Source organism: Methanobacteriaceae archaeon (assembly GCA_029219465.1).
Lineage (GTDB): Archaea > Methanobacteriota > Methanobacteria > Methanobacteriales > Methanobacteriaceae > Methanocatella.
Map to the genome: position 1 here is coordinate 343,827 of JAQXTL010000004.1, position 57,671 is coordinate 401,497.

Sequence of the window (57,671 nt, forward strand, 5' to 3'; positions counted from 1 at the left end):
CAACTCAAAAGGTATAGCATTATTTAATGTTAAATCTTTAAGCGTTGGTACTCACAAAACAGTTGTAAGTTCTGGAAATAGATATTGTGTTGCAACAGCTGTAACTTCAAGCATAAAAATAACTAAATAAGAGAATTAAATTCTCTTAATCTTTTTCTTTTTTATATTTCGCATAAAAACCATCAGTATCTGCATATATTGCATAAAAACCGAATTCTTCAGCTTTTTCTATTGATGATTTAATATATTGTCTTCCCCATGATGTAATAGCTTTAGCGCATTCAAATGAATACCATCTAAACCTTGGAAAACCGTAAATACCATACATAGTATTTGCCAATCTTTTAATAGCCTGTTGTTGTACATCAAGAGCTTTTCTTTCTGCATCATCATCAGATGCTTTCATTTCACGTTTTATTCTGAAACGTTCCTGCAAAATCTTATCTATAACTGAAGGAATGAATCCCTGTGGATCTTTTTTAAATTTGATTCCATGTTCAGGTGCAATATTATATTCATCTTCATTTTCAACATCCCCTAAATACATTACATCAGGAGAAATGTTTTTTGATATAATAATACTTGGGTATAGGCTTCTAAAGTCGAATTGAACCAGATTTTCATGTAATCCTTTTTCAGGTTCTCTTACATATCCACCTTCATTATCCTCAGCAGCTGCACGATTTGCAAAGTTAGCTCCCTGTTTGTTTGGAACTACTTCATTGTCAAAATAAGCCTGTTTTACTAAAAACCATTCAGCCTGCTGACCTGTTGCCATACGAGAAACATCAAAAAGAGGCTGACCTATAATACGAGTAAGTTCTAAGTTAAGTGGTAATGTTTGTTGTGCAATTTTTAATGTTGATACAACATCATCAAGTGAATAATCAAATAGATTGTCTAATTCTTCACCACCATTGTCCCAGAATTCCCAAATTCTATCTCCCGGAACATCTATCTTTTCTTCACCAAATAACTCATAGTAAACTCTCTCAAGAGTATATCTCTCAAGAGACATGTATCTTCTCATAACTAAGTATAAATCAACATGAATTAATCCTTTAAAGGATGCTGCATTTGCATATCCTCTTCTAATAAATTTAATATCAGATCCATCCATACCAATATCCAAATCTACACCTAATATTTTAGCTCTTTCTTTAAGATATGGGAAGTCAAAGTTATCTGAATTATATCCTACAAGAATATCTACATTGTTTTCTTTGATTATTTTAACAAACTCTTCAATCATTTCTTTTTCAGATCCAAGCTGATTTACAAAATCATCACGACTATCAGAGTTTGTTTTGGTTGAAATAACCTGATTTATTCCAAAATTACTTGAAACACCAATCATGATTATTTCATCAACATCGCTGTCGGGCATTCCATGAGGGTTTCTAACTTCCAAGTCAAAGCTCAATATACGAAAATCATTTGGATATTCGGAAGTTCTTTTTAAGTCCTGTGTGAGTTTAATAATTTCAATATCCTGTTTGGTTGAATCCAAGTCCAAAAATGAGTCGATTTTATCCCCAACTGCAACTACTTCAGTCATAGGGATAACATCTCTATCCATAAGATATCTTCTATAAAATGGAATATCGAATTCCCTGATTTGAATTACACTTTCCAAATCCCTTAGGGCATCTCTGTTTTTTGCAAGTTCCTGAGGATGTTTGAATGTGACTTTTAAAAATTCGTTTTCAATCTGGAAATCCTTTTTTGTAACCTTTTCAATTCTTACAACATCAAGAGCATCCTGAATTTCACTAATGCATACATCCAAATCATCAGACATGACATATAAATATGGTTCAAAGGTATCATCAATTAATATGACATTCTTATCCCCATCCTTTGAAAATAATCTGATAACAGGTTTATCTTCATAGGTAACATAATCAATGTCTAAAATAACTACATTTCTCTGCATCTATTCAACTCCAAGATACTTCTTTCTGTAACAGTCTAAAACAGTATAGGTTATTCCAAGAATTAAAGGTCCTACAATAAAACCTACAATACCATAAACTAAAGGTCCTGCTAAAAATCCTACAAGCAAGATTAACGGATGAATATCTGCATAGTGGCTTGAAAGTGCAGGTCTTATGTACATATCGATACTGCTTAGGAAAAATCCGAAGAATAAAACAATTATTGCTCTTACGTAGTTTCCACTGATAATATCAATAAAGAATAATGTCCAGTATATTGGCCATGGTCCGAAAATTGGAATTAATTGTAAAATACCTGTTAAAACACCTAAGAATATTCCAAACTGATATCCTAAAAGGGAATATCCAATACAACCGAAAATTCCAATTATCACTGCAGTTAAAAAGTGACCATAGAATATACTTTTCAATACATCTTTTACAGATCCAACAACATCATCGAAAAATCCCAAATCGTCTTTAGGAACAAAACTTCTAATAAATGCAAGGAAGTTGTCTCCATCTCTTACAAAGTAAAATACTGAACAAACCAAGATAAATAAATCTAATGTCAAATTAGCAAATTTACCAAAAAAGCTCATTGCATAAGAAGCAATGAAACTTACAATTGTCTCAAAGGATGAAGAAATTTGTTGATAAATAGCTTCAGGATTTGTGTTAACTGGCAAATAGTTAATAAGAGATATTATTGAAGTTTTAGCACCTGCTGCTGAACTTGATGAAAGTATTGCTGATGCAACAGAGGATAGTTCATATGTTAAATAACCTACAAGCAATATTAAAGGTATTAAAATAATAACCATTGCCAAGATTATTGAAAGTGAGGAGTATTTTAATTTTGATTGAAGTTTAAAAGCTACTGGGCGAACGATAAAAGCCAAAATAGCTCCAAGAACAATCATTTTTAAAGCCGGGAAAATGAATATTAATGAAACTATCCCTAATAAACAGATTAGCATTACTGGAAAGGTGAAATTTTCTTTAATATAATCTCCCATCTTATCAACCTCAATTAGTATTTAACTCCAGATGCATCTCTTCTGTATTTTCCAAATTCGCTTATTTGATTTATTTTGTCATTTTCAAAAACAGGTCCTTCTACACATATTCTCCAACCTTCATCATCAACACAACACTGTCCACACACACCAAGTGCGCATTTCATGTATCTTTCAAGAGAATATTGTGCAGGTATTGATGCATCTTCAAGGATATCGAAAATTCCTTTCATCATTATCTCAGGACCACAGACAAATGCATAATCATAAGTTGAATCTTCAAGTAAATTAGCAGTACAATCTGTTGCAAATCCTTTAAATCCTAAACTTCCATCATCAGTACAAGGATAAACTGTAGCACCTAATTTTTCAAGAGCATCAACGTATAATAATTCATCTTTGGTAATAGCTGCACCTACAACATCAACTTTATTTCCTTTTTTGATTAAATCACTTGCAATTGCATTAATAGGAGCCATTCCAACTCCACCACCAATTAACAATAGATGTTTGTCCTCAAAAGAGTTGTTAAATCCATTACCATAACTACCCCTAATACCGATTTCATCACCGACTTTTAAGTCATGTAACTGAGAGGTAAATTCCCCAATGTTTTTTACAGTAATAGCTAATTCATTATCATTAATTTGAGCAATGGACATTGGTTTTTCATTTTTGAAATTCCAAACCATTACAAATTCACCAGGATTTGGTCTTCCAAGTGTTTGCATATCCCAATTGAATTTAAATGTTTTAATAGTAGAGGTTTCATCAATAATTTCTGTTATTTCAACAATTTTAGGTTCATTAATCATAATTACAACTCCCTATGTGCAAGTCCAACCATCTCATCAATAGATGAAAATCCTTTTTGAGCCATGAACTTTTCTAAACCGTCGTTAATATTTCCAAATACCTCAACACCTTCGTCCATTATTGCAGTACCGATTTGAACTGCTCTTGCACCTGCGTAAATAAATTCCACAACATCTTCCCAGGAGTAAATTCCTCCAACACCAATTAAAGGAATATCAACTGCTTCATAAACAGAATAGACATTACTAATAGCTATTGGTTTGATTGGACGACCACTCATACCACCAAACTTATTGGATAAAACAGGACGAGCAACGTCAATGTTGATTTTCATACCCGGACCTAATGTATTGATTAATGACAAACAGTCAGCACCTGCTTCTTCACAGGTTTTTGCAATTTCAGTAATGTCAGTAACATTAGGAGTTAATTTAGCAATGATTGGAACATCACTAGCATCTTTTGCAGCTGAAACAATAGTATGACTTAAATTACAGTCCTGACCAATAGATGCACCGTAACCTTCCATAGCATGAGGACATGAAATATTCAATTCAATCATGTCAACATATTCCTGAACTTCTTCAACTAATGAGGAAAATTCATCTGGATTAGCCCCATAAATTGATGCAATAGAAATATTGCCTTCACGATCAATTTTTTTAAGTTCTTCTTTGAAATTAGCCACGCCAGGATTTGAAAGCCCAATTGCGTTAATAATTCCTCCATCAACTGCAACAGTTGTAGGATTAACATATCCAGGATGAGGATTTAAAGAAAAAGATTTTGAAACAACACCACCAGCACCGGATTTTAAAATCCAATTCATTGATGATGCATTACTTCCCATAATGCCTGCAGCCAACATCAAAGGATTTCTAAACTCTACACCACAAATATTTGTTTTTAACATATGAATCACTTTGTAATTAATTGTTTAATTAGTTTTTGTTAATTTATCAATGATTTCACTATATTTTTCATTTTGTAATTTTAAACTAATTATGTTGGTTTTATTTGATTTAATTATTTCTTCTTTGGATTTGAGTAGATTTGAAATTTGTTCATCCTGCTTTTCAATAATAGCATCTTTTTGTTTTAATAAATCTTCATAGGTTTTAGAGATTTTTCTAAGTTGAATTTCAAGGTTTTCAGTATTGTTGTTTACCTGAGTTTTATAATCATCAATTAATGAGCGAAGATACTTAACCTGATCTTGTTTATCATCAATAATAGCATCTTTTTCTTTGATTTTATCTAATAAATCATCCAATTCTTTCATGGTAGCTTTATCATAATCAATTTTTGTATCAAGCTTATCTTCCAAGTTTTTCTTTTCATACTTCAATTTGGTAGCATATAATTTTAATTTATTAATCTCTTCATTTTTTTCTTCAACTACCATATTAAGCTCATCAATTTCAGCATTTTTAAGTTCCAATTCATATTTTAAATCATTATAATGTTCATCAGACATATTTTCAAATCCAAAAAATAATATTATACTAATTTTATTTATTTAAATAAATTAAATCTTCGGATATTCATGAAAATACTTATTAAAAATAAAAAAAATATTTAGATTTATGGAATGTTATATAACTTACTCAGTTAAAGGATTTTTAGCTTTTAATAATGAAAATGAATTAATATGCGAAAAATTGTTTCCTGAAGATGAAATAATTAATAGATTAGCTGAAATTAACGATAAAAATATAGTTAAGGAAGAAATTGAAATAATTGAAGAGGTTTCAAAAGACTATGATGAAATTATAATTGAATCCAATAAACGACGCTCTGATTATAACAATGATAAAGTAACTATCAAAACACCAAATCAGGGTGGAGATTATCTAAGAGACAATTATGATAAATTTGGACTTGACAGTGAAGAGATAACCTCCATTTACAGAAGTTTAGCTATCCATAAGATTAAAAAAGAATCTGCTTCTGAAGACAAACATTTAATTCAAGCTATTAATTCCATTGACGAAATTGACGAAAGCATCTCTAAATTAATTGAGAGAATTAGAGAGTGGTATGCCCTTTATTTCCCAGAAATGGATGTTATTCGCAATAATGAAACTTACATTAAATTAATCTCCCAAAACAAAACCAAAGAGAAAATTATTGAAGCAAAACCTGATGCATTTCCAGACGACATTATTGACCTTGAAGAAGACATAAATCCATTAGATTTGGAAATTATGAACAATTATGCAAAATCCATTTATGAACTTCAGCAATCAAGAAAAAATCTTGAAGAATATATTGAAAAGAAAATGGAAGATATTGCTCCTAATCTAAAGCTTTTAGTTGGATCATCACTTGGTGCAAAATTAATTTCACATGCTGGAGGTCTTAAAAGACTTGCTGTATACTCATCAAGTACAGTTCAGATAATGGGTGCAGAAAAAGCATTATTCAGACATTTAAAAAGCGGAGACAGGCCACCTAAATACGGATTAATTTATCAACACCCTCAAGTTAGAGGAGCAAAATGGTGGAATCGTGGAAAAGTCGCAAGAATGCTTGCTGGAATGATATCTCACGCAGTTAGAAGAGATGTTTTTACTAAAACCTTTGATGAAAATGCTGCTGACGAATTCTTATCAAAAGTTGAAGAAATAGAAAAAAATAATCCATTTCCAACAAAAACAACCAAAAGAAGAAAAGAAGAAAAGTCAAAATCCAAAAAGAGTAAGAAAAAAGGGAAGAAAAAGAAAAAAAGGAGATAGAGCATGAATGTTTATTTTAAAGATGGAAATGTTGCAACAAAGAATTTAACTCCTGGAATTAGTGTTTATGGAGAAGAACTTGTTCAGGAAGATGAAGAATACAGAATCTGGAATCCTAGACGTTCAAAATTATCTGCAGCCCTTTTAAATGGATTAGAAAATCTAAAGCTTGAGGACACCTCAAAAGTACTATATCTTGGTGCATCAACTGGAACTACCGTTTCACACATTTCAGATATTTTAATTAATGGAAGAGTCTATGCAGTTGAATTTTCACCAACAACAGCAAAGAAATTGGTTCAACTTTCACGTCAAAGGGTTAATATTGCTCCGATTTTAGGAGATGCAACCAAACCAAAAGGATATCTTAACATTGTTGAAAATACTGACTTAGTATACTGTGATGTTGCTCAGCCTACACAAACAGAATTATTTATGAAAAATATGAACATATTTGCCAAGGATGATGCACAGGGACTTTTAATGATTAAGGCTAGAAGTATTGATGTAGTACAAAAGCCTAAAAAGATTTTCAAGGAACAAGAGAAAAAATTGAAAGAGAAAGGTTTTAAAATTATTGAAAAAGTGAAATTGGAACCTTACGAAAAAGACCATATTGCATTATTAGTGAAGAAAAATTTTTAAAAAAAATCGGCCAATTTTCATTAGTAAATAGCCAAAAAACAAGCTATAAGAAATAAAAAAAATTACTACTAAAAAGTGAAAAAAGTATTACTTAGATACCTTTTTATACTAGTAAAATAAAAATTATATATGCTAATGCAAATAAAATAAATGTTCGATAAAGCGCCCTTTAGGTTAATTCACTCTATTAATCACTCCATTTAAGAAAAACCTAAAGGCGTGAACTTATTTTATGAAAATACTCATTTTTAAGAAACTTTTTTTCAAAGACAATTTTACGTGGATTAAACAAAAAAAGTATTACTAATTTTAGGTTAAATCTTCTAAAAAAATACCTATCAAATCAAAAATTTAATTTTAAGAAAACACACCAATAAAACTAATTTTTAACTAAAAATAATTTTCAAATAAATAAATAACAATATCTAAAAATCGTATTTTTAAAATTAAACCATTACATGGAAATTTACATTTTCTATAAAATAACTAAAAATAGAACAGAGATTAGACTTAAATAAATTAAAATTATGATTAATTAAATTAATAGTAACTATTAAATTATAAAAAATAATTAAACCTAAAATGAAAATAATAAAATAAATAGTAAAAAAAGTAAATAAATAATAAGCTAATGTAGATGCTATAACATTTTTTTAGAAATTACATCACAAATGACTTTTGCAATCTCTTTTTTTGAGGCCAAAGGAACACTCAAAACATCATCATCAACAATTAGCACTTCATTGTTATCAGATCCAAATTGACATTCGTTTTTGGAAATATCATTTGCAATAACAATATCCGTACCAGCATTTTCAATTTGTCTTCTAGCACAATCAATAATTTCATCTTTTGATATATTGAATTCTGCTTTAAAACCAACTAAGAAAATGTTAGGATTTATCTTTTTAACCTGGCGGATAATTTTAGTTGCAGGTTTTAGATTTAGAGAAAATGAATTCTCAGAATCAATTTTTTTATCATCCTTCTTTTTAAATTCAAAATCAGAAACTGCAGCAGTTGAAATGAAAATGTCAAAGTCAGGAATTAAATTTAAAATGACCTCATTCATTTCATTACCAGTTTCAACAGAAATAACATTAAAAACGGATGGAATTTTAACACTAACCTTAGCAACAACCAATGTTAAGTCAGCACCACGAATATATGCTTCCCTTGCAAGTGCCAAACCCATTTTACCAGAGGATTTATTTGTAATCCCCCTTACGGAGTCAATAGGTTCGTATGTTCCACCAAGACTAATTAAAACTTTTTTTCCTTTAATAAGATCAATCCTTCTTGTTTAAAGTAATAGTTCTTAAAGATTCCAATACAATATCATCAATAGCAGGGAACTTAGCTTTGCCTTCATCCATACGAGGATTAATAAAAGTAGCAGAGTTTTCCTTTTTGATTTTATCAATGTTTTCTTCAATAGCTTTAAACATTGAGTCATGCATTGAAGGAACGAATATTATTGGAGTATCGTGACCATAAGCAGTAATCAAGAGTGTAGAAATAGCATCGTCAGCTATTTTATGTGCAAATTTAGAAATGGTATTAGCTGTTGCAGGTGCAACCAAGATTAAATCTTCCTGAGAATATTTAACATGTTCAATTTTACCTGTTAATTTAGTAACTACTTCATTTCCTGTTGCAAATTCCATTGAATTAGGATGCAAAAGTTCACATGCAGCATCACTCATAAAACATTTTACTTCAACATCATTGCGTCTGAATTCACGGGCTAATTTAATAGCTTCACTAGCAGCAGCTACACTGCCAGTAACACATAAAACAATCATAAAAATCACTTAAAAATAATTAAAAAAAATAATATTATGTAATTTGAATATCTGACAAGATATAATTAAATACATAAACGTTATCATCATATTCACTTACAGGTGCACTGTATAACATAACATAAGCTTGTCCACCTTTTTCAAACCAAACAGCCTTATGTTCTTTTACAGTACCATTTTTCTCTGAAGAATATGTGTACTCATATGCATGAACATTATTCACCATTACTTCACCGGAGGCAGTTAAGTTAAATGATGGGTCTTTTTTGAGTGTACCGTAAGTATTATTCAAATAAGTTTCAAAATCCCCTTCATAAGATTTTTTCTCAAAGTTGATATTTACCTGACCTACACCTGATGCATCGATAGAGTCCAATTTAGCAATTGACATTATAGAGCAGTTGGATTCAGCCTGAGCACAACCCCAATTGGAAGGATAATTAATGACAAGACCTCCTTTTGATAATGTCATCATGGTAATATCAGAATCATCGTCTTGAGCATTAACACATGAAACCGCACAAATAATCAATAGTACAAATGAAATAACTACAATACTTCTTTTTAAAACATTTTTCATGAAAATCACCTACTCATTTCCTCCAAAATCATCTCCACTTTGTCCTGAATCACCAACAGAATCATCACCTGAGCCAGAACCTGATCCACTACCTGAATCAGATCCTCCACCACTATAATCACCACTGCTACTTGAATAGTCAGTAGTAGTTTCTACAGGTTCATAACTAGAATTTGAATAACTAGTTGTAGTTTCATTACTGTATGAAGTGGTTGTAGTATTAGAAACGTTTTCAACTACTTCAGGGAATGCAGAATCTTGAACAATAGCTACAGCAGTAGTATCAGAGAAATTATTGAAATCAAAGTTGAAGACACCATAACCTACACCAAGTGTGAAACCGACAACCAATACCAGTAATAATACCAATTTGAAAGTTCCACTACTCATTGATTTTTTTCCTTTCTTATTATATCTGGCATCTCCTTTTTTAGGATTTACAATATATTTTTGAACTAAATCTTCTTCTTTCTCCTTTTTGGTCTTAGTAGGTTTTTTACTTTTCTTCTTTTGAGTAGTTTTAGGATTGGATTTACCTTGCATAGACCTAATTCTTCTAGTAGCCTCTCTTGCATCAATTGCATTTAATTTATCTTCATATTTAGAACGAAAATAACTATATTTCTCTGGAGAAATTCTTCCAGAGCGATAATCAGCTTCTAAAGAATCCATAATTTTTAGAAGTTTATCTCTATCGTTTGGCATTCCTACCCTCCCTGAATTTATTATAATATAATTTTATATAAAAACAATAATTTATAGTTTACTTAAATTCAGGATATGAACCTAAAACTTTTAAAAAATAAGTATTATCTTCAATACCACTGATAATATTCTTAACTGTTTCATCATCCCTGTGTCCATTAAAATCAACAAAGAATAAATATTTACCTAAACCTTTTTTAGAAGGTCTTGATTCAATTTTAGTTAAGTTAATATTATTTTTTTGAAAAATTCCCAAGATTTCGTATAAACCTCCAGGCTTATCTTCATAAATAGAAAATATAATTGAAGTCTTGTCATTGCCTGTTTGTTTGTGATCATCTTTTGAGACTACAACAAATCTTGTTTCATTATTATCAGTATCTTGAATATTTGGTTTGATTATCTCCAAACCATATAATTCTGCAGCTTTTGAGTTTCCAATAGCTGCTTTACTTTTATCCCCAATAATACTTTTAGCGGCATTAGCAGTACTTACAGCATAATGCGGTTGTATGTTATTTTCAAGAATGAACTCCCTACATTGAGCAATAGCCTGAGAATGAGAATAAACATCCTTAATATCATCCATAGTAGTTCCAGGATTTACAATTAAATTTTGATTAATGGGAATAACAATCTCTTTAAATATTTTTAAGTCGAATTTATGAGCTAATGAATCTAATGTAATACCTACAGGCCCCTCAATTGAGTTTTCAATTGGAACAACACCATAAGATGCTTCTCCATTATCAACACTTTCCAAAACAGCAGGAATATTACAATAAGGAACTAAATTATCCCCCATTTTATTAGCTGCTTCGTGAGTAAATGTACCTTTAGGTCCTAAAAATGAAATAACTGGTATTTTAATACCTCCAAAAAAATAAAAAAATAAAAAAAATATTAAGATTCTAATTTTGCAATTAGTCTTAATATATCTGTTTGTGTTATAATACCAACGACATCGCCGTTTTCAACAACAGGCAAGCCATTGTATCCTGTTTCAACCATGATTTTTGATACATCACTGATTGACATCTCTTTAGATACAGAAGATGGGTTTGAAGACATGACATCTTCAACAAGAATTTCTTTAATTTGAGATTTCTGATGCTTTTCTGGAACATTCTTTCTAAAGTTAATGAATGCTCTCATCAAGTCTTTAGATGTAATAATTCCAATAAGCTCATCATCATCAATGACAGGAACTCTTCCAACTTTATAATCCAACATTTGTCTTCTTGCGTGGATTAATCTGTCACTGGAAGATACTGCCACAACTTCCTTAGACATGACCTCTTTTACACTAATTTTATCAAATATGATTCCATTAGCAAGAGGTGTGAAGTCTGCTTTGGAAACAATACCAATCATTCCATTATCATCAACAATAGGAACAGATCCAATACCTTTTTCCAACATTAAATCAGCAACTTCACCTAATCTCATGGTTCCTGGAACTGTAATAACATCTTTAACCATTACAGAGGAAACATGGAATCTTGATGCAGGCATGCTTTCAGCTTTTGAAGAACCAAGTTTATTTGCAACATCTCTTTCAGAAATAATGCCCACTAGTTCTTTGTTGTTTGTTACTGGCAAACGTGAAATGTTGTGTTTGCGCAATAATTTTAATGCATCAGAAAGATTTTGATCTTTGTCTATAGTAATTAAATCTTCAGACATCAAATTCTTAATTTGCATTATTATCATCTCCTTTATTATAAAACAATTATTATTTATGCTCTTCTAACTGAGTTTAAAACGTCTCTTTCAGTGATAATACCAACAATTTCGTTATCTTTAACGATTGGTACACCACCAATATTATTATCCGCAAACAATTGGCACAAATCTCCAATAGATAATGTTTGTGGTACAGTAATTATTTTTTCAACCATAATTTCAGATACGGTTGTTTTTAAAACATCAGACGCTAAATTTGAATTTAAATTATCAAATAACTCTTTTGCATTTAAGAATCTAATAACATCAGTTGATGTTAGGAAACCTAATAATTTTTTATTTGCTTTAGAAATGTCAGCTTCTCCACCAACAATAGGAATTCTTCTTAAACCATTTCTAACCATGATTTTACATGCGCTTTCTAATGGTGTTCCTGGAGTAGTGGTGAATACTTTAGGACTCATGTATTCATGAACAGTTTCCTGAGACTTTTTACCAGCCAAGGATAATGCAATATCCCTTTCAGTAACAATTCCTACAAGTTTTGAATCATTATCAACAATAGGAATAGCTCCCACTTGGTTGTCTAACATAGCGTTGATTGCATCTCCAATGGAAGATTTACTAGTTAAAGTTACTAAATCACGTGACATGATTTCTTTAACCGGTTCGTTAATTGCTGCTAAAAAGTTATCTTGGTATTTTTTCTCAATAATGTTAAATTTTTTTCCTCCACCAAAGAAATCTAAAATATCCATTACTGTGACAATACCTAATAACTTACCAGAACCAGGATCAGTGATTGGTAGTCTCCTGAATTCGTGTTCCATCATTACTTTTGCAGTATCTTTGATAGATTTTGTTGGAGGAATAGAAATAACCTCTTTAGTCGCAAGAGCCATTATGTCTCCTTCTCTATCGTGAACTTTAGTCACATGTTCAACTGCGCCAGTATTTGATTTTCTATTAATAGATGTTTTGTCATTCATATTCACACCTCTATTAGCAATCAAGCATCAAAAAAAAATAAAATCAAAATTAGAAACAAAAGTTCACTCTATATCCAATATTTTATGGATTTGAGGAATGGTGGAAACATCAAAATACTGTCCAACAACTTCAGAATACTCAAATAATCTAAAATTAATTCCCTTCCAATCTTCTAACGGACTAGAAGGCTGGATAATTATTTTAAGGTTTCTTTTGTTTGAAATATTTTTAGATAATTTTTTAATTACCTCTTTAAATGATTCTATTTTTGTTGAAGGCAATATGACTACTTTACAATATACAGTTATACCTTTTGCCATTAATATATTTAGTGATTTGATTTCGTTTAAGAAGATATTCTCATCAAATTCACCGTCAAAGTGTTCCGGCAACTTAATGTCCAATGAAACAACGTCCAATTTATCAATAGAATCAATTTTATCCGGCAGAGTACCGTTTGTTTCAAGCATAATATTTAAATCAAGATTTTTACTTACCTGTGAGATGAAATCCGGATACAAACTAGGTTCACCACCGGTAAATGAAACTGTATGACAATCCGGAGTTAAAATCTTATTAATTTCACTGCAGACTTCGTCAACAGTCATTAATTTTCCAGATTTTTCAGATTTGCTGTCATTTGTATCGCAATAGCTGCAGTTTAAATTACATCCTGCAAATCTAACAAAAATCTGTCTCTCACCAATTAAAAGACCTTCACCTTGAAAACTTGAAAATATTTCTATAACAGGAGCTTTCATTATAAATCTTTCCTATATTCTGCACCTTGACCAATACCTTCATTTACACAAACTGAAATGTATTTTAAGTTATCATAAGACTCAGAGAGTTTTTGTGCTAAGTTTTCAGCAAAATACTTGGATAACTCTTCTGCTGAAGTGTATGGAAGAGGTAATAATACACAGTCTTCGCTAGGAATTGAGTATCCTTTACCGTCAATTTTAAAGTGAATAGTTTTATTTTGTTTTAATTCATCAACAGATCCTGATTGTTTATCAAAATCCTTAAAATCAATTAATTCATTATAAACAGGTATTAACAATCTGTGGTCAAGTTCTTTACAGACTGCTTTGGTATATCCTTTTACATCTTTAAAATCTACTACAAAGTCAAATTTTCCAGCCCTTTCCCCTTCAATTTCAATATCTACAAAGTAGGAATGTCCATGGATAAATCCGCAAGATTCATGTCCTGGAATTACATGAGCAGAAGAGAATCTTAAATTTGATTGAATTCCATTTAGTAAAATTTTCATAATAACACCTTTGTTTTACTTATATCGTTTTCAATTGTTTCTAATTCTTCAATAAATCTGGAAGCAGTTTTATTGATTAAATCCAATAAGTTGTCATCACTGAATATTTGAACACCATTTTCATCTTTGATATCAAATAAACCAATTGTTTCAACATCATCAGGAGTTCCTTTATCTTCCAAATTAAGTGCGAAATGAATTTTTGCAGAACTAAGGGAAACACTAGCTATTGAAATAGATAATTTCCCGCCATCAACAAAAATATCGTCTCCTTCACGTTTAGTTTCAATCCCATATTCTGTTAGAATTTCTCTAAAAATCATTACGAGAAGTCTTTGTCTTAAATAAGCAATTCTCATATTAGGAGGTTGTTGATCAAAGAACTCACAAATAAAATTAACCATATAGTTAGATTTAATCTCCAAACCAACATCAGCAAAATCTTTTAGATTGTCTGGAGTTATGTTAACCGGACCAATCCAGGTTACAATAGAAGATCCATAAATTCCAAATTCCTGAAAAGCCCAGGATGGATTAATTTGACTTCCATCATATTCAAATATTTCATCAACATGTTTATGAATAATACTCATAAATTAATTTAAGTTTATATTTTTATATAAATTATTAAGATTAAATGAAAAATTAATTTAAAGACATGTTATAAAATAACTTAATTAGGAGACTAAAAAATGGAACAAGTAAGAACAAGAGATTTTATCTACACAAGCGATGATTTGTATTTCGCTTCAACAAACTATATACACCCAAAAGACAGAGTAATTTCCTTTTTAAGATATATTCCTGATCCTAAAGGAGACAGGCAAAAAGATGGTAAAAGATACAGAAAAGTAGGATCTGCTGAAGCATACGAATACCTACGTAAAAACCATCCAGATTATTTATACCAATGTGACGTTACAAAAGTTGAAATGATGGGAGTTCCATTAGACAAAGTTGAAAAAATAATAAAACCAGATAAAAGACTCCTAGAGCTTAAAGATGATTTTGACAACGGCAGAAAAGTTAAAAATCCAGAACTTATTGCAAAATTAATGGATGTTGCTGACTTCTTCCATTACTTTGCTGATGTTCCATACGACCATATGGGAATTTCAGGTTCCATTTCACCAGGACTTCAAAAAAGTGATGTTTCAGATTTAGATTATGTAGTTTACGGTCTTGACAATCACAGAAGAGCAATAGCTGCTTTTAAAAAGCACAGAGGAAAAGAAGTCTATATTGAAGAATTAGACAAACACATCACTGTTAAAGGAATTACCAATGATTACTGGGATTTCGTATACAACAAAAGAATGAGTGATGAAAGTTTAACCAAAGAAGAATTCAGATGGTATGAAAACAGAAAAGCAAATAGAGGTACAATCAATGGAACATTATTTGACATTCTAGCAACCAGAGACTACGATGAAATCGAAGGAGAATGGGGAGATACCATTTATGAACCTCTCGGAACTGCTCAAATTGAATGTGATATTGTAAGTGCTCTTGGTGCATTTGACAATCCTTCAAGCTACACTATTGAAAACTTAGAGATTGTTGATGGTGTTGACGTACCAATAAGTGAAGTTGTTTCATTTACCCATACCTACGCTGGAGAAGTAATTGACGGCGAACATGCAATTGCTAAAGGTAAAGTTGAAAAAGTAATTACCAATGGAAAAGACCACCACTACAGACTTGTTGTTGGAACTACCCGTGAAGCTATTGATGAATATTTAAAACTCAAAGAGCTTCCACAACAATAATTATTATTAAAAAGTTAATGCAGAGATTCAATTTCTCAGTTAACTTTAACCTATTTTTTAAAATTAATTCAGTAACTTCAAAAATTATTGAATTAAAAGTTTAATAAATTATAATTATTTAGACATTATTACAAACCATCGATAGAAATAATACATAATATCAAAATAAATGCACTAATTCTTATTGAATATTATTCAATTTTAGAAAAAAATTAAACAATTATAATACTTTTTTTTAAATTAATCCAAACAAAATCGTGAAAATCAAATCAAATACTTTATAAACTTCAAATACTAATGTAGTAGTATTACATACTTAATTAATAATGTGATATAATGAGTGAAAAAAAAACTGTAGAATGGAATAGTACATTTGCATTCATGATGGCTATGATCGGTTCAGCTGTCGGACTCGGAAACATTTGGCGTTTCCCAAACGTCCTCTACGCAAACGGTGGAGGATCTTTCATGATCCCATATATCGTTTCTTTATTCTTACTAGGAATTTCATTTGTTTTAGTAGAATACGCAGTTGGATATAGATTCAAAAAATCAGTTGGAAAGATACTATTCGAAATAAGTAAAAAATTAGAACCAATTGCTTGGTTTATCGTATTAGTAGTATTTTTAATTACCACATACTACGTATGTGTTGTCGGATGGGATTTAATTTATGTTGTTTTAAGTTTCACTAAAGCATGGGGAGCAGATCCTAACTTGTTCTTCTCATCTAATGTGTTACAAGCAACAGATGCATTATCTGGATTCTTCCAAATTGTCCCAATGGTACTTGCATCCGTATTTGCTGTATGGTTAATCATATGGTTAATTGTTAAAAGAGATTTAAATGACGGAATTGGAAACGTAAGTAAAATTTTAATGCCTTTACTTTGTTTAATTGTTGTATTCATTGTTATATTTTCATTAACCTTACCTGGTGCATCAGTTGGATACACACAGATATTTACACCTGATTGGGGCGCATTAACCAACTTAGATGTATGGTTAGCAGCATTTGGACAAATTGTATTCTCTCTTAGTTTAGGTATGGCAATTGCAATGACCTATGCAAGTTACTTACCAGACAAATCCAAATTAGTTGACAGTGCAGTAACTGTTGCATTCTCAAACTCTATTTTCGAAGTATTTAACTCAATTGGAATCTTCTCCATTTTAGGATTCATGTTCGTATCCACTGGTATTCCATTTGATGAATTAGTAACTTCCGGAACTGGACTTGCATTCGTTGTGTTCCCACAAGTATTAAACACCTTAGGACCAATGGGATACGTTATCGGACCATTATTCTTCTTGTGTATCTTATTTGCAGGAATTACCTCTGCAATTGCACTTCTCGAAGTAGCAACTTATGCAATTTCCGAAAAATTCGATATAGGACGTAAAAAAACAGTTACAATGATTTGTGTGCTCGGATTTATCATTTCAATAATCTTCACAACAAGCCTTGGAAGTACAATTTTAGGTGCATTTGATGCATTCTTAAACAACTTCGCATTATTACTTGGAATCCTTATTGAATGTATAATCTTTGGTTGGATTTACGACTTCGATAAATTAATTAGTACTTTAAACAAAGACTCACGTATTAAAGTAGGTAAACTCTGGAAAATTGTTATTAAATTCATCCTACCACTTTGTATCGCAGTTCTTTGGATCCAAGGGGTCTACACAACTATTACAACCGCAGACCAATTAAGTTTATTCATTATGGGAATACTTACAGTAATATTAATTGTATTACCAATTGTATTTACCAAACTTCCTGCTAAAAACGAAGATTACTACAAAATAACTTCAGAATAAATAGCTAATTATTAGCTATTTACTTTTTTTATTTTTTTAACTATTCACACCACATCACTAAATTTTAGAATTAAATAAAAAAATTTAGTCATACCTAAATATTATATATGATGATATCCAAATATAATTCATAAACTCATTATTATCACATGATAAAATTTAAAGGACATAGAATATGAAAAAGAAGATAATTCTAATTAGTTTAATAGCATTACTATTATCTGTATCTGCAGCATCAGCAGCAGACAATAGTAAAATAAAAATGCCAAAAGACAGTATTTCAACAAAAAAAGTGAAACATATTGAATTAAAAGATAAAAAAGTAAAAAAAAAGTAAAACAAAAAATACTGATAAAAAAGCAGTGAAAAAACAAAAGAAACAAAAAAACAAAACAATGAAAATAAAATAACAACCATTAACGACTATAAAACCTATGAAGAGTTTAAACAAACCGTTGAATCAAGTAAAGACGGAGATACCGTCAAACTTACTGAAAATATAAAAAGCCAAGACACCATTAATGTCAAAGCAAATAACCTCATTATCGACGGACAAGGATTCACAATTGATGGCGATAACCATAGAATATTCCACATAACTGGAAATAATACAATTATCCAGAATTTAAAATTCATTAATGGAAAATCAGACAATGGTGGAGCAATCTATGTTGAAGCAAACCAGTGCAGTATGAAAAAATGTGAATTCAACAATAACAATGCAGACAACAACGGTGGAGCAGTTTATTGTGAAGGAAAATTAAACTGTACAGATTGTATTTTTAAAAATAACCACATATCAAAAAAATCTGTAACATATGGAGGAGCAATATGCTCTAAAAATAGTGTTACAATTGATAAATGTACTTTTGAAAACAATGAAGGATACAATGGTGGATCAATATATATTGGTGAAGGAAACTCTACAATCAAAAACTCACAATTTAAAAACAATAATGTAAATCATTATGGAGCAGGAATCTGTACAGAAGACAATTTATTTGTCCAAAATTGTACATTCATTAAAAATGAAGCAATAGCTGCTGGAGGAACTGCTGGAGGAGCTATTTATTCTAAAAAAAGAGTCACCGTGAATTCTTCTACATTTGAAGATAATGAAGCATCAGGCGCATTTATGTTTGATTGCATAGGTGGCGCAATATATTGTGGAAACATTGATTGTAACAGCACTACTTTTAAAGAAAACTATGCTTGGGACCAGGGTGGAGCAATATACATCAATTCTTTTGGAAACTCTACAATCAAAAACTCAATATTTATAAAAAACAAAAACGAATATTATGGAGGAGCAATCTACCTAGCTAGTGTCACATCCCATATTAGTTTAATTCATAATATATTTACAGAAAACTATGTACGTGGCAAATTAGGATCAATTGCTTACACTAAAGGATATTTTGATGAAATAAGTAAAAACTACTTCTATTCTGAAAAACCAAACTGGAGTAGTCACTTATTATGTCGTGAAGGCACTACAACAGTAATAGACTGTGAAGATTCAAATTATGCTAGAACAATGGAAGAATACAATAACATGGGACCTGCCTAAAATAAGCATAATTTTAATCTGCGAATAATAAAGAATTAAATCTTTATTATTCCACCTATTTTTAATAAAAATTACTTTAAACCGAATTAATTATATAAAACAGTACAATTAACACCACATAATAGAATTAAATACATATCAAACCTCAATTATTTATATTACCAATATCTAAGTAATTATACTGAATTTAAGAGGTTAAAATATGATAAATTTATCTTCAATTAAAATGCACATGTACTGTCCAATGAGCCTATATTTAAAAACACACACCAATATTGAGGATGCTGACAAATGCAACCAGTATCTGGAAATTAAAAATCTAAAAATTGATATTCAGGATTTAATGCAAAAAAATATTCGGAAAATTAAAAAATCAATGAATTTAGAAGAAATAGAAAAAACATTATCTCAAAACATTTATGAATACATCCAAAATACAACCGAATCACTAAAATCATCCAATATAACCATTACACAAGACCAGATTGATGAAATTAATGATGAAACTTATTTTAACATAAAAACATTAAGTATCAAATCTAAAAAAGCAATGACAATACTTGATAAAGATGGATTTGGTATTAGCGAGATGTTTTTTCCAAACTGCATGTATTCCTATTTAATCAAAGACCATCAACTTGAATTAATAGGAATTTGCGATAAAATAGAAATTATTGATGGCAAATATTACCCAATAAGCATTAAAAGTACAAATCCTCCAATAAAAGGTGTTTGGGACCAGGACGCAATAGAACTAGTAGGAGCAGCAATACTTCTTGAAGAGGAATTTGATACTGAAGTATTCGTAGGATTTGTGGATTATAAAAAAATTGGTGATAGACGTCCAGTAGTAATGGATGTAAATCTTAGAAAAGCACTGTTTAGTGTGATTCGAGAAGTAAAAGAAATAATTGAAAATAAAAAACAGCCAAAAGTTAAAAAGAATCCTAAAAAATGTAGAAATTGTGAATATGAACACATATGTTTAGAAAAATAAAGATAAGGATAAAATCCTTAAAAGTGAATATTGTCGCCTAAACGTTTAATATCAAAAGCAGCAGTATCTGCAATAGACATTACTGCCAAAACGCCAGCTTGAATCGGATCAGTGATAATTAAATCAGCATATTCAGTTACACTACCCGGCATATTTAGTGAAATTACAATCAAATTACTTTTTTCTTTAACATTTTTAACTGCCTGAGTAATTTCACCACCCATAAGTGAACCTGCCAAAACTAGAGCACTGACACGTGGAAGTCTTGAAATAGCTTCAATAGCTTCAGCTAATGGTTTTTCGCCAACAAGTGGAATAGTATCGATACTGATGCGTTCACCACGTATGTTATGTCTATCAGCTTCAGTTATTGCACCCATAGCTACCTGAGATACCTGTGCTCCACCACCAACAATGATTATACGTTTACCATAAATATCCAATTGTGAACCATGTAATTCAACGGATTTAATTTCTTCAATATCATTTAAAGCTGAAATTAACTCATCAATATCATCTACATGGTCAAGTTCAAGGTTAATAGAACCTACATTGTTTTTTTCAATGAAAAGGTGGACATAACTAATGTTAGCACCATATTCAGTGATAACATCAGTGATATCATCTAAAACTCCTTTTTTCTCATCAGATTTAATAGTTAATGTGTAATCATTCATTTTTTGGCCTTATTTTATCTAATTTAGCATGTGCTCTTTTCCACATACTCAAATAATTATCATTTTTAGTAACTGGAATAACTTCAAGTCCTAAATCCCTATGTTCTTGGATCCATTCTTCATCAAAAACTGGAATTTCCAATTTAATTGGTTCGGATGTAGGATTAACAATTATAAGATTCCTATAAGGAAAATCCCATTCAATAATGTATCCTCCAAGACTGATTATGTGATATGGTCTCATAACAAATTTCATTTAATTCCCCCTATAATAATCCAAGTACAATAGCGAATACTCCAAGCAAGGTTGTTCCTAAAATTGTTGGAAGTAACTGTTTATTTGTAAATACCGGTGCGAATGCTGAGAAAATTCCCATCATCAAGACAAAAATTAAAGCAACAGCAATATTAACAAGAATTCCTAAAGAGAAAATGCTTGGTGGAACTCCAATAAACAATACGGAAAATACACATCCAAGAACGAACATGAAGAATCCTCTTGTTAAAACAACAATTGCTCTGTATTTTGCAGCATATTCCATGTATGGACCTTCAATAACATCAGATTTAGCTTTAATTATTGAAAATGGATATTCGTTTAAAATTATCATATATCCCATGAAAAATACAATAGCCGCAATTGCACCAGATACTGTAAATAAGAATGGTCCGTGGACTTGTTGGAATGCAACAATATCTTTTAAGAAGATACTGCCTGCAGCAGCAACAGGAGCAAATAATGCTAAATACAATGGGAAAGACCCGTAGGTAATCATTCTTAAAGATCTTCTTGCACTGATATCTTCAATAAATGATACTGGAGCATCATTGTGAACTGCACCTTTAATACGGTCTGGGAAAGGCATTCTTACAGACATAATGGATTTGGATAATGCTCCCATTAATACATAACATATTTCTTCAACTTTTAAAAATCCAACAATTGTAACTAAACTTGCAAGAGTTGGAATTTGGTAAGCTTGAGGAGTTAATGCAATGAAAACACATAAAACCACCATGAAACATACAATCGGCAACATTTTGTATAATTTTGGAACCGGAGATGAAACTTCAACATTTTCCTTAAACATGAATTTAAGTGGAGCCATAATTCCAGGAGAAATTACCAAAGGCCCAATCCTTTGTTGGATTCTTGCATGCACATATTTTCTTTCAATTCCAGGAAGTAATGTTGAGATTACAAAACAAACAAGAACTGTAAGAATTACTGCAATTATTGGATTTGTAAGTAAATTTGAAAACATAATCTATCTCCTAATTATCTCAATTGCTCTGTCAGAACAGGTAAAACATGGGTCACATTGTACAATACATAATTGACCATCAGTTATATGATTTCCAATAGCTGCATATTGCATAGCTCCAATGTTAGACATTGAAGGAGTTCTAATAACACAGTGTCTTACCCTTCCGCTTTCTAATCCATAAGAGTGATATAAAGTTCCCCTTGGAACTTCAATGTAACTTTCATTAATTTCAGTGTCAAACATTTCCCAATCATGATTTACTACTTTACCTTCAGGAATATTTGCAATAGCTTGTCTGATAATTTTAATTGACTCAAATGATTCTAAAACCCTCACCATTAAATTGGATTTTACATCCCCGTCAGGTTGAGTCACAATATTATAATCAAAGTCATCATATTCAAACATGGTTGTTCTTAAGTCTCTTGCAACACCAGTTGCTCTTAAGGAAGGACCAGTTACAGCTAATTTAATAGCTTGTTTTTGTGGTATGATACCTACACCAGTGATTCTGGATATTACAATTGGATCTGAAGTGAATCTGTCTGCAAATTTGGTTAATTCTTCTTCGACTTTATCCATATCATCTTTAATTCTTTGTAATTTGTTAACATCCAAGTCACATCTTGGTCTTACTCCACCTAAAACAGAACATCCATACTGAACTCTGTTTCCTCCAACCATAGCAAGTAATTCCATGATTATTTCTCTTAAGTAGAATATTCTCATGGAAAATGTTTCGTGAGCCAATACTTCACAACCATGAGCTAAATACAAGAAGTGTGAGTGTAATCTTTCAAGTTCTCCCATAATCACACGAATGTAGACACCTCTTTGTGGAATTTCGATACCTAAACCAGTTTCTGCAGTTCTGCATGAGTTCCATATATGTGAGTTGGAACAAATTCCACAAATTTTTTCAGTAAGTGAGTTAGCCTTTTGTACAGGAAGACCTTCCATAATTCTTTCAATACCCCTATGATTAACACCAATAGTAATTTCAGCTTCCTGAATTATTTCATCTTCAACAAAAAACCTTACTCTATATGGTTCCAATGCAGCAGGGTGAACTGTACCCATTGGAATTTCTGTTTCAATAATATTATTTGTTGGTACTTTTTCATCCATATAAAACCCTCTCTAATCCGCATCCAATAATGTAGGTAAAAGTGATACAACACCAGCTAAAACATCTTGAGGTCTTACAGCACAACCTGGGATTTTAGCATTAACAGGTATAATGTTTTCAACTGGACCTTCAATTTCTTCTGAAGGAATATCACCATGACAATTCTTATAAACTCCACCCATTAAAGCACAGCTTCCAGCAGCTACAACTAATTTTGGATTAGGAATAGCATCATAGATTGCTTCTAATGGTTTTCTATTTAAGTGTGTAACCGGACCTGTAACAACCAAAACATCAGCTTCACGAGGGTTCCAGGTTAAAAACACATTATATTGTTCAGCATCAAATCTTGGGGACAATATTGAATTAACAATCTCAATATCACATCCATTACATCCACCAGTATAAACTAACATAACGTGGATTGCTCTTGCTCTTGAAAATGATTTGATTCCCATTTAATCACCATCCCCTTTATTTTTTAATACTGTTTTATCAGATAAGTACTGAGAAATAACTTTAAGCTTATCTTCAGATATTTTAAATGGTTGCTCGATAAATTCAGAAACATTCACTTCCTGATCTCCAACACATGAAGGGTGAACTGCTCCTTTTTGTCCGTAAAGTGAAAATATTGGACAAAAATCATGACAATAATAACAAACAACACATTTTTCAAGATTAATTTCAGGTACTTCTGATATAGTCCAATCTTCAGTCAATTTGACAGGGCTTGCTAATGTTTTCATATCAATTGCACCGGTAGGACATACATTTGAACAACCAGAACATCCAATACATGCCACCTCGTCAATTCTATCATCCACTTTTACATTAAGAGTAGAGATTTGATTTCTCAAATCCATATCAGTTACCCTATCAGCTGCAAAAAAGATTCTTTTAAAGTTAGTAAATGCTCCTTCCAAAGCTATTCTAATTAAATTTCTCATTTAAATACCCTCTATTGAATCTTTAAAATTTCTTTCGAATAAAAATGCTCTTGCTGGACATGCATTCTTACATGCTCCACAATAAATACAATTTTCTTCATTAACAACAAAATTACCGTCAATTTTATCAATTGCATCATATGAACAAGTTTTATAACATAATCCACAGTGCATACATAATTCCTGTTCAATGAAATTGAATCCATCTTTGATTTCATTTTTATACATTGTAGATTTAGGAATTGCATCAACCGGACAATGTACTGCACAGTTTTCACATAATATACATTTATCCAAATCAACGGAAATGCTTCCTCTGTTAAGTGTAATAGCTTGTTTTTGACATACTTCAGCACAGATTCCACATGAAATACAATCATCTGAGACTTTTCCATCCCATAAGTAAGTCATGAATTTACGTGCATCAACTTCATTACACACTTGAACACATTTTCCACAAAATACACAAAATCCGGATAATGTTGCTAATTCTACGTCTTTAAATTCATCGTAGACAAACATATCTCCGTCTTCAGCTAAAGTATGAACCGGACAGCGACTAATAGCTACATCATGATTTTGATTTTCAACATCACAGGTTGGATCATATCTTAATTTACCATCAACTTTCTTATGAGAGTCATTTTCACATAAATCAGCACATAATCCACAGTTTAAACATGAAATTAATGAACCTGTTGACTTTTGATTTAATTTATTAACTGTAATTTCAAAGTCACTTACTGAAATTGCCTCGTGAGGACAAGCTTTCAAACAGTTAAGACAAAGAGTACAGGAATTTTTATTGATAATTTGATGTTTATTCATTGAACCGTTAGGACAGACATCTTCACAAACTCTACATTCACAGCAGATTCCTTCATCTCTGTCGATTTTAACATGAATCGCACCTGTTGGACAATATTCACTACATCTTCCACATAAAATACAATTGTCCATATCAGTTCCAAAGTAATTTCTTGAAATCATTTTTGTTTCACTTTCTTTTTTGTGAGGAACTTTATTTATTGGTGGATTGAGAATTTGAATTGATCTAATTAAGTTCAATTGTTTGTCTTTTTCAAGTTCATATCCGTCAACACGGTTTGGACATGCTTCCTGACAAACACCACAACGTGCACAAATACCATACACAATACCGTCTTCAATAGTAATATTATCAATAGGACAGTTGTATAGACACATTCCACAACCATTACATTTAGCTCTATCTACAACATATCCTCCATAGCTATTTTGGAAAATTGCTCCATTAGGACAGTTTTTATGACATATTCCACAGGTAAGACAGCTAAATGATTTTCCATTGATAAATTTAATAGCTTTTGTAGGGCATTGATTAATACAATCTCTTTTTCCTTCACATGTATTAGTTGACAAAAACATAACAATAACCCCTTATTTACTCCTTGCAAATAAAAATTTGCCTACAAAAATTCCTATTAAAGCAGATACAAATGCAGTTGAAATTGGTAAATCTGTATAGAACGGATAATTACCAAATTGCCAAGCAGCAATAAGTCCTGCAATAAAGATTACTACAAATGATGCTAAAGTAAATTCCATATCAGAGCGGTTAACTTTGATTTGAGTTCCTATAATTGCACCTAATATAAATCCGAATATAATTGGGCCTAAACTTAACATCATTCATTCTCCTGTGTAAATTTTTTAAATCCTGCAAATGCAATAACAATTGAGGATAATCCAACAAATACCTTTAATCCTACGAAAATATTGAGATATGGAATAATTCCTGCGTTTGTAACATCAGGATAATGGAAAATATTTTGAATCATAGCTGGAACAACATTTGATAAGTCTGCACCAACATTGTATAAGAATGATCCACCAAGCAATAAACCAACTAATCCTAATGCAATAAATCCAAGTGCACCGATTGATTCTAAAACTTCAATAAATGCATGTGAAAATTCCAATGGAGAATTACCTACACCGTAAACAAGAATAGATAAGATAACTCCACCTGCAATCATAGCACCACCTTGGAAACCTCCACCAGGAGTGATGTGACCACCAAGAATAGTCATTATACCAATACAAATCAATATAATTGAGATTGGTAGGGAAATTAATTTTAAAATCATACTAGTTTGACTCATTGTTTATCCCCCAATAATCCTTTACCAAAGATAAGTAAAACAATTAAACCTGCGCTTAATAAGATAATTGATTCTCCTAATGTATCGTAAGCTCTGAAATCGAAAATAACTGCAGTAATTAAGTTTGGAGCTATTTTGGTTCCTACTGCATTGTAAATATAACTTACACCAGGATTAATCATATTACTTAAATGAAATACTGCATCCAATAAAGTAACAGATAAAATTGCTGCCATTATAGATGCAATTAAATTACGAATTGTAGTGTGATTAGACAAGAGTACCACCCCAATATAATAATGAACAAATAATTGCAAGAGTTACCATTGAATAGAATAACATCTTATCTAATGAATCCTCTTGTTCAATTTTAAACTTCGGAATAAGTGGAATATTAACAATCAATACAACTACAACGATTAAAGCAAATAATCCTGCAATTAAAACATTGACATGTCTTAACAAAAGAGTTGCTAAAACTAATGAAACAATTAAGAATATTTCAGCAGTAATACTTCCTGAAACATCTGCATTAGTTACAGGACCTGGAGAGAACAATTTCCTGAATTGTGCAACCACATCAAAGATTTTATCATATAAACTCATAATATTCCCCCTACAAAGGTAGAGATTCCATTAATAATAGGATCAGGGTATAAACCTAAGATAACGATAATTACCAATAATACTCCCATTGCAAAAATCATTGCACGAGGAACCTCTTTATTTTCAACATCCAATTTAGCTGGTTTTGGTTTTAAGAACATTGCATAGAATGTTTTTACAAATACTACAAATGTAGCGATACTTGCCATAATTGCTAAAATTGATAATTCTGGGAATCCGCAGCTTAAAGAAGCTTGAACAAGCATTAATTTAGATTGGAATCCGCTTAACGGTGGAACACCAGCCATAGCTAAACCACCAATTAAAAGCATAATACTTACTTTTGGATGGTATGCTAAAAGACCACCAAGTTTACGTGTATCAACTTCATTTGTTGCCTCAACAATTGCACCAAATCCGATGAATAGTAATGCAGTAATAATGATTTCATTTAATGCTTGGAAAAGTCCTGCAGTAATTGCATAATTAGTTCCAAGACCAATACCTAAACCAATAAAACCTAATTCCCCGACTGCTAAAAATCCAATCATTCTTCTAAAGTCAGTTTGGGTCAATGCTAATGAAACACCCAAAATCATAGCCAAGATAGAGAAGAAAACTATGAGAACTTCGAATATTGGCAATACAGAATAAATTCTAAACATTACTAAAACAATTGAAATCATTGAGATAACTGTAAATGACTGAAGTAAAGCTGCTCCGTGAGGTTCTGCTTTTGAATAAATTCCAGATTTTATAGTATGGAAAGGTGGTAAACCAGACGCATATAACCAACCAAAGAAGATTAGTCCGAGTGATAATAAAAATACTGGAGATGTAGGTTTTACTAAACCATTGTGAATAGCAGCCACAATATCTGTTATGTTTACACTACCAGTCAATGCAAGTAAAAATCCAATTCCTAAAAGCATTATTGGACTTCCAATTGATCCTAAAATCATATATTTTAAAGCCATTTCATAACTGTAGTCAATAGAAGATGCTGCAACAATACCTACCTGAGCAAGTGCCAATATTTCAAAGAATACAAACATATGGAAGATATCGTCAGTTAAGAGCAATGCAGTAACTGCAGCAGTACCTAAGAACAATAAGAATAAATAAGGACCGGAAACTTTTCTATATTTGGTTAAATAAACAAATACAACTAAAAATGTTAAAAGTCCAAGAGCAGCTATGAATATTTGTTGTAAGCTTGTAAATGAATATGTAATCGCTGGGTGATAAACCACGTTTGTTACATTATCCAAAATCGGTTCATATCCTCCAAAGTAGTGGAAACCATAATTGGACAATAATGGAATTATTGGAAGACAGATTGCAACTACAAATGCAAAGATTTTAGTAACTTTGTTGAATTTTGAAAAAGCACTAATAAGCAATGCTGCAATTAATGGAATGATAACCATAATTGGGATTAATTCATTCATCATATTCCTCCTGTTTTGATGTATCAGCCAACATTACACTAGTACTTAAAGTTCCATATCTTCTATAAAGAACCATTACCAATGCAAGCATAATAGCAAGAGTACTTGCACCAATTACAATACTAGTAAGTACTAAACCGAAAGGTAGCGGATATGCTGCATTTGAAGCAAACCATGTAGTGTCCATACCAGGCATTAAGATAGGTACAACACCACCAGCTTTATAACCAATAGCAACAATGAATAGGTTTACACCTTCTTCAATGAAACTAATACCAATAATTTTCTTTATGATGTTATCAACAAAAATTGCAGCATAAATCCCAACAATAATCAATGCAACTGAAGTTAATAATATCACTAATTGAGTTTGTGCCATTAGTTATCCACCCTCTGAGTTTTTTTAACAGCAAGAGCAATAAATACAGGTACAATAGCTGCACACACAATAGCCTGAGTCATAGCAACATCAGGTGCTAATAATACCTGGAAGAGAACTGCAATAGCTCCACCGGAAAATCCTGTTAATATTGCTGCTTTCAATAAATCTTTTTGGATAATAGCAAGGACGGCACTTAAAACTGCAATTAAACATAAAACATATACTATCATCTTACTCGCCCTCTTCAATTTCTAGTGTAGTTACAGAAAATCTTTCATCAGTTTTAAGTTTTTGTGAATTTTCACTTTCTAAAGATTGCATTTTATCTTTAGGATGTAAGAATGGATTATCTTCAACTACATCTTGTTCAACATTTTCTAAATCCAAATTATTTTCTCTATCTTCTTTTTTCCAATAAGCGTTAGCGATTGCATGTGCAATAAATGGTGCTAAAACAAAATAGATTCCAGCAAGTAAATATTGACCTAAACCAATCATTGCAAGGACACATGCAATATCAAAAACACCCACAATATGAATTCTTGCATAAACAACATTCTTTGTGTTTTTATCTAAACTAATAAGTCCAATTGCAGAAATTATAGTTAAAATAGCTGCTATGATAAGAATAATAGACTGAATATATTCTATCATTCTCCATCACCCCCCAAAACTACAGCAAAAGCAACAGTACCTACAAAACCAAAGAATATTAAAGCTAATGATATATCTCTAAAGAATTCGAGATTATACAAGCCACCAATGATTAATAATAAAACTGCAAATGCATTAACCACAGCAGAACTTCCTAAAATCCCCATAGAAGTGGATTTATAAGCACTTGCTCTTAATGCAACTAGCATAAATATCATTAATGCAATAATCATAAAATATTTTGAAATACTTAAAATATCCATACTATCTCACTCGATTAATCAATCAAAAATATTAAAATAACCCTATTCCAACATTTTCTTAATGTATTTTTCAAAAGGAATAACATCCTCTTTTGTTCTTGGAGAAATAGTAGCCACTTTGATAATGTTATTTTCACTGTCTAAATCAACAGACAAAGTACCAGGAGTCAAAGAAATACTGTTTGCCAAAATTGTCTGTGAAACTGGTCTTTCTAAAACAGTTTCAATATCAAAAACAACAGGATCAATATTTCTTCTCATAATTCCATTAAAAGCAACGTCAAAGGTTGCTTTAATGATTTCATAAATTAGGTCCAAGAAATAAATAATTCCATAACCAATTCTAGTTAAAAACATTAAATAAGCTCCATTTCATTAATAATTCAAAAAGTCAAAAAATGACTCTTTTATAACATTATTATTTATCATGATTATTTATTATAAATGTTATGTATTTACTGTGAAAAATCACAATAAAACATAAATAACGCATGTAATAATTTTTTAAAAAAAATAAATACTAATTTAAATCTATTTTTAAATAAAAAGAAGAATTTAAAACTCGTTAAAATCAATTTAGATAAAAATTAATGAGATAAAATATACATTTCATATAATTTAAATAAAACCTGTGCATGACCCATCATAGATAAAATCGCAAGGATAAATACCACCACTAATCCAAAATTTCTATAAACTTTATATGAAGAAATTGGAGCGAATAATTTAATTCCTGCTGGTGAAAATGAATCCAATACACTATGAGAAAAAATCCCCAAAAATAAACTAAGTACAATAGTAATATAGGATATTTCACCAGTTTTGATCATAAATAATGAAATAAAAAATATTGGAATGAAAATCATCAATAATTTTTTATTTAAGAACAAAAACCCTAAAAGTGCAATAAGAATTGCAAGTAACAAATAATGATCCCCTAAGGAGGTAACCAACATTATCAACTGCAAACTCCAAATTAAGATTAAGCTAATTGCAGCAGTTAATGTTAGTATACCGAATATTGAATGTGTAAAACTACGATGTTGCGAAAAATAAAATGTGACCCCTAAGAACACAATAATTAAACCAACATAGTAAGGTAATTTAAGTATATAAAGTGAAATGAAGACTACTAACCCCAAGATAATAATCTTATACACGCTTTCTTTTTTAAATTTATGATCAAAATCTGGAACATTTGCACCGATAAATGTCAAAGCAATTAACAACGGATTATGAAAAAACATACACGCAAGTATCAATGCAAATATTGAATGTCCTTTATAGGAAGACAACTTAAATCACCTTATTAAATAGTATTTAAATACTAATTAAAAATAAGTAATCCAAGAGCATTTGAAAAGAAATAATTAAAAAAATTAGATTCCAAAATAGGATAAAAAACTCTTCATTTGACTAAATGAAACATCAACAGCGCCCCTTCCAACACTACCAAACGGAGATAACACTTCACAGGTAACAGAAGGAATTCCTTTTAAATTACATGTATCTTCAATAGCACCATTATACATAGAAGAACTTGCAAAATCATATGAAATCATCTCAGAGCCAACATCACTTGAAATATAGTTAGCTATTAAAAAGCTCTCAGCAGTTGGAGATTTTGATGAAAAAACAGACTCACAACCAGGATTTGAGTTATATGATGTTGAGTGGAAATCTCCTACAGCAGAAATTCCTAAATTTTCAATAGCTTGAATAATAAGATTGCTTATTGAATTTTTAATATTAGCAGAACGGTTCAAATCACGTGAATTAAAACTTCTTTCATTGTTCATTGAAGATTTTGGAGCTGCAAATGGTATAAAATAAACAGTATTGTTAAGTTCTTTTTCCAATAATTCATTAATTAAATTTAGATTTGCCATTTGAGGAGATAATTCATTACCATGAATTCCAGATAAAACCAATACTTTCTTTCCACCATTTCCTAATTTAAAAATTGGAGTTCCATAAACAGATTTTTCTAAAATAAATTGATTAATAGGATTTAATTCCAGATTTTCCAGAATATGTTTATTTCTTGAGATGTACCCTCCTGAAAAATCAGAGATATAACTCATTTCAAGATTTCCAAATTGATCAATTTTTTTAAAATGCATAATTAATTATACATAAAAACTCTTATTTAAAAATAGGGATTACAGTGAAGAAATATATTAAGAGATTAATTAGACTTGTAAACTATGAAAGAGATGCTGAAATCGAAGTAATGACTCATGAAATCAGCACAATGTCAGGTAAAAAAAGAGAAGAACTAGGCAGAGCCATAAACAAAGTTAAAGGAAAGTTTCTAGGAAAAGAATTAGGATTACAAATTGTTCAGTTCGGCAGATCAGATAAAATTGAAACTGAAATATCTGTTGGAGATATGGTTTTAATAAGTAGTGATGACCCTCTAAGAAGTGATTTGACTGGAACAGTTACTGAAAAAGGTGCAAGATTCATAACAGTTGCATTTGACAAAAGAGTTCCAAGATGGGCTTTAAAAAAGAAAGTCAGAGTTGATTTATATGCAAATGATGTAACATTCAAAAGAATGGAGGATAATCTAAGACATTTAAGTTTAAAAGGAAAAGATGCACTTGAATATATTTTAAATGACAGAGACCCCAGAAAAAACAGACGTGTTCCATACATAGACTACATTGACGATTCTCTTAATAATTCACAAAAAGCAGCTATTGAAAATGCATTATCATGTGAAAACTTCTTTTTGATACACGGACCTTTTGGAACAGGAAAAACAAGAACTTTAGTTGAATTAATCTCACAGGAAACAAGACAAAACCACAAAGTTCTTGCAACAGCAGAAAGTAATGCTGCAGTTGATAACATCCTTGAGAGATTAATTGAAAATAAAAAATTGAATTTAACAAGACTTGGCCATCCACAAAGAGTATCTGAGAATAATATTTCTCAAACCTTGGCTTATAAAGTTGAAAAGCATGAACTAAACAGAAGAGTTAAGAAAATCCAAAAAAAGATTGAAAAATTAGTGGAAACAAGAAATTTACACACTCGTCCAAGCCCACAGTTTAGAAGAGGTCTTAGCGACTATGAAATATTAAATAATGCTTCAAAAGGAAAGAGCAGTCGTGGAGTTAGTCCTGAAAAGATGAAATCAATGGCAAAATGGATTGAATGCAACCAGGAAATTGATGAATTACATGATAATATAAAAAGAGTTGAAAACAAAATCATTCGTGATATCGTCGAAACCAGTGATGTTATTCTTACAACAAACTCATCTGCAGCACTTGATTCAATATCTAAAGTAAAATTTGATGTTGCAATTATTGACGAAGCATCACAAGCAACAATACCAAGCATATTAATTCCAATAGCTAAATCTCGCAGATTTATACTTGCAGGTGACCACAAACAGCTTCCCCCAACAATCATAAGTAAAAAAGCAAAAGAATTGGAAAAAACATTATTTGAAGAATTAATAAAACTTTATCCTTCAAAATCTCAGCTATTAAATGTTCAATATAGAATGAACAAAATGCTTATGAAATTCCCGAACAAGGAGTTTTACAATAACGGACTTAAAAGTGATTCAAGTGTTGATGAGATAAAAATTGACGATTTACTTGGATCTGATAACCATGAAGATGCTCTTTTATTTATCAATACTTCAAATGCATATGGCAATAAAGAAAATCACTTAAAAGATTCCAAATCCATAATAAATGAATTAGAATCAGATATTGCAGTTAAAATTGCTAAAGACTATTTGGATGCTGGCGTTATCGCAGATGATATTGGAATTATTAGCCCTTATGCAGATCAGGTAAAAATAATAGATAATAACACTCCTGTTGAAGTAAAAACTGTTGACGGTTTTCAGGGAAGAGAAAAAGAAATTATCATCATATCAACTGTTAGAAGTAATGATGATGGAAACATTGGATTTTTAAAGGACTTAAGAAGACTAAATGTGGCAATTACCAGAGCTAAAAGAAAATTAATCATTATTGGAAATAAAGAAACATTAAAAAACAGTCCTACATATGCAAGACTTATTGATTTTGTTGAAAATGAGGATTTATTAATTGATGTTTAAATCCACCATCACCCACTTATTTTTTTAAAATAAATTTCTAGGCTAATTTATAATTATAAATAGTATTAAAAACATACAATTAAATGAATAATAATTCTTATTGATTATAACGGTGACAAAAAATGACTGAAAAAGTAGTTTTAGCATTCAGTGGTGGATTAGATACCTCTGTATGTGTTAAATTATTAGAAGAAAAATACGATGTAGAAGTTATTACTGCATGTGTTGATGTAGGACAAGGCGACGAAGAAATGGAAAAAGCAAAAACCATGGCATCCAAAATCGGTGGATTAAAACACTATAACATCGATGCTAAAGAAGAATTTGCTAACGAATACATTGCACGTGGAATCAAAGCAAATGCAGAATATGAAGGATACCCATTAAGTACTGCGCTTGCAAGACCATTAATCGCACAAAAAATTATCGAAATTGCTGAAAAAGAAGGAGCAACTGCTATTGCACACGGTTGTACCGGAAAAGGAAACGACCAATTCAGATTTGAAGCAGTTATTCTTGCAATGTCTGATTTAGACATTATCGCTCCTATCAGAGAAATGAACTTAACCAGAACCGAAGAAAAAGAATATGCTGAATCTAAAGGTATCGAATTAAGTTATGATAAAATTTACAGTATTGATGAAAACCTTTGGGGAAGAGCAATTGAAGGAGATATCTTAGAAGATCCTGCAAATGAACCACCTGAAGACATTTACGAATGGACTTCTTCCTGGGAAGATGCAAAAGACGAACCAGAAAAAGTATCCATCGAATTTGAAGAAGGTATTCCAGTAGCTATAAACGGCGAAATTATGCCTTTAACCGATCTTATCAAAAAAGCAAATGAAATTGCTGGAAGCCACGGTATTGGAAGAATCGATACTATTGAAAACAGAATGATTGGTATTAAAAGTAGGGAAATCTACGAAACCCCTGGTGCTAAATTGTTAATTGCAGCTCACGAATCTTTAGAAGAATTAGTTTTAACTACTGATGAATTAAGATTTGCTGAATACATGTCAACCCTTTATGCTGACTTAGTATACAGAGCTCTCTGGCAAGAACCATTAAGAGAAGACCTTGACCAAGCAATTGACAAAATGCAAGAAAGAGTAAGCGGAGAAGTTGTATTGAAACTCTTCAAAGGTTCAATCCACCCAATTATCAGAAAATCTCCATTCAGCTTACACAGCATTGAACAAATCACCTTTGAAGACAAAGAAACTGACCAAAGAGAAGTTGAAGGTATGATTAAATACCATGGTCTTCAAGCTGCAAATTACCAAAAATTAAACAGATAGCTTTTTAGCTATCATTATCTTCTTTTTTTAAATCAAAATTAATAGGTTCAGGAATTAAAGTAATTCCATCTAACTGATTATCACATCTATAAACTAAAATTTCAACACCATTATCATAAGCTTCATTTAAAGTTTGAGAAAATACAGGATCATTTTCCCAGTTTGGTCTGAAGAATTTTCCTGCAGGATGTTGAATTAAGAAAAACGCAACACAGCGATTTCCCTGTTTTTTAAGTTTAATTAACTCTTTTAAATGCTTTGCACCTCTTTGTGTTGGAGCATCCGGAAATCTTGCTTCACCATCAACAATTAGTGTAACACCCTTTACTTCAACATAACATTGGCGTGAATCATCTGCAAGATATATGTCGATTCTTGAATTATCAACTGTTTTTTCTCTTTGATGAATAGAATAGCCAGAAAGTTCTTTTATTTTACCATCCAAGATTGCATCATATACAATACTGTTTGCTTGTTGAGAGTAAAGTGACACTAGGACATTCTTATTTTCTACAAAGTGAAGTGAGAATTTGGTTTTTCTTTTTGGATTGTCTGATGGTTTAAGCCAAACTACAGCATCTTCAACTAAAAGTTCCTTACACCTTCCTGTGTTTGGCACGTGCGCTATTTCCAAGTTTCCATCCACTTCAACTTCAGCAATGAACCTATTTGGACGATTTTTAAAAATCCCTCTAACATAATCCATTTTTAATCACATTACCGATAAATGATACTAAATCACTAGCACTAAATCCGTTTCCTTTTTCATCAAATGCCATGTCTCCTGCAAGTCCGTTAATGAAAACAGCTAAACATGCACTGTCAAAAGCATTTAATCCTTGAGCAAATAAAGCAGTTGCAATTCCTGAAAGTGCATCTCCTGTTCCACCAACTGTCATTCCAGGATTACCACTTTTATTAATTTTAAATTTAGTTCCAGATAAAATCAAGTCATATTTTCCTTTAACTATTACACTACCTTTAATTTGACGGGAAATTTGCTGGAACTGAGTAATATTTTCATCAACTTTTTTAAAGTCATATGAATCAATGTCAAGTTTTAAATCATTATTAACCTTGAAAAATGATTTAAATTCAAAAATATGAGGAGTTAAAATAATATCCTGTCTGTTTTTAATTAAAGTCATTTCAACCTGTTTTAGAGCATCTGCATCCAAAACTATTGGTTTTTTAATCTTTGAAACCAATACATTGAATAATTTTAAAGTATTATCAGATATTCCTGCTCCAGGACCAATTAATACTGCATCAACATCTTCTGATAACTCAATGATTTGTTGAGAATGTTCAAGTGATAATTCATCTCCTTCAAGTGATTTAACAATTAAATCTGGAGAAGTTGATTTGATAACTTTTGCTGCACTTTCGGGCGCCATAACATAAACCAAATCAGCACCTGCACCAATAGCTGCCATTCCTGCAATGGCTGGAGCACCAGAATAATCTTTAGAGCCACCTACAATAAGTAAACGACCATTGTTTCCTTTATGAGAATCCAAGTCACGTGCGTTCATTCTTAAAAAGTCACCATAATTTACAAAGTATTCTGCTTCAAATGGAATTCCAATATCTGCTGTTACAAGACCACCAACAACTTCTTCTTCAGCATTTCTCACACCAGTCTTGATTTTGTGAAAACTGATAGTGTAATCAGGCACAACAGCAACATCATCAACCTCACCAGTTAACGGATCCATTCCAGAAGGCACATCAACACTGATTTTAACACCTTTGGATTCATTTATTACTTCAATAGCTTTTTTAACATTGGTTTGAAGGTTTCCTTTAATTCCAGTACCTAAAATACCATCAACAATTACAAATTCACTGTTTTGTGATTTTGCAACTTCACAGTTTTCAATATCTTCAAGTGTTTTTAGATTGAAAATATTTAAACGGGAAAGACGAGGTTTCATGTTTTTTAATATTTCCAAATTGGTTTTTGCCTCACTAGAGTGAATATTTTCTTTAAGCATATAAATATCCACGTCATAACCTCTGTTCAAGAGATATCTTGCAGCAACAAATCCATCTCCACCATTTCCACCAGAACCTGTAAAAATAACTACTTTAACAGGTTTTGCAAAGGTATAAACTGCAATTTTACCAACTTCTTCTGCTAAAGATTTTCCTGCTGATTCCATTAAGCATAATCTAGATAAACCTAAGTATTCACAATTATAATCAGTAACCATCATATCAATTGGATCCAAAAAAATCACCTTAATTAAAATATAACTTCTTGATATAATATATATTATCTTAATAATAAGGAAACACATCTATGAGAAAAATAACAATAAAAATTTTAACAAAATTACCGACAAGATATTTGACTACGGGAATAATTATAATTATATTATTATTAATTTACGGAGTTGTTGGTTCATATTTCATAATGGACCTAAATATTGTTGATTCTATTTATTACTCCATTACTACAATGACAACCGTAGGTTATGGGGATTATATACCATATACTCCAATTGAGAAAATTTTTTCAACATCACTATCTCTTGCTGGTGTTGCATTACTCGCTTATGTGTTTAATATATTCTTAACAAATTTCCAACAAACAATGAAGAGATATTCAAAAGAGGCTAGGAAAATGAAAAAAATTAATGATATGGACGACTACTACATCCTTTGTGGATTTGGAAGAGTTGGAAAAGTAGTATTTGAAGAATTAAAAAACAGAAAACAAAATATAATTGTATTTGAAAAGGATAGTGAAATTTACGAAAGTATTGAAGAGGACAATTCAATTGTTACTATCCACAAAGATGCAACAGAAGATGATTTAATAGCTAAATTAGCTAATGAAAAATGTAACAGTGTAATCATCAGTACTGGAAATGATGTAAGTAACCTCTTTATTGTTTTAACAATTCGTGAAACCAATCCTGATGTGTGGATTGTTACAAGAGCAAGTAAAATCAAGAATATTTCACGTCTTAGAAAAGCAGGTGCAAATAAGATTGTCTCACCTGAGATTAGTGGTGGTCAGGATATGTTCTTTGAGTCTACAAAACCACACATCTTAAGAATAACTGTTAAACACGGTTTTGACGGAATATACGATGAATTTAAAGTTATTGAAAAACATGGATGTACCTTAGAAAACATTGATTACCATCTTCCAGGAATCAATACCCCACTTACACGTGAGTTTAATGTAAGAAGACTTGCAGATGGTAAAAAATACGGACAATACTTAAAAACACATGACGACCAAAGACAGGCATTGCAAAACCTCTATAAAGTAGCTTACAACGTCCATTCACACTTTATTATTGGTCCTGATAAAAAATCTTTAGAAAATATGGTTGAAGATTTGAAAAAACTCGAAGAAGTTATTGGAATTAATTTAACAAACGAAGAAATTGCTGAAATGACAAAAAACGATATTAAATAGCAATTTTCTAATAAAAATAAATAAAAAAAGAAAAGAGAATTATTCTTAGAATAATTCTTGTAAGTTCATGATGTAAGCACCTAATTTACCGTCGAAGTTACCTGCACTAATTTCAAGTACTCCATCAACAGCACATGCAGCTTCAATACCTGCTTTCATTGCTGCTTTAACGGATTCTTCGTCTACACCATCAATAACAATTTCAAATACACCGTCAGCATCGTCTCTGATATCAGAGTCTACTTCACCTTTTAAGGTTACACACATTTTTTCGTTAGTAGATGCGTTTAAGAATTTTGCGTATTTGTTAGATCCTACTTTAGAACCGGATGCAACCATACCACCAGGGAACGGAGTGATTACTCCTTCAACTTTGGAGATAGCTTCAACAGCTGCTTGTGCTGCTTCTACACCAGTCATTTGATCTTTTGCTAAAATAAAGAAGTTTCCTCCAGCAACACCATCTTTGTATCCGAATTCAGATTCTACTAAGAAGTCTCCGGACATAATTGGGATGGAGTGGATTTTTCTTCCGTCAATTTCACATTCTTTTTCGAAACCGTCACCGAAGAATTTTAATTTGTTACCAGTTTTTAAAGTGGTTTCTGATTCAAGACAGTTAAATGCTGCTGCAGTAGGTGAAGTTAAAATACACATTCCAATTCTTTCCATTAATTCATGGTCAAGTGCTTTTTTACCACCTTGGCAAATCATAATAACATAACCAGGTCTTCCATCAGGAGTGTTTTCAGCTGGTACAAAACAGTCAATACCTGCTTCTGCAGGACATCCAATAACAGAAGTTCCGTAACCGGTTGCTTCAGTTGCTGCGATTTTTGCTAATTCTTCAGTTGCTGCAGTAACTAAGATTCTAGTTACTTTAATTCCGAAACCTTCTGCGTAAGTATCTTTAATTTCTACACCATTAATTTCCATGATTTCACCAAAATTAATATACAAAAAATAAATTTTTTGCTATAATAAAAAATATGTGAATAAATTAAAATAAAGTTTTCTATTTAATCATCACATTCATTTTCACTAGATTGTTCAATTTCATCATCTGAGGAAAGTAATGAACTATTACTAAGAATTGAAGAACCATAGTGAGGTAAAATAAGCATACCTATTATTGTAGCTAACCAGAATGAAATTAATCTTTCAATAACAGTTGCTGCTGCACTAACTGAAGCAGATATGCCTGCAACAGAATAAAATACAACCATAATTCCATCAACAGCACCAAGACCACCTGGAAGAAGTGGGACCATACCGACTAAAGAAGCAATAATGAATACTTCACCAATAATAATAGGATTGATTGTAGCACCAAATGCTAAAAATACAATATAAACTCTTAAAATTTCAAGAATCCAAATTATAAAAGATAACGGCAATGCATAATATGTAACAGTTCTACTTGAAAGAACAATTCTCATAGTTTCCTGGAAATCAGAAATCATTTTATGAACTTTATTTTCCAATTCTTCTGAGTTTTTCTTATAAAATCTTCTAAGTAATCCGATTACCCATCCATCAACGCGCTTTCCAAAATTAGGATTTATGGACATATAAATAATTATGATTAAAATAGCAACAATAGCTATTACTGCAAGAATCATTAAAATAAGCAACCAAATTGCCATTTTGAAGTATAAAGTTGAAGAAATAACTGTAAAAATCGCCAATATAATAAATGGAAAAGTGTCTAATGTTCTATCTGCTACAACAGTAGCAAACGCATCTTGCATAGGATATTTTCCTTCCCTGGATAAAATATATGCTCTAACAGGTTCTCCCCCACCACGTCCTGAAGGAGTAATATTATTTACAGCAAGACCTACTAAAGTCATTGGAAGTAATTTTTTAAAACTCATGTCAATATCAGCCAAACTATTGAGAATTTGCCAACGTAGAGTGTATAAAACAAAAACAACTACTTGCACTCCAACAGCCAATAATAATAATCCAGCATTAGCCATTTTTAATGCAGCAATAACTTCATTTATTCCAACTAACCCTAACATCACAGCTAGTATAAGAATACTTATCCCAAGAAAAAATATTGATTTTTTATCCATAGTATCTATATTATCCTTTTCAATACTTATAAATATATATAGAAATATGTTCAATAAATAGAATAGTATGAGATATATAACTAAAACAGATTTGTTGATTATAGGAATGAATTCCGGATATTTGATGATTGGAGTTGGATTAATGTGTTTAGTCCCAATTATTTTTGATTTAGTATATTTTGAATTCAATATAGCTTGTTTTGCAATACCTGCAGCAATATCAATCTGTTTTGGACTATTTTTAAGAAGATATCTCAATGAATATTCTACAAGAAATGTACGTCTTAAGCATGGAATGATTATTTCTGCACTAGGATGGTTATGGGCAGCAATTATTGGTGGAATAGTAATTATGCTTGCAACACATACTCCAATAATAGATTCTGTTTTTGAAAGTATGTCTGCATTAACCGGAACTGGTATTACCATGTTCAGTGATGTGGAATCATTACCCCAAAGCATATTGTTTTTTAGAGCATTTGAACAATGGATTGGAGGTTTAGGAGTTGTAGTTATGGTAATTAGTATCTTAACAAAACCTGGAACTGCAACATCTACATTATACCATGCAGAAGCTCATGAAGACCGTATTAAACCAAGTACCAAAGCTACTCTTGAACAGACCATCAAAATATATGGAATTTATACTGTTGCAGGAGTTATATTATATATTATTGCAGGAATGCCTGTTTTTGATTCCATTTGTAATACATTCACTATAATCTCAACTGGAGGTATGAATGTTAAAAATGCAAATATGGGATTTTATCAAAGTGATTTAATTTATTTTATAACAATTGTCTTAATGATCATCGGTGCAACAAGCTTTTTAGTACACTATAAAGTTATAAAAAGCAGAGGAAGATCATTAATTGAAGATTTACAGTTTAAAGTAATTATATGCGTTATAGCAGTTGTATCATTACTAATTTATTTTGTATCAAATATTGTACCAATCGAACTTGTATTTACCATTGTATCTGCCCTTACAACAACAGGAGCAAATGTAGCACCATCAACAGTTATGGCAACATGGCCAGCATTTGTAATCATTTGTATAATCTTTTTAATGTTAACTGGAGGATCAAATGGTTCTACAGTAGGTGCTATTAAACTTGTACGTATTTTAACATTTTTTAAAGGAGTTTATAAGCACATTCGTGAAATTATGTCTCCAAAAGGTAGAGTTGTTCCTGTAAAAATACATGACAGAGTAATTCCGGACAAAGCAGTTGCAGAATCTGGAAATTTCATTACATTATATTTATTATTCATCATGATTACATGGACATTATTCTGTTTATTAGGATATGACCCATTTAAAAGCTTATTTTCAGTAGTATCCATCCAAGGAAACAATGGACTTGATTTAGGCATATTAAATAATGAATTAAATCCAATTTTAAAAATAATAAGCATGTTTAATATGTGGATTGGAAGGTTGGAAATTTATCCGGTTTTAATTACATTAAGAACTGCATTTGAAATATTTAAAAGATAAGTTTATAATCTTTAAAAATAAATATTGATTATTGTTTGTTAAAGGTGATTAAATGGATTATGTAGTAATTATGGGAGGAGGTCGTGTAGGACTTGCTCTTGCGAATTTATTAATTGATGAAGGATATGACATTACTTTAATTGAAAATGACAATAAGCTCTGCGCAGAAGTTGCATCTGAGCTTGATGCATTGGTTGTTTGTGGAAACGGTACAAATTCAAAAATCCTTGAAGAAGTAAACATTGAAGATGCAAAATACTTTATTGCAACTACCGGAAACGACGAAGCAAACTTACTTTCATGCATCCTCGTTAGAAAATATAAAGTTAAACATATCATTGCTCGTGTAAGTAATCCAGATCACGAAGAAGCATTTAAAGAAGTTGGAATTGAACAGGTAATCAGTCCAGAAAGAGCAGCTGCATCATACTTGCAAAAAATTGTTACAAGACCAAATGCTGCAGAATTAATGACCCTTGGACAAGGGGACGGAGAAATTTTAGATATGACCATAACCAACGACAAAATTGTTGGAAAAAAATATAGAGATATTTCCCCTTCAAAAGATTTCATTATTATTGCAACTTATCAAAATGGAAATTTAATTATCCCACAACCAGATAATGTAATTAGTCGTGGGGAAAAAGTTTCAGTCCTTGTAAAAAGAGGAAAATTCAATAAAGTAGCTAAAAAATTAGGAAAAAGTTCATAAATATAAATAAGACATTTTAATATGATCTTTTCCATTATTTTCCACAACAGGCCCATGACCTGGGAAAATACCTTTAACATCTAATTTCATTAATTTTTCAACACTTTTTTTCATATCATCATAATTTCCACCAAGATCCATTCTGCCAACACCACCGCCAGCAAAAATAGTATCACCGGAAATTAAGTTTTCACCATCCCAAAGACAAATTCCACCAGAAGTATGTCCAGGAGTGTGAATTACTTCAAAATCAGCTATTTTATCTCCCTCTTCAAGTTCCATATCTACACGAGTGTTGTTTATTTTATCAAAACCAAATGCAGAACCTGAAGTTCCTAAAGTATCTTCATTTTTAATAGGAATAGCATCTAATTTATGAACAGCAATCTTTGCATTTTCAAAAAAGTGATTTCCACCAATATGGTCAAAATGACAGTGAGTATTGACAACTAATTCAATATCTTCTGGTTCAACACCATTTTCACGTAATTTAGCAAATAAGTAATCCTTGTTTTCACCAGCACCAGTGTCAACTAAAATTTTATTATCAATCAAATAGCAATTTGAATCGTAATTATATCCTAAAATTAAAACAATTTCTGACATGAAAAATAATATTTAAAACTAAGTAATTAAAATTTTTGAAAAAAAGTTTTGTATAAAAATGGGGTCACAGGGATTTGAACCCCGATCCTGGGATTTCTCTTGCCTCAGTACTCCAATTGTTCATCACAACAAGTACTGTTCAGTTACGCGTATATTTCTTCAAAGACAACTGGAGTCCCAGATGATGCCAGGTTACACCATAACCCCACACATAACATACAATAATACATTTATTTTAATAATATATAAAGATTACCATTTAATCGAACTTCATTTGCTTATCAATACCAGCAATTTCATCGATTTCAAGGCCTTTTTCAAGAGTATAATCCTTTTCAACACGATAATTTCCTTTTTTAGTACGAGGAGTATTTTTAGGTTCTAAAAAGAGCCATTTAGTGTATTTAAACCTAACACCAATATATGGCTTAGCACCAAATATTTGAGAAAATTCACATAACTCATCAATTTGAACAGAATCAATGTATATTTTATCCTTTGTTGTTGTTTTAACTTCAATAGCTAAGTATATTTTACCATTTCCAGCAACAACATCAGGTAATGATTTTTTGGTTGCTCCACCAGAAGCAGGAGCTCTCATAGCAGCAAACCCCCTGTCCCAAAGTTTGTGAACCAATTCTCTTTCTTCAGCAGACCCTTTTTTAGCCATAATAACACTCAATAATAAAAAATTTAATTAAATAATACTCTGTTTTGATAAGTATATAAAAAAAATCCGAGAGCATTTGAAAAGTAATCATAAAAAAAATATTTTGGAATGCTCCGGCCGGGATTCGAACCCGAGTCTTCGGCTCGAAAGGCCGAAATGATTGGCCGGACTACACCACCGGAGCAAATACATATGACATGCTAAACGCACCACTAATTAAAAATAGATTTATAAATGGGGCCGGAGCCGAGATTCGAACCCGAGTCCCGGGATCCACAGTCCCGGAGGATGACCACCTACCCTACCCCGGCAAATGAAAATATCTATAAAAAATTGTAAGAATGCGGGAGCAGGGATTCGAACCCTGGTAGACCTGCGTCAACAGGTCCTAAGCCTGTCCCCTTTGGCCTCTCGGGCACCCCCGCTTATATAAAACAAAGATACGTAGAAACCAAAAAAATCTTAACAAGTTTTTTAAAATGCTCCGGCCGGGATTCGAACCCGAGTCTTCGGCTCGAAAGGCCGAAATGATTGGCCGGACTACACCACCGGAGCAAACAAATACAAACTGTTTTAGTCAACATGGGCCCAATGGGGTTCGAACCCATGGCCTTCCGGTTATGAGCCGGACGCTCTACCTGGCTAAGCTATGGGCCCAAAAGCGCCATCGACAGGGCTCGAACCTGTGACCAATCGGTTAACAGCCGAACGCTCTACCTACTGAGCTACGATGGCATATGACACCCATCTCACTTAACCAAATACAACCCATGTTTAAAAATCATAAGACTTTAAACAGTAATAATTAGTTTGTATGATATACTATATAAACCTTTTGGTTTTCATTACCTTCAAACTAATAAAATCAGTTCTAATACTAAATTAGACTAACTAATATATAAAGTTTAACATTCTAAATAAATACATGGATGCTAACATATTCGACTTAATAAAAAAAGCTAATGAAACTACATTAAATAAACACGGCGATTTAATTACATTAGAGCGAGCAGTATTTCTCTCATGGTGGTGTGACAAAGGAGACTGTGCATTTTGTTATATGTCCACCCAAAAAGAAAAAATCAAAGATCCCTCAAAAGCTAGGCGTAACGTAAGTAACATTTATGCTGAAGCTGAGATGTGTAAACGTCTTGACTGGAATATTGAATTTTTATCTGGTGGATATGAATCATTTACAACACAGGAAATTAAACAGATTGCTACTAACATCAAAGACATAACTGGAGATGGTGTCTGGTTAAATACTGGAATTACCGATGAATTGGAAGAGTATGGCTCTGAGATTAAAGGAATTACCGGTGCAGTTGAAGTAGCAAATCCAAAAATCCATAAACAAGTCTGTCCTTCAAAGAAATTAGAAGATATAAGTAATATGTTAGATGTTGCAAACGATTTAGGATTTAAAAAAGCAATTACAATAATCTTAGGTCTTGGAGAAACATTGGAAGATGTTGATTATATAATAGATTATATTAGAGATCACAAAATTGACCGTGTAATATTTTATTCACTAAATCCCCACAAAGAAACATTATATGCGGACTCATCACAGCCAGCATCCCTTTACTATGCTCAGGTAGTAGCTAAAGTGAGATTAGCATTCCCAGATATTGAAATAATATGTGGAACATGGATTGATAATCTTGCAAATATTGGAATATTAATATTAAGTGGAGCAAATGGAATTACAAAATTCCCATTGTTTAAAATGTTTGGAACAAAATACGGAAAAAGAGTTGAAGAAGAAGTCAAATGGAGTGGCAGAAGACTTAAAGGAACATTTACCGACAAAACTCAGTTAGGTCCTAAACAAAGTGAAGTTTCACCAGAACTTGACAAATTTATTAAAAGATACATCAACGAATCTTTAAAAAATAAATACTAAACAATAAAAAATCCATCACCAACTAAAATCCTCACTAAAAAACCCTATTTTTAATAACCTTTATAAATCTAATGTGCTAAATATAATTATAATATAAATTATTAGTGGAGGAATTATTATTAGCGATGATGTCGATATGATGTGTGGGCTTGAAATCCACGTACAATTAGAAACTGAATCAAAATTATTCTGTGATTGTCCTACAAATTATCAGGATGCTCCGGCAAATACAAATATCTGCCCTATTTGTCTTAACCAACCAGGAGCAAAACCTCACCCAACCAATGAAAAAGCATTAGAAAATGCTTTAATGATTGCTTTAATGCTTAACTGTGAAATTGATCAAGACGTAATTTACTTTATGAGAAAACACTATGATTACCCTGACTTATCTTCAGGTTATCAAAGAACTTCTGTTCCTATTGGAATTAACGGTGAATTAAACGGAATTAGAATCAGAGAAATTCACGCAGAAGAAGACCCAGGTCAATTCAAACCTGACAGAGGTATTGTAAACTTCAACCGTTCAGGAATTCCTTTAGTTGAAATTGTTACTGAACCAGATATAAAATCTCCTGAAGAAGCAAGAAACTTCTTAAAAGAGTTAATCCGTGTTTTACAATACAGTGGAGGAGCTCGTGGTGAAGGAACTATGAGAGCAGACGTAAACATTTCAATTAATGGTGGAAACAGAGTTGAAATGAAAAACGTAAACTCCATTAAAGGTGCATACAAAGCATTAAAATTCGAACTTGTAAGACAAAAAAACCTCATGAAAAGAGGTGTTGAAGTTAAACAAGAAACTCGTGCTTACTTAGAATCACAAATGATTACCGTAGGAATGAGGATGAAAGAAGATGCAGATGACTACAGATTCATTACTGATCCTGATTTGCCACCAATGCAAATTTCAGACGAAACAATTCAAAGAATCTTAGACACTATGCCTGAAGCACCACACAACAAGGTGAAAAGGTTTGTTGAAGATTATGACATTGACCAAGAATCTGCAAAAGTTTTAACCTCTGAACTTGATTTAGCAATTGCATATGAAGAAGTTGTAAAGAAAATCGAACCTAAATTTGCTGCTAAATGGATGAGAGATGAACTTAAAAGAGTTTTATCCTACAACAAATTAGACTTCGCAGACAGTGAAATTACTGTTGATGATTTAATTGAATTCTTAAGCATGATTGAATCAAAAGAAGTAACTGCAAAAGCGGCTAAAAAAATCATTGAACAAATGCCAAACAACGAAAAATCCCCTAAAACTATTGCTGAAGAAATGGGATTACTTGGTGTTGTAAACGATGACGAAATTCTTGCTGCTGTAAAACAAGCTATTGAAGAAAATCCAAAAGCTGTTGAAGATTACTTAGCAGGACAAAAAGCTTCAATTAACTTCTTGATGGGTCAAGTTATGAAATTAACACGTGGAAAAGCAGACCCTGGTGAAACTGTAAAATTATTAAAAGAAAATATTGAATGAGGGAATATCATGGTGGAAAAGAAATCATTTGTTAAAGATTACATGACAAAGAATGTTATTTGTGTTTCCCCAGATACCCCTACCGCAGATATTATAGACTTAATGAGAACAAGTCGGCACAATAGTTATCCTGTTGTTGAAAATGACAAATTAGTAGGTATGGTAACTGCATTCGATGTTGTATCCAAAGAATGGGCAGACACAGTTGAAGGATTAATGAGTACCAAATTAGTTGTTGCTAATCCAGAATTATCTATTAATGATGCATCAAGAGTCATGTTTAGAAGAGGAATTTCTAGGATGCCTGTTGTTGATGAAGATAGGAGGATTGTTGGTATTATAACTAATACTGATATGGTGAGATCACACATTGAAAGATCAACACCAAATAAAGTAGAGTACTTTAAAAATACTTTGGAGCAACTATATGACATTAAAGCTAATATAAAGCTCATGTCAGTAGATACTCATAAATTACGTCCAACACAAGACAGAGTTTATGCAGATGAACTTGAAGGCAGAGCTTACGAATTAAAAAGAGGATTAGCAGAACCTGCAATTGTTGTAAAAACAGGAGAAAGATGGATTTTAGTTGATGGTCACCACAGAGCAGTGGCATCATTACAACAAGGATATGAAACTGTAGATTCATATGTCATTGATTTAGGCCAAGATATTAAATTAGGAATGGAAAAAACAGCTAACAAAGCAGGAATCTATTCCTTTAATGACATTGAAATCATTGATGATGATAAACATCCACTTATTGCGCTTACAGAAAGTATTCAAGAACAAGAAAGTAAAAGTGATGATTAGATGAGTGATAAAATCATAAGAGAAGTGTATGAAGTATTAGAATCACGTCGTGACAATCCTATTGATTCATACACATCTAAAATCATGCAAGACAGCGATAAAAAAGCAGAGGACAAAATACTTGAAAAAATAGCTGAAGAAGCAGGAGAAGTATTAATCGCATCTAAAAATGATGAAAATTTAGTTTATGAATCAGTAGATTTAATTTTCCACACATTATTGCTTCTTGCATATAAGGGCATTGAAATTGACGAAGTATTTGAGGAATTTAAAAGTAGAAGAAAATAATCCTCACAAAACCAGGTTCAAATATGTTTGATACAACTGCAGAAAAGAAGTTTTTACTAAAAGAATTAGTTAAAAAAGATTTAACTTCAAAGTATAAAGATTCTGTTTTAGGAATCCTTTGGAGTTTTTTAAATCCTCTTTTAATTATGTTAGTATTTACAGCTATCTTTTCAATGTTATTTGGTCGTGCAATTGAAAATTATCCAGTTTATTTCTTAACTGGTAGAATTATATACGATTTCTTTAATACAAGTACCAAAGGTGCTATGCGTTCAATGAAGAGAAATGCAAATCTCTTAAAAAAGATTTATGTTCCAAAATACATGTTTGCAGTTAGTACAATCTGTTATGAAACAATTAATTTTATAATATCATTTATAATTTTATTCTTAGTGATGTTACTTACAAATGCTACATTCCACTGGACACTAATATTCACAATTGTCCCGATAGCATTACTAATTTGCTTAATATACGGAGTTGGACTAATATTAGCTGTTTGCAATACATATTTCTCAGATGTAGAGCATTTATATGGCGTATTTACACTTATCTTAATGTATGCATCAGCATTGTTTTACCCAATGGATATTGTTCCACCTCTTGTTCAAAGAATATTTACATTAAATCCAGTTTATTCAGCAATATCCTGTTTTAGAGAGTGCTGTTATGGAGTTTTACCTAATACTGGAACATTATTATATTTAGCAGCATTTTCATTTACAACACTTGGAATTGGAATAATTTTATTTAAGATATACGAAAAGAAATTAGTACTCGAATTATAAGGTTTTAATATGCAGTTTATTGATAAAATAAAAAATTGGAATAAAGATACCTCATCACAGGAAAACACAACTCAAGAAATTGATGAGAAATTCCAACATAACAGATTTAAAAACATTAGGGTGTTTGCTCCAGATTGTGAAATGGAATTTAATGACGGAACTTCATTTACTGCACAAATTCTAGATGGACAAAACAATCCTATTGTTAATCAGGAAGCTGTTATTCAAGTTATTCATAAAAAATACAAAAGAATAAGTGATGAAGAAGGTTATATCAGGTTACCTATTGGTCTTCAGCCTAATGAATACACTTTTAAAGTATTTTACCCTGTAGACGAAGAATATGTTCCAAAAGCATTACCTAAATTAACTATTTATAAAGAAGGGGAAAAACCTCAGGATACTGGTGAAATAACTACTAAATTATATGCACCAGACATGCTTATTTACTCTAAAGACGAACCGGATTATTTAGTCAGATTATACGATAGTGAGGATAATCCAATTTCTGGTGAAAAAATTAAAATCGAAGTTGAAAATCAGGTTTATGAGAAAATAACTGATGAAAAAGGATTTGCAAGTTTAGATTTGGAACTTGAACAAGGAATATATACTGTAAAAACTACCTATGATGGATCTGAAAAGTATTGCGGGGTTTCTAAAGAATCTCAACTTGAAGTTAAAACAAGAGATATCGACAAAGAAGTAATGATTGAACTTGAACATGTTGCAATGGAGTTTAAAACCTCAAATGATAAAATTGACACATTAAAAGAGTACATCATCAGAACCATTAAAAGAAACAAAACCGAAAGTAAAAAAATCAGAATTTTAGATGACGTTTCATTTAAAATATATAAAGGTGAAAGGGTAGGAATTTTAGGATTCAACGGTGCTGGAAAAAGTACATTACTTAGAATAATTGCAGGAATTTATGAACCTAGTGAGGGTAATATTAACATTAACGGTAAAATTGCTCCATTACTCGAATTAAGTGCAGGTTTTGATAAAAATTACAGTGGTAAAAACAATATCTTCTTAAATGGAGCATTATTAAGTATTGATGAAAACTTCCTTAAAGAAAAATACGATGAAATCGTTGAATTCTCAGAACTTGGAGAACACATCAATTACCCTATTAAAAACTACTCCAGTGGTATGGGAGCTAAATTAGGTTTTTCAATAGCTACATTAATTAACCCTGAAATTTTAATTATCGACGAGATTTTATCTGTAGGAGATATTAAATTCAGACAAAAAAGTTATGAAAAGATTAAATCCCTTATGCAAGAGGGAGTTACTGTACTTCTTGTTTCACACTCAATCAGTCAGATAAGAAACATTTGTGATAAATGTATCTGGATTGAAAACGGTCGTGTTTACATGGAAGGTGACTGTGAAGACGTTTGTGAAGCATATATCAAACGAGCAAAAAAATAAGGTTGATTAAATGGATAAAAGATGGTTATCAATAATAATAATTTTAATCGTAGGAGTTACCTGCATGTATGTTATTGCAGAATCTTCAGATAGTGTTGGAAGTGCAATAACAATCGTAAACAAAACAGTAGTTACTCTTCCAGACGGTTTTACAATTGGTGCTGACGGATCAAATAGTACTAAATTAATCCAAAAAAATGGTGATAAAAGCATATTCATAAAAGACATGGGTAAAAAGAACAAAGCTGAAAAATACTATAAAGAAAGTTTAAAGCAACTAAAAAGTTCTGATTACATTATCATCCTTTCAAATTCAACAACAAAGATTAACAATAATCCAATTTATAAAATAGATACAGTAGATGTAGCAAAAGGACATAATATTACTGTAATCTTTGCATATGCTGCAAAACATACATTCACTATTAAAATGGAATGTTATGACAATCCTCAACAATTAGATGATGATTTAAGTTATTTAATTAATACCATGAAATCAGATTATAAACAAATTGATTAGTTAAGTGATAATATGGATAATTTTGAGTTTTCAATCATAATCCCAACTCATAATTCTGAATTGGGAATAAATAAATCCATAGAATCAATAATTAATCAAACCCTTGACTTTGAAAGAAATACTGAAATTATTATTATAGATAACAACAGTGAGGATGACACTAAAAAGATAACTGAAAAATACATCTCCAAATATCCTGAAAACATTAAATATTTCCAGTTAGGTGAAATAGCTATTTTTGATGCAAAAAACAATGTAGTTAAAAACGCACGTGGGAAATTTATCGGATTTTTAGAACCTCACGACACACTATCAAGTGAGTCATTATCAAAATTTTTAGAGTTTTCTAATGCAAATAATAATTTAGATGTTATTTTACTTCCCATTTTATATAAAAAACATTACTTAATTCCTAAAGATAATTTAAACGTTGATTTAGTTAAAAATCCACATTACTGCCAATATTTAGGATTATCCACATTTTTTAAAAAGACATCTGCAAATGAGATTTCATTTTTAGATGTCTCTAATGAAAACATTAGCTTTTTTAGTGAAATATTGATTAATAATCCTTATTTAGGAATTTGCAGTGATGCACAATACTTTGCACAAAATATTGATGAAAAAATTTATCCTGCAAACAACAATCCATACTACTTAAAAGAGTATGAAAAATTCATTAAATACAATTTTATTAATTTAAAAGAAAAATGTCTTGATCAATTTGGAGAAATTCCAAAATTCATTCAATTTAGTTTTATAAATCATTTAAGATGGATTTTATCTGTTAAAAAAACCAAGGAAGATATCCCCTTAGTTGAATTAAAAGAAATTATCAGATGCATTGATGATGAGACTCTCCTTAATAGCTCATTACTTAGCGATGAACTTAAAACAGCATCATTCTTATTAAAATATGATAGCTTGGATAACGACTTAATGGAAAAATTAAACCTTAATACTGTTTTTATTGACATTTACGATATTATTGACAATAAACTCCATATTTTAGCCAATATGAAAAATATCAAAAAAGATGTTGATGTTTTAGTAAATGGAAAAGCAATTAAAACAAAAAAGTTTAGCTTTGATAATAAATACGACCATATTCTTGGTCATAACATTATAAAAGACTGTTCATTTGAGTGTGAAATTCCAATTAACACTAAAGAGAAGTTTAAACTTGAATTTAAACAATCAGATAAAAACTTACATATTGATTTTTCAAGACCATGTAACTTCTCCAAAAAAATTGGTTATGCTAAAACCAAACAGTATCTAAGTATTCTAAAAGAAGATTACATTTCAATTAAAAGTAAGACTTCACTTAAATGGATTAAAGAGGAAATAAAAAGCTCACTAAACTTAATTAAATCTCATGATTTTGAATTTATCAAAGCTTTTCCATTTAGAGTTGCATATATGCTTAGCTATCCTTTCTTAAAAAATAAGAAAATATGGTTTTTTATGGATCGCCCTGACGAAGCAGATGATAACGGTTTAGCACTTTTTAAATATGCTGTTAAACAGGATGATGATATATCCAAATATTTCATTATAAGTTCAAAAAGCAAGGATTATAATGAAATTAAAAAGATTGGTAATGTTATTTCCCATAAATCTCTAAAACATCGTTTTTTAGGCATGTTTGTTACAAATATCATAACTTCACATCCGGATAATGGAATTATCTATCCTTTCTGGGGAGGTTATCCGTATTTTGCAGGATTATTAAAATCAAACACCATGTTTTTACAGCATGGTATCACAAAGGATGATGTTTCAGGTTGGTTAAATAAAGCAGACATGAATTTATCTTTGTTTGTTACTTCAGCCAATCAAGAATATGAATCAATCTTTAAATATTCTTACAACTATGATGAAAATACAGTTCAATTACTTGGTTTTCCTAGATATGACTATCTAAAAAGTAAGAAAAATGCAAAACAAATAGTTATAATGCCATCATGGAGAAAAGATTTAAATCAAAAATCCAAAGAATACATTAAAGAAAGTGAATTTTTCAAAACATTTAACTCATTAATCAATAATGAAAAATTAATTAAAATTGCATCCCAAAAAGGATATGAAATAATATTTAAGCCACATCCTAACGTTTACAGGTTTATTGATTTATTTGATAAAAATGAGTATGTCAAAATAGATTATGAAAAAGAAAGATACCAGAAATTCTTTAATAACGGATCTTTAATGATTACTGATTATTCTTCAGTAGCTTTTGATTTTGCATATCTCCACAAACCAATATTATATTATCACTACAGCAAAGATTATCATTTTGATTTAGAAAATAGCTATTTTGATTATGAAACTATGGGATTTGGAGAAGTTGTGGATTGTGAAGAAAAATTAGTAGATTTAATAATCGAATATATGGAAAACAACTGCAAAATTAAAGAAGAATATGATAGAAGAATAAATGAATTTTTCCATTTCAATGATAAAAACAACTCCAAAAGAGTGTATGATAAAATAAAAGAAATTAAATTAAAGGATTAATTCCATATTTTGCATTCCTCTTTCAAAACTTCCAATTTTAACTCTTTTTTTATTGAAAATTTTAAATCCAATTTTTTCATAAAGCTTTTTAGCACCAGTGTTTCTAAAATCAGCATCCAATGTAACACGGTTTAGGTTTTTTGCTTTAGCATAGTCAATAACATCACTTAAGACTTTTCTGCCTAAGCCCTGACCTCTCATGGAGTCATCTATTGCAATTTCTGCAACATACAAATCTCCTTTTTTAACATCACATAAAACAAAATAGTCAAGAATATCTACAATAATTAATTTCAATGGTTTTAATCTGAATTCAATAATAGACATTTTAGATATGTATGCCATTAACATACCGATAAGCTCATCATCATCATTAAGAATTACTTTGAAATTACTTTCAGGTTTATGCTTTTTTAAATCCTTTTCAATGGTTAAAATAGCCTGCTTTTCATCTTTAAACAACATATCAAAAGTTCTAAAATCAACATCATAAACATATTTGGCAACTTTATAAGTATCATGGAGTTTAGGATCAAAATTTACATATTTCAAATTAATCACCGTTAACGATAGTAAGTGCAAATACGCCTGCTCCAAAACCATTGTCAATATTTACAACAGCAATTCCTGGAGCACATGACTGAAGCATTGCATCAAGAGCAACTCTTCCTCCTTCGCCAACACCATAACCTACAGAAGTTGGAACACCAATAACAGGAACATCTACAAGTCCTGCAACAACAGAAGGCAATGCCCCTTCCATTCCAGCACAAACAATGATTGCACGAACATCCTCTTCAATCATAGCTGCAATTTGTGGAAACAATCTATGGATTCCTGCAACACCAATATCATATGATGTAATAGCTTCACATCCACCTTCCTCTACAATTACACGTGCTTCTTCTGCAACATTAATATCAGAGGTTCCCGCAGTCATAATTCCTATTTTTGCGCGAGGCTGTCTTTTTATGACTTCTTTTCTTATAATAAGGATTTGAGCCTTTTTGTTATATTCATAAATAAAAGTGTCTTCACCTAAATCTTTTAAGATATTCTCATATCTCTCATTTGATAATCTTGTAATTATTAAATTATCATTATCAGAATTCATATATTCTCTTATAATTAAAAGTAAATCATCATAATCTTTACTTTGGGCAAAAACTGCTTCAGGAAAACCAGTTCTGTTTTTTCTTTTAACATCAAACTTGGCAACTTCATCAAATTCCAAAATATGATTTGCATTGATTAATTTTTCTGCCTCATCTATACTGACTTTCCCTTCAACTAATCTCTCAAGAATATCTTTCATAATATAATATTTAAGATAAAATTATATAAAATTTAACTTACAATATTATAATTTAATGAAAGCATTGAAGATTTTAACACAGGGAATTGTACAAGGTGTAGGATTTAGACCATATGTTTATAGATTGGCAAGTGAATTAGATCTTAAAGGTTATGTCAGAAACCTTGGAAATGTTGTTGAAATCGTTATTGAAGGTGAAAACAGCAATTTATTTGTTGAAAGACTTCCAAAAGAATTACCTCCAATTGCAAGAATTGATACTATGGATGTAGAATCAATCAAAAACAATGCTTACTCTGATTTTGAAATTATTGAAAGTGAAGATTCCTATTCTGGAATTAGTATTATCCCACCTGATGTTGCTATTTGTGATAAATGTCTTGAAGAAATACGCAATCCAACTGACAGACGTTATAAATATGCTTTTAATGCATGTACTGACTGCGGACCTAGATTTACAGTAATTGACAATGTTCCATATGACAGAATAAGAACATCTATGGATGAATTTCCATTATGTGATGAGTGTTTAGAAGAGTACACAAAACCTCTAAACAGACGTTACCACGGAGAAGCAATATGCTGCAGTGATTGTGGACCAAAAATGGAAATCTATGAAGGACAAACAAAAATTGAGACAGAAAACCCAATTAAACTAGGTGCAGATAAATTAAAAGAAGGTAAAATCTTAGCTATTAAAGGAATTGGTGGAACACACCTTGCAGTTGATGCTTATAATGATGAAGCAATAAAAGAGCTTAGAAAACGTCTAAACCGTCCAAATCAGGCTTTTGCAGTAATGTGTAAAGATTTAAAAACTGCTCAAAGTTATGCTCAATTAACAAAAAAAGAAATTGAAACAATTACTTCAAATAAAAGACCTATTGTGATTTTAAAGAAAAATGATGGATATAAATTCCCTAAAAGTTTATCTCCAGGACTTCACAATATTGGTGTGATGCTTCCATACTCCCCAATGCATTATTTGCTTTTTGATGAAGGAGATATTGATACTTACGTTATGACTTCAGCAAATATTCCTGGAGAACCGATGATGATTAAAAATAAAGATATCATCAACGGAGTTAATGATTATTCACTTGTACATAACCGTAAAATCCTAAACAGATGTGATGATTCAGTTATTAGATTTAGAAACAATGAAATGTCATTTATCAGAAGATCACGTGGATATACACCTGAGCACTATAAAATAAATTATGAAGTAAATGAAGCTAATGTACTTGCATTAGGTCCTGAACTTGATGTTACATTTGCAATTGCAAAAGGTGATACAGTATATCCTTCACAGCATATTGGAAACACAAATAAACCAAAAACATTGGAATTCCTTAAACAGGCTATTGAACATATGGAAAAAATCACAAAAATCAATGAATTTGACATAATCGCATGTGATATGCATCCTCATTTTTTCACAACAAGACTTGCTTACGAATTAGCTGAAAAATACGGCGCTGAAGTATTACCAGTTCAACATCACCACGCACATTCCACCGCTCTAGCTAATGACAATGAAATTGATGAAATGATTGTAATAACTGCAGACGGAGTAGGTTATGGAAGTGATGCAACAAGCTGGGGTGGAGAAATCCTATATACTGATATTAAAAGCTTTGAGAGAATGGGACACTTACAACCTCAATTAATGCCTGGAGGAGATGTTGCTACAAAATATCCTGCTAGAATGCTTGCAAGTATATTAAATGATGAAGAGTTAATTAAAAATTACTCTGATTATTTCAAATATGGTGAAATTGAAATAAAAAATATATTCAAGCAAATAAATGCTGGAATTAATGTTGGTAAAACAACAAGTACAGGTAGAATTCTTGATTCCATGGCTGTTGCTCTTGAAATATGTAATGAACGTACATACGAAGGAGAATGTTCAATGAAACTTGAATCCGCAGCATATTACTCCACAAAAGATATAGAAATCCCAATTATTATTGAAGATAATGTCTTAAACACAACTGAGATATTAAAAGAAGTTGTTAGATTATATCAAAATGGAGAAAAAAAGGCAGATGTTGCTGCTGCTGGACAAAATGCTGTTGCACGTGGATTATGTGAACTTGCAATTACTGCTGCTAATAAAAAGAACATTAATGAAATTGGAGCAACCGGTGGAGTATTTTATAATGAAGCTATTACAGATACTGTTAAAAATTATTTGGAAAATAGTGGATTTAGATTCATCCAGCATAAAAATACCTGTGCAGGAGACGGTTCTGTATCTCTTGGTCAGGCAATAATTGCAAAAAAAGTATAAGAAATGGTTAAAAAC

Annotated in this window: 64 protein-coding genes and 7 tRNA genes (1 of these 71 only partly in view); 22 read left to right on the forward strand and 49 right to left on the reverse strand. The window is 31.2% G+C overall.

Annotated elements, in window-relative coordinates; genetic code table 11:
- A protein-coding gene (locus tag PUD86_03405) for a hypothetical protein (protein MDD6776327.1) crosses the window boundary here: on the forward strand, nt 1-130 show its final stretch. It extends 2,120 nt beyond the left edge of the window; only the last 130 of its 2,250 coding nucleotides appear in the window; the start codon falls outside the window, past its left edge; the stop codon is at nt 128-130.
- A 15-nt stretch (nt 131-145) separates the two neighbouring features.
- Here PUD86_03405 and PUD86_03410 read toward each other — a convergent pair whose 3' ends face one another.
- From PUD86_03410 to PUD86_03430, 5 genes are read right to left on the reverse strand one after another with little or no spacing between them, the layout of a single operon-like run.
- Entirely contained in the window at nt 146-1,936 is a 1,791-nt protein-coding gene (locus tag PUD86_03410) for a DNA-directed DNA polymerase (GenBank protein MDD6776328.1), read from the reverse strand.
- Nucleotides 1,937-2,956: an AI-2E family transporter gene (locus tag PUD86_03415; GenBank protein ID MDD6776329.1), complete on the reverse strand. Its 1,020-nt coding sequence runs from the start codon at nt 2,954-2,956 to the stop codon at nt 1,937-1,939.
- Between the two features lie 14 nt (nt 2,957-2,970).
- A complete protein-coding gene (locus PUD86_03420) occupies nt 2,971-3,771 on the reverse strand; it encodes a dihydroorotate dehydrogenase electron transfer subunit (protein ID MDD6776330.1) in 801 nt (266 codons plus the stop codon).
- Between the two features lie 2 nt (nt 3,772-3,773).
- The gene (locus tag PUD86_03425; GenBank protein ID MDD6776331.1) at nt 3,774-4,685 is read right to left on the reverse strand and encodes a dihydroorotate dehydrogenase; all 912 of its coding nucleotides are present in this window, start codon (nt 4,683-4,685) and stop codon (nt 3,774-3,776) included.
- 24 nt (nt 4,686-4,709) lie between these two features.
- A complete protein-coding gene (locus tag PUD86_03430; GenBank protein MDD6776332.1) occupies nt 4,710-5,249 on the reverse strand; it encodes a glycosyl transferase in 540 nt (179 codons plus the stop codon).
- Between the two features lie 109 nt (nt 5,250-5,358).
- Here PUD86_03430 and PUD86_03435 point away from each other — a divergent pair, with 109 nt between their 5' ends.
- Together PUD86_03435 and PUD86_03440 are read left to right on the forward strand one after the other, a co-directional pair.
- On the forward strand, nt 5,359-6,510 hold the full coding sequence (locus tag PUD86_03435; protein MDD6776333.1) for an ATP-binding protein: 1,152 nt from the start codon (nt 5,359-5,361) through the stop codon (nt 6,508-6,510).
- 3 nt (nt 6,511-6,513) lie between these two features.
- Nucleotides 6,514-7,155, forward strand: a complete 642-nt coding sequence (locus tag PUD86_03440; GenBank protein ID MDD6776334.1) for a fibrillarin-like rRNA/tRNA 2'-O-methyltransferase — start codon at nt 6,514-6,516, stop codon at nt 7,153-7,155.
- 640 nt (nt 7,156-7,795) lie between these two features.
- Here PUD86_03440 and PUD86_03445 read toward each other — a convergent pair.
- The 10 genes from PUD86_03445 to PUD86_03490 all read right to left on the reverse strand — a co-directional run bounded on the left by PUD86_03445 (nt 7,796) and on the right by PUD86_03490 (nt 14,790).
- The gene (locus PUD86_03445) at nt 7,796-8,440 is read right to left on the reverse strand and encodes a phosphopantothenoylcysteine decarboxylase (GenBank protein ID MDD6776335.1); all 645 of its coding nucleotides are present in this window, start codon (nt 8,438-8,440) and stop codon (nt 7,796-7,798) included.
- Between the two features lie 4 nt (nt 8,441-8,444).
- A complete protein-coding gene (locus PUD86_03450; GenBank protein MDD6776336.1) occupies nt 8,445-8,960 on the reverse strand; it encodes a flavoprotein in 516 nt (171 codons plus the stop codon).
- A 34-nt stretch (nt 8,961-8,994) separates the two neighbouring features.
- On the reverse strand, nt 8,995-9,540 hold the full coding sequence (locus tag PUD86_03455) for a PsbP-related protein (protein MDD6776337.1): 546 nt from the start codon (nt 9,538-9,540) through the stop codon (nt 8,995-8,997).
- Nucleotides 9,541-9,549: 9 nt separating this feature from the next.
- Entirely contained in the window at nt 9,550-10,245 is a 696-nt protein-coding gene (locus PUD86_03460; protein MDD6776338.1) for an endoglucanase, read from the reverse strand.
- Between the two features lie 58 nt (nt 10,246-10,303).
- Nucleotides 10,304-11,110, reverse strand: coding sequence for a prephenate dehydratase (pheA, locus tag PUD86_03465; protein ID MDD6776339.1), 807 nt, complete (start codon nt 11,108-11,110; stop codon nt 10,304-10,306).
- Between the two features lie 38 nt (nt 11,111-11,148).
- Nucleotides 11,149-11,949 carry a CBS domain-containing protein gene (locus PUD86_03470; protein ID MDD6776340.1) on the reverse strand — a complete coding sequence of 267 codons (801 nt, stop codon included), beginning with the start codon at nt 11,947-11,949 and terminating at the stop codon, nt 11,149-11,151.
- 35 nt (nt 11,950-11,984) lie between these two features.
- Nucleotides 11,985-12,920 (reverse strand): CBS domain-containing protein, encoded by a 936-nt coding sequence (locus tag PUD86_03475; GenBank protein ID MDD6776341.1) that lies wholly within the window; start codon nt 12,918-12,920, stop codon nt 11,985-11,987.
- Between the two features lie 63 nt (nt 12,921-12,983).
- Nucleotides 12,984-13,682: a 7-carboxy-7-deazaguanine synthase QueE gene (locus PUD86_03480; protein MDD6776342.1), complete on the reverse strand. Its 699-nt coding sequence runs from the start codon at nt 13,680-13,682 to the stop codon at nt 12,984-12,986.
- Complete coding sequence (locus PUD86_03485; protein ID MDD6776343.1) at nt 13,682-14,197, reverse strand: 6-carboxytetrahydropterin synthase; 516 nt, start codon at nt 14,195-14,197, stop codon at nt 13,682-13,684. Before PUD86_03485 ends, PUD86_03480 begins: the two co-directional genes overlap by 1 nt.
- Nucleotides 14,194-14,790 carry a DUF366 family protein gene (locus PUD86_03490; GenBank protein ID MDD6776344.1) on the reverse strand — a complete coding sequence of 199 codons (597 nt, stop codon included), beginning with the start codon at nt 14,788-14,790 and terminating at the stop codon, nt 14,194-14,196. Before PUD86_03490 ends, PUD86_03485 begins: the two co-directional genes overlap by 4 nt.
- Nucleotides 14,791-14,889: 99 nt before the next feature.
- On the opposite strand from PUD86_03490, the gene PUD86_03495 reads away from it, so the two are divergent.
- From PUD86_03495 to cas4, 5 genes are all read left to right on the forward strand, one after another.
- Nucleotides 14,890-15,966, forward strand: a complete 1,077-nt coding sequence (locus PUD86_03495) for a DNA polymerase subunit beta (protein MDD6776345.1) — start codon at nt 14,890-14,892, stop codon at nt 15,964-15,966.
- Between the two features lie 336 nt (nt 15,967-16,302).
- The gene (locus tag PUD86_03500; GenBank protein MDD6776346.1) at nt 16,303-17,790 is read left to right on the forward strand and encodes a sodium-dependent transporter; all 1,488 of its coding nucleotides are present in this window, start codon (nt 16,303-16,305) and stop codon (nt 17,788-17,790) included.
- Nucleotides 17,791-17,965: 175 nt separating this feature from the next.
- Entirely contained in the window at nt 17,966-18,127 is a 162-nt protein-coding gene (locus tag PUD86_03505; GenBank protein ID MDD6776347.1) for a hypothetical protein, read from the forward strand.
- A 258-nt stretch (nt 18,128-18,385) separates the two neighbouring features.
- Nucleotides 18,386-19,360, forward strand: coding sequence for a right-handed parallel beta-helix repeat-containing protein (locus PUD86_03510; protein ID MDD6776348.1), 975 nt, complete (start codon nt 18,386-18,388; stop codon nt 19,358-19,360).
- A gap of 202 nt (nt 19,361-19,562) precedes the next feature.
- Nucleotides 19,563-20,357 carry a CRISPR-associated protein Cas4 gene (gene cas4 / locus PUD86_03515; protein ID MDD6776349.1) on the forward strand — a complete coding sequence of 265 codons (795 nt, stop codon included), beginning with the start codon at nt 19,563-19,565 and terminating at the stop codon, nt 20,355-20,357.
- A gap of 17 nt (nt 20,358-20,374) precedes the next feature.
- On the opposite strand, the gene PUD86_03520 is transcribed toward cas4, so the two are convergent.
- The 19 genes from PUD86_03520 to PUD86_03610 all read right to left on the reverse strand — a co-directional run bounded on the left by PUD86_03520 (nt 20,375) and on the right by PUD86_03610 (nt 32,004).
- Entirely contained in the window at nt 20,375-21,034 is a 660-nt protein-coding gene (locus PUD86_03520) for a DUF5612 domain-containing protein (protein ID MDD6776350.1), read from the reverse strand.
- Nucleotides 21,027-21,290: an energy-converting hydrogenase B subunit P gene (locus PUD86_03525; protein MDD6776351.1), complete on the reverse strand. Its 264-nt coding sequence runs from the start codon at nt 21,288-21,290 to the stop codon at nt 21,027-21,029. Before PUD86_03525 ends, PUD86_03520 begins: the two co-directional genes overlap by 8 nt.
- Before the next feature lie 10 nt (nt 21,291-21,300).
- Nucleotides 21,301-22,299 (reverse strand): NADH-quinone oxidoreductase subunit H, encoded by a 999-nt coding sequence (locus PUD86_03530; GenBank protein ID MDD6776352.1) that lies wholly within the window; start codon nt 22,297-22,299, stop codon nt 21,301-21,303.
- A gap of 3 nt (nt 22,300-22,302) precedes the next feature.
- Nucleotides 22,303-23,430: a nickel-dependent hydrogenase large subunit gene (locus PUD86_03535; GenBank protein MDD6776353.1), complete on the reverse strand. Its 1,128-nt coding sequence runs from the start codon at nt 23,428-23,430 to the stop codon at nt 22,303-22,305.
- Between the two features lie 12 nt (nt 23,431-23,442).
- Nucleotides 23,443-23,889: an NADH-quinone oxidoreductase subunit B family protein gene (locus PUD86_03540; protein ID MDD6776354.1), complete on the reverse strand. Its 447-nt coding sequence runs from the start codon at nt 23,887-23,889 to the stop codon at nt 23,443-23,445.
- Nucleotides 23,890-24,381, reverse strand: coding sequence for a 4Fe-4S binding protein (locus PUD86_03545; GenBank protein MDD6776355.1), 492 nt, complete (start codon nt 24,379-24,381; stop codon nt 23,890-23,892).
- Nucleotides 24,382-25,788, reverse strand: coding sequence for a 4Fe-4S binding protein (locus PUD86_03550; protein ID MDD6776356.1), 1,407 nt, complete (start codon nt 25,786-25,788; stop codon nt 24,382-24,384). It lies immediately after the preceding gene.
- Between the two features lie 12 nt (nt 25,789-25,800).
- Nucleotides 25,801-26,052: an energy-converting hydrogenase B subunit J gene (locus PUD86_03555; GenBank protein ID MDD6776357.1), complete on the reverse strand. Its 252-nt coding sequence runs from the start codon at nt 26,050-26,052 to the stop codon at nt 25,801-25,803.
- Complete coding sequence (locus PUD86_03560; GenBank protein ID MDD6776358.1) at nt 26,049-26,525, reverse strand: MnhB domain-containing protein; 477 nt, start codon at nt 26,523-26,525, stop codon at nt 26,049-26,051. The genes PUD86_03555 and PUD86_03560 overlap by 4 nt, the downstream gene beginning before the upstream one ends.
- On the reverse strand, nt 26,522-26,803 hold the full coding sequence (locus PUD86_03565; GenBank protein MDD6776359.1) for an EhbH: 282 nt from the start codon (nt 26,801-26,803) through the stop codon (nt 26,522-26,524). Before PUD86_03565 ends, PUD86_03560 begins: the two co-directional genes overlap by 4 nt.
- Entirely contained in the window at nt 26,796-27,131 is a 336-nt protein-coding gene (locus PUD86_03570; GenBank protein ID MDD6776360.1) for a hydrogenase, read from the reverse strand. The genes PUD86_03565 and PUD86_03570 overlap by 8 nt, the downstream gene beginning before the upstream one ends.
- Nucleotides 27,128-28,585 (reverse strand): energy conserving hydrogenase EhbF, encoded by a 1,458-nt coding sequence (gene ehbF, locus PUD86_03575; protein ID MDD6776361.1) that lies wholly within the window; start codon nt 28,583-28,585, stop codon nt 27,128-27,130. The genes PUD86_03570 and ehbF overlap by 4 nt, the downstream gene beginning before the upstream one ends.
- Nucleotides 28,575-28,961: a cation:proton antiporter subunit C gene (locus PUD86_03580; GenBank protein ID MDD6776362.1), complete on the reverse strand. Its 387-nt coding sequence runs from the start codon at nt 28,959-28,961 to the stop codon at nt 28,575-28,577. Before PUD86_03580 ends, ehbF begins: the two co-directional genes overlap by 11 nt.
- The gene (locus PUD86_03585; GenBank protein ID MDD6776363.1) at nt 28,961-29,194 is read right to left on the reverse strand and encodes a DUF4040 domain-containing protein; all 234 of its coding nucleotides are present in this window, start codon (nt 29,192-29,194) and stop codon (nt 28,961-28,963) included. Before PUD86_03585 ends, PUD86_03580 begins: the two co-directional genes overlap by 1 nt.
- Before the next feature lies 1 nt (nt 29,195).
- Nucleotides 29,196-29,618 (reverse strand): cation:proton antiporter, encoded by a 423-nt coding sequence (locus tag PUD86_03590; GenBank protein MDD6776364.1) that lies wholly within the window; start codon nt 29,616-29,618, stop codon nt 29,196-29,198.
- Nucleotides 29,615-29,881 carry a monovalent cation/H+ antiporter complex subunit F gene (locus PUD86_03595; protein ID MDD6776365.1) on the reverse strand — a complete coding sequence of 89 codons (267 nt, stop codon included), beginning with the start codon at nt 29,879-29,881 and terminating at the stop codon, nt 29,615-29,617. The genes PUD86_03590 and PUD86_03595 overlap by 4 nt, the downstream gene beginning before the upstream one ends.
- Before the next feature lie 42 nt (nt 29,882-29,923).
- Entirely contained in the window at nt 29,924-30,238 is a 315-nt protein-coding gene (locus PUD86_03600; protein ID MDD6776366.1) for a monovalent cation/H+ antiporter subunit E, read from the reverse strand.
- A 230-nt stretch (nt 30,239-30,468) separates the two neighbouring features.
- A complete protein-coding gene (locus PUD86_03605) occupies nt 30,469-31,176 on the reverse strand; it encodes a metal-dependent hydrolase (protein MDD6776367.1) in 708 nt (235 codons plus the stop codon).
- Between the two features lie 84 nt (nt 31,177-31,260).
- Nucleotides 31,261-32,004: a succinylglutamate desuccinylase/aspartoacylase family protein gene (locus PUD86_03610; GenBank protein ID MDD6776368.1), complete on the reverse strand. Its 744-nt coding sequence runs from the start codon at nt 32,002-32,004 to the stop codon at nt 31,261-31,263.
- A 44-nt stretch (nt 32,005-32,048) separates the two neighbouring features.
- Between PUD86_03610 and PUD86_03615 the strand changes: the two genes are divergently transcribed.
- A complete protein-coding gene (locus tag PUD86_03615) occupies nt 32,049-33,971 on the forward strand; it encodes an IGHMBP2 family helicase (GenBank protein MDD6776369.1) in 1,923 nt (640 codons plus the stop codon).
- Between the two features lie 122 nt (nt 33,972-34,093).
- Nucleotides 34,094-35,272: an argininosuccinate synthase gene (locus tag PUD86_03620; protein ID MDD6776370.1), complete on the forward strand. Its 1,179-nt coding sequence runs from the start codon at nt 34,094-34,096 to the stop codon at nt 35,270-35,272.
- Between the two features lie 4 nt (nt 35,273-35,276).
- On the opposite strand, the gene sfsA is transcribed toward PUD86_03620, so the two are convergent.
- Complete coding sequence (gene sfsA, locus PUD86_03625) at nt 35,277-35,978, reverse strand: DNA/RNA nuclease SfsA (GenBank protein MDD6776371.1); 702 nt, start codon at nt 35,976-35,978, stop codon at nt 35,277-35,279.
- The gene (locus PUD86_03630; protein ID MDD6776372.1) at nt 35,965-37,506 is read right to left on the reverse strand and encodes an NAD(P)H-hydrate dehydratase; all 1,542 of its coding nucleotides are present in this window, start codon (nt 37,504-37,506) and stop codon (nt 35,965-35,967) included. Before PUD86_03630 ends, sfsA begins: the two co-directional genes overlap by 14 nt.
- 71 nt (nt 37,507-37,577) lie before the next feature.
- Here PUD86_03630 and PUD86_03635 point away from each other — a divergent pair, with 71 nt between their 5' ends.
- Entirely contained in the window at nt 37,578-38,708 is a 1,131-nt protein-coding gene (locus tag PUD86_03635) for an NAD-binding protein (GenBank protein ID MDD6776373.1), read from the forward strand.
- Between the two features lie 45 nt (nt 38,709-38,753).
- Here the strand turns inward: PUD86_03635 and fhcD are convergent, their stop codons facing one another.
- Both fhcD and PUD86_03645 read right to left on the reverse strand, forming a co-directional pair.
- Entirely contained in the window at nt 38,754-39,644 is an 891-nt protein-coding gene (gene fhcD, locus PUD86_03640; protein ID MDD6776374.1) for a formylmethanofuran--tetrahydromethanopterin N-formyltransferase, read from the reverse strand.
- 83 nt (nt 39,645-39,727) lie between these two features.
- Nucleotides 39,728-40,789 (reverse strand): UPF0104 family protein, encoded by a 1,062-nt coding sequence (locus tag PUD86_03645; GenBank protein ID MDD6776375.1) that lies wholly within the window; start codon nt 40,787-40,789, stop codon nt 39,728-39,730.
- Between the two features lie 67 nt (nt 40,790-40,856).
- Here PUD86_03645 and PUD86_03650 point away from each other — a divergent pair, with 67 nt between their 5' ends.
- Nucleotides 40,857-42,290 carry a TrkH family potassium uptake protein gene (locus PUD86_03650; protein ID MDD6776376.1) on the forward strand — a complete coding sequence of 478 codons (1,434 nt, stop codon included), beginning with the start codon at nt 40,857-40,859 and terminating at the stop codon, nt 42,288-42,290.
- Between the two features lie 52 nt (nt 42,291-42,342).
- Nucleotides 42,343-43,002, forward strand: coding sequence for a TrkA family potassium uptake protein (locus PUD86_03655; GenBank protein MDD6776377.1), 660 nt, complete (start codon nt 42,343-42,345; stop codon nt 43,000-43,002).
- Here the strand turns inward: PUD86_03655 and PUD86_03660 are convergent.
- The 9 genes from PUD86_03660 to PUD86_03700 form a co-directional block, all read right to left on the reverse strand.
- Nucleotides 42,997-43,608 carry an MBL fold metallo-hydrolase gene (locus tag PUD86_03660; GenBank protein MDD6776378.1) on the reverse strand — a complete coding sequence of 204 codons (612 nt, stop codon included), beginning with the start codon at nt 43,606-43,608 and terminating at the stop codon, nt 42,997-42,999. The genes PUD86_03655 and PUD86_03660 overlap by 6 nt on opposite strands.
- A 59-nt stretch (nt 43,609-43,667) precedes the next feature.
- Nucleotides 43,668-43,815 (reverse strand) — tRNA-Trp (locus PUD86_03665).
- A 52-nt stretch (nt 43,816-43,867) separates the two neighbouring features.
- Nucleotides 43,868-44,278 (reverse strand): Holliday junction resolvase Hjc, encoded by a 411-nt coding sequence (gene hjc, locus PUD86_03670; protein ID MDD6776379.1) that lies wholly within the window; start codon nt 44,276-44,278, stop codon nt 43,868-43,870.
- Between the two features lie 109 nt (nt 44,279-44,387).
- Nucleotides 44,388-44,462: transfer RNA gene (locus PUD86_03675), tRNA-Glu, on the reverse strand.
- A gap of 51 nt (nt 44,463-44,513) precedes the next feature.
- Nucleotides 44,514-44,589: transfer RNA gene (locus tag PUD86_03680), tRNA-His, on the reverse strand.
- A 31-nt stretch (nt 44,590-44,620) separates the two neighbouring features.
- Nucleotides 44,621-44,703 (reverse strand) — tRNA-Leu (locus PUD86_03685).
- Between the two features lie 55 nt (nt 44,704-44,758).
- Nucleotides 44,759-44,833: transfer RNA gene (locus tag PUD86_03690), tRNA-Glu, on the reverse strand.
- 28 nt (nt 44,834-44,861) lie between these two features.
- Nucleotides 44,862-44,935 (reverse strand) — tRNA-Ile (locus PUD86_03695).
- Between the two features lie 5 nt (nt 44,936-44,940).
- A tRNA-Asn gene (locus tag PUD86_03700) sits at nt 44,941-45,013 on the reverse strand.
- A gap of 190 nt (nt 45,014-45,203) precedes the next feature.
- On the opposite strand from PUD86_03700, the gene PUD86_03705 reads away from it, so the two are divergent.
- The 8 genes from PUD86_03705 (at nt 45,204) to PUD86_03740 (ending at nt 54,045) form a co-directional block, all read left to right on the forward strand.
- Nucleotides 45,204-46,184 carry a radical SAM protein gene (locus PUD86_03705; protein MDD6776380.1) on the forward strand — a complete coding sequence of 327 codons (981 nt, stop codon included), beginning with the start codon at nt 45,204-45,206 and terminating at the stop codon, nt 46,182-46,184.
- A gap of 136 nt (nt 46,185-46,320) precedes the next feature.
- On the forward strand, nt 46,321-47,673 hold the full coding sequence (gene gatB / locus PUD86_03710; protein ID MDD6776381.1) for an Asp-tRNA(Asn)/Glu-tRNA(Gln) amidotransferase subunit GatB: 1,353 nt from the start codon (nt 46,321-46,323) through the stop codon (nt 47,671-47,673).
- A gap of 9 nt (nt 47,674-47,682) precedes the next feature.
- Nucleotides 47,683-48,489, forward strand: coding sequence for a CBS domain-containing protein (locus tag PUD86_03715; protein ID MDD6776382.1), 807 nt, complete (start codon nt 47,683-47,685; stop codon nt 48,487-48,489).
- Nucleotides 48,490-48,777 carry a phosphoribosyl-ATP diphosphatase gene (hisE, locus tag PUD86_03720; protein MDD6776383.1) on the forward strand — a complete coding sequence of 96 codons (288 nt, stop codon included), beginning with the start codon at nt 48,490-48,492 and terminating at the stop codon, nt 48,775-48,777.
- 23 nt (nt 48,778-48,800) lie between these two features.
- The gene (locus PUD86_03725) at nt 48,801-49,565 is read left to right on the forward strand and encodes an ABC transporter permease (GenBank protein MDD6776384.1); all 765 of its coding nucleotides are present in this window, start codon (nt 48,801-48,803) and stop codon (nt 49,563-49,565) included.
- A gap of 9 nt (nt 49,566-49,574) precedes the next feature.
- Nucleotides 49,575-51,005: an ABC transporter ATP-binding protein gene (locus tag PUD86_03730; protein MDD6776385.1), complete on the forward strand. Its 1,431-nt coding sequence runs from the start codon at nt 49,575-49,577 to the stop codon at nt 51,003-51,005.
- A 10-nt stretch (nt 51,006-51,015) separates the two neighbouring features.
- Entirely contained in the window at nt 51,016-51,525 is a 510-nt protein-coding gene (locus PUD86_03735; GenBank protein MDD6776386.1) for a hypothetical protein, read from the forward strand.
- A gap of 12 nt (nt 51,526-51,537) precedes the next feature.
- Nucleotides 51,538-54,045, forward strand: coding sequence for a CDP-glycerol glycerophosphotransferase family protein (locus tag PUD86_03740; protein ID MDD6776387.1), 2,508 nt, complete (start codon nt 51,538-51,540; stop codon nt 54,043-54,045).
- On the opposite strand, the gene PUD86_03745 is transcribed toward PUD86_03740, so the two are convergent.
- Entirely contained in the window at nt 54,034-54,597 is a 564-nt protein-coding gene (locus PUD86_03745) for a GNAT family N-acetyltransferase (protein ID MDD6776388.1), read from the reverse strand. The genes PUD86_03740 and PUD86_03745 overlap by 12 nt on opposite strands.
- A gap of 1 nt (nt 54,598) precedes the next feature.
- On the reverse strand, nt 54,599-55,360 hold the full coding sequence (gene larB, locus PUD86_03750) for a nickel pincer cofactor biosynthesis protein LarB (protein MDD6776389.1): 762 nt from the start codon (nt 55,358-55,360) through the stop codon (nt 54,599-54,601).
- Nucleotides 55,361-55,415: 55 nt separating this feature from the next.
- On the opposite strand from larB, the gene hypF reads away from it, so the two are divergent.
- Nucleotides 55,416-57,656 carry a carbamoyltransferase HypF gene (gene hypF, locus PUD86_03755; protein ID MDD6776390.1) on the forward strand — a complete coding sequence of 747 codons (2,241 nt, stop codon included), beginning with the start codon at nt 55,416-55,418 and terminating at the stop codon, nt 57,654-57,656.
- Nucleotides 57,657-57,671: the final 15 nt, after the last annotated feature.

What these genes read in the sequence shown, in the direction of transcription:
- PUD86_03410 (MDD6776328.1), bottom strand. Translation starts at nt 1,936, where the DNA reads ATGCAGAGAAATGTAGTTATTTTAGACATTGATTATGTTACCTATGAA.
- PUD86_03415 (MDD6776329.1), bottom strand. Translation starts at nt 2,956, where the DNA reads ATGGGAGATTATATTAAAGAAAATTTCACCTTTCCAGTAATGCTAATC.
- PUD86_03420 (MDD6776330.1), bottom strand. Translation starts at nt 3,771, where the DNA reads ATGATTAATGAACCTAAAATTGTTGAAATAACAGAAATTATTGATGAA.
- PUD86_03425 (MDD6776331.1), bottom strand. Translation starts at nt 4,685, where the DNA reads ATGTTAAAAACAAATATTTGTGGTGTAGAGTTTAGAAATCCTTTGATG.
- PUD86_03430 (MDD6776332.1), bottom strand. Translation starts at nt 5,249, where the DNA reads ATGTCTGATGAACATTATAATGATTTAAAATATGAATTGGAACTTAAA.
- PUD86_03435 (MDD6776333.1), top strand. Translation starts at nt 5,359, where the DNA reads ATGGAATGTTATATAACTTACTCAGTTAAAGGATTTTTAGCTTTTAAT.
- PUD86_03440 (MDD6776334.1), top strand. Translation starts at nt 6,514, where the DNA reads ATGAATGTTTATTTTAAAGATGGAAATGTTGCAACAAAGAATTTAACT.
- PUD86_03450 (MDD6776336.1), bottom strand. Translation starts at nt 8,960, where the DNA reads ATGATTGTTTTATGTGTTACTGGCAGTGTAGCTGCTGCTAGTGAAGCT.
- PUD86_03455 (MDD6776337.1), bottom strand. Translation starts at nt 9,540, where the DNA reads ATGAAAAATGTTTTAAAAAGAAGTATTGTAGTTATTTCATTTGTACTA.
- PUD86_03460 (MDD6776338.1), bottom strand. Translation starts at nt 10,245, where the DNA reads ATGCCAAACGATAGAGATAAACTTCTAAAAATTATGGATTCTTTAGAA.
- PUD86_03470 (MDD6776340.1), bottom strand. Translation starts at nt 11,949, where the DNA reads ATGCAAATTAAGAATTTGATGTCTGAAGATTTAATTACTATAGACAAA.
- PUD86_03475 (MDD6776341.1), bottom strand. Translation starts at nt 12,920, where the DNA reads ATGAATGACAAAACATCTATTAATAGAAAATCAAATACTGGCGCAGTT.
- PUD86_03480 (MDD6776342.1), bottom strand. Translation starts at nt 13,682, where the DNA reads ATGAAAGCTCCTGTTATAGAAATATTTTCAAGTTTTCAAGGTGAAGGT.
- PUD86_03485 (MDD6776343.1), bottom strand. Translation starts at nt 14,197, where the DNA reads ATGAAAATTTTACTAAATGGAATTCAATCAAATTTAAGATTCTCTTCT.
- PUD86_03490 (MDD6776344.1), bottom strand. Translation starts at nt 14,790, where the DNA reads ATGAGTATTATTCATAAACATGTTGATGAAATATTTGAATATGATGGA.
- PUD86_03495 (MDD6776345.1), top strand. Translation starts at nt 14,890, where the DNA reads ATGGAACAAGTAAGAACAAGAGATTTTATCTACACAAGCGATGATTTG.
- PUD86_03500 (MDD6776346.1), top strand. Translation starts at nt 16,303, where the DNA reads ATGAGTGAAAAAAAAACTGTAGAATGGAATAGTACATTTGCATTCATG.
- PUD86_03505 (MDD6776347.1), top strand. Translation starts at nt 17,966, where the DNA reads ATGAAAAAGAAGATAATTCTAATTAGTTTAATAGCATTACTATTATCT.
- cas4 (MDD6776349.1), top strand. Translation starts at nt 19,563, where the DNA reads ATGATAAATTTATCTTCAATTAAAATGCACATGTACTGTCCAATGAGC.
- PUD86_03520 (MDD6776350.1), bottom strand. Translation starts at nt 21,034, where the DNA reads ATGAATGATTACACATTAACTATTAAATCTGATGAGAAAAAAGGAGTT.
- PUD86_03525 (MDD6776351.1), bottom strand. Translation starts at nt 21,290, where the DNA reads ATGAAATTTGTTATGAGACCATATCACATAATCAGTCTTGGAGGATAC.
- PUD86_03530 (MDD6776352.1), bottom strand. Translation starts at nt 22,299, where the DNA reads ATGTTTTCAAATTTACTTACAAATCCAATAATTGCAGTAATTCTTACA.
- PUD86_03535 (MDD6776353.1), bottom strand. Translation starts at nt 23,430, where the DNA reads ATGGATGAAAAAGTACCAACAAATAATATTATTGAAACAGAAATTCCA.
- PUD86_03540 (MDD6776354.1), bottom strand. Translation starts at nt 23,889, where the DNA reads ATGGGAATCAAATCATTTTCAAGAGCAAGAGCAATCCACGTTATGTTA.
- PUD86_03545 (MDD6776355.1), bottom strand. Translation starts at nt 24,381, where the DNA reads ATGAGAAATTTAATTAGAATAGCTTTGGAAGGAGCATTTACTAACTTT.
- PUD86_03550 (MDD6776356.1), bottom strand. Translation starts at nt 25,788, where the DNA reads ATGTTTTTGTCAACTAATACATGTGAAGGAAAAAGAGATTGTATTAAT.
- PUD86_03555 (MDD6776357.1), bottom strand. Translation starts at nt 26,052, where the DNA reads ATGATGTTAAGTTTAGGCCCAATTATATTCGGATTTATATTAGGTGCA.
- PUD86_03560 (MDD6776358.1), bottom strand. Translation starts at nt 26,525, where the DNA reads ATGAGTCAAACTAGTATGATTTTAAAATTAATTTCCCTACCAATCTCA.
- PUD86_03570 (MDD6776360.1), bottom strand. Translation starts at nt 27,131, where the DNA reads ATGAGTTTATATGATAAAATCTTTGATGTGGTTGCACAATTCAGGAAA.
- ehbF (MDD6776361.1), bottom strand. Translation starts at nt 28,585, where the DNA reads ATGATGAATGAATTAATCCCAATTATGGTTATCATTCCATTAATTGCA.
- PUD86_03580 (MDD6776362.1), bottom strand. Translation starts at nt 28,961, where the DNA reads ATGGCACAAACTCAATTAGTGATATTATTAACTTCAGTTGCATTGATT.
- PUD86_03585 (MDD6776363.1), bottom strand. Translation starts at nt 29,194, where the DNA reads ATGATAGTATATGTTTTATGTTTAATTGCAGTTTTAAGTGCCGTCCTT.
- PUD86_03590 (MDD6776364.1), bottom strand. Translation starts at nt 29,618, where the DNA reads ATGATAGAATATATTCAGTCTATTATTCTTATCATAGCAGCTATTTTA.
- PUD86_03595 (MDD6776365.1), bottom strand. Translation starts at nt 29,881, where the DNA reads ATGGATATTTTAAGTATTTCAAAATATTTTATGATTATTGCATTAATG.
- PUD86_03600 (MDD6776366.1), bottom strand. Translation starts at nt 30,238, where the DNA reads ATGTTTTTAACTAGAATTGGTTATGGAATTATTTATTTCTTGGACCTA.
- PUD86_03610 (MDD6776368.1), bottom strand. Translation starts at nt 32,004, where the DNA reads ATGCATTTTAAAAAAATTGATCAATTTGGAAATCTTGAAATGAGTTAT.
- PUD86_03620 (MDD6776370.1), top strand. Translation starts at nt 34,094, where the DNA reads ATGACTGAAAAAGTAGTTTTAGCATTCAGTGGTGGATTAGATACCTCT.
- sfsA (MDD6776371.1), bottom strand. Translation starts at nt 35,978, where the DNA reads ATGGATTATGTTAGAGGGATTTTTAAAAATCGTCCAAATAGGTTCATT.
- PUD86_03635 (MDD6776373.1), top strand. Translation starts at nt 37,578, where the DNA reads ATGAGAAAAATAACAATAAAAATTTTAACAAAATTACCGACAAGATAT.
- fhcD (MDD6776374.1), bottom strand. Translation starts at nt 39,644, where the DNA reads ATGGAAATTAATGGTGTAGAAATTAAAGATACTTACGCAGAAGGTTTC.
- PUD86_03645 (MDD6776375.1), bottom strand. Translation starts at nt 40,789, where the DNA reads ATGGATAAAAAATCAATATTTTTTCTTGGGATAAGTATTCTTATACTA.
- PUD86_03650 (MDD6776376.1), top strand. Translation starts at nt 40,857, where the DNA reads ATGAGATATATAACTAAAACAGATTTGTTGATTATAGGAATGAATTCC.
- PUD86_03655 (MDD6776377.1), top strand. Translation starts at nt 42,343, where the DNA reads ATGGATTATGTAGTAATTATGGGAGGAGGTCGTGTAGGACTTGCTCTT.
- PUD86_03660 (MDD6776378.1), bottom strand. Translation starts at nt 43,608, where the DNA reads ATGTCAGAAATTGTTTTAATTTTAGGATATAATTACGATTCAAATTGC.
- hjc (MDD6776379.1), bottom strand. Translation starts at nt 44,278, where the DNA reads ATGGCTAAAAAAGGGTCTGCTGAAGAAAGAGAATTGGTTCACAAACTT.
- PUD86_03705 (MDD6776380.1), top strand. Translation starts at nt 45,204, where the DNA reads ATGGATGCTAACATATTCGACTTAATAAAAAAAGCTAATGAAACTACA.
- gatB (MDD6776381.1), top strand. Translation starts at nt 46,321, where the DNA reads ATGATGTGTGGGCTTGAAATCCACGTACAATTAGAAACTGAATCAAAA.
- PUD86_03715 (MDD6776382.1), top strand. Translation starts at nt 47,683, where the DNA reads ATGGTGGAAAAGAAATCATTTGTTAAAGATTACATGACAAAGAATGTT.
- hisE (MDD6776383.1), top strand. Translation starts at nt 48,490, where the DNA reads ATGAGTGATAAAATCATAAGAGAAGTGTATGAAGTATTAGAATCACGT.
- PUD86_03725 (MDD6776384.1), top strand. Translation starts at nt 48,801, where the DNA reads ATGTTTGATACAACTGCAGAAAAGAAGTTTTTACTAAAAGAATTAGTT.
- PUD86_03730 (MDD6776385.1), top strand. Translation starts at nt 49,575, where the DNA reads ATGCAGTTTATTGATAAAATAAAAAATTGGAATAAAGATACCTCATCA.
- PUD86_03735 (MDD6776386.1), top strand. Translation starts at nt 51,016, where the DNA reads ATGGATAAAAGATGGTTATCAATAATAATAATTTTAATCGTAGGAGTT.
- PUD86_03740 (MDD6776387.1), top strand. Translation starts at nt 51,538, where the DNA reads ATGGATAATTTTGAGTTTTCAATCATAATCCCAACTCATAATTCTGAA.
- larB (MDD6776389.1), bottom strand. Translation starts at nt 55,360, where the DNA reads ATGAAAGATATTCTTGAGAGATTAGTTGAAGGGAAAGTCAGTATAGAT.
- hypF (MDD6776390.1), top strand. Translation starts at nt 55,416, where the DNA reads ATGAAAGCATTGAAGATTTTAACACAGGGAATTGTACAAGGTGTAGGA.